This is a genomic window from Streptomyces sp. NPDC017529 (assembly GCF_044329785.1).
Lineage (GTDB): Bacteria > Actinomycetota > Actinomycetes > Streptomycetales > Streptomycetaceae > Streptomyces.
Genome location: NZ_JBIRJY010000023.1, coordinates 54,315 through 95,590, shown reverse-complemented (window position 1 = coordinate 95,590; position 41,276 = coordinate 54,315). Strand labels below are relative to the sequence as shown.

The following is a 41,276-nucleotide window of genomic DNA, read 5'->3' as shown; positions in this document are numbered from 1 at the left end:
ACGGCTCGATCCACTTCGGATCATCTGCCGAGATCACCCCACCCATGCCCAACCAACGCGCCAACCGCACCACTGGTTACGGGACAACCTTTAGCGGTTTCACGAAGAGGTGTCGGGGCCGCCAGGCTGCAGGCCGGCGGACCCGTCCGCGTACGACGAACGGCGGCGCGCCCCGGCCGGGCGCGCCGCCGTTCTCCTCTTCCCCATCCGGGGCAACTCGCGGCCAGCCGCCCCCCCCCGTCGCCCCTGGCGCCTGACGCGTACGGGGAATTCCGCGCCCGCGATGTCACCGCCACAGCGGCGGCACGTCATCCAACGGCGATCGGACCGCGCGCGGTGCGCCCCTCGCAGTAGGCGGTGTAGTGGTCGAGGGCCCGCTGGGCGCGGGCGGTCGCCACCCGGAAGGCCGTGGCAGGCGCGGCATCGTCCACGAGCACCTCGTGCATCGCGTCCGTCATGAACTCCTGGATCCTGGCGAACTCCCCGAGCAGCGCGCCCCGCGCCGCCGGCGAGTCACCCGAGGCCGCCAGCTGGTCCACCGCGACCCGCAGGTGCGGATTGCGGTCGAACCACCCGTCGGCTTCGAGCAGCCGGAAGGAAGCGCCGGTGACGGGGATGAAGCGGGTCCGCCGGTGCCGTTCCGCCGCCGCGTCCGGACGGTGGAGGTACTGCAGGAAGGCGAGCGCGCCGTCGCGCGTGGCGTCGTCGAACCCGCCGGCCAGCCACAGGGCGTCACCGCCGATCACGTTGCCCGCGTACCCGGCCTCGCTGTTGTGGGGGAGCCGGCACGCGCGCACCGAGAAGCCCCCCTCGCGGCCGGCCTGGACCATGCGCTCCGCCTCCACGGAGGTCGTCATGGTGAACGCGACGCGCTGCTCGGCGAACGCCCGGAAGTTGGCGTCCCAGTCGACGGCCCGGCCGTGGTGCAGATACAGGTAGTGCCCGTCGCGGTGCAGCGCCTTCCACCAGTCCACGTACGCCATCAGCTCGTCCGAGACGAGATCGACGGCGTCGGCACGGGCGGAACGCCCGTTGTCGTGGTTGGCCAGCAGGCCGCCCTGCTGCGCGAGGGCCTGCTGGAACATCCAGCCGTGATTCGGCCAGGAGATCGCCGGTCCACCGCGCGACGAGACCGCCTCGCACGCCGTCCGGAGTTCCGCCCAGGTCCGCGGCACCTCGGTGACGCCGGCGGCGGCCAGCAGGGTGGTGTTGGCGTACATGAGCGTCGTCGAGACCAGCGACGGCATGGCGAGGAGTGCGCCGTCCCGTGTGTAGTAGCGGACGGCCGCCGACGCGAGGTCGTCCAGGACGACCTTTTCGCCGAGGATCTCCTCGCGGCCGCCGATCGCCGGACCGACCGGGGTGAACAGCGGCTCGCCGGACGCCGTCCGGATGTCCAGCGCCTCCTGGGCCGAGGTGTAGAAGAACTGCGCGAGTACGGGCGGATCGCCGCGCAGCGCGGCGCGGTGCACCTCCTCGGGAAAGGAGAGCCAGTCGACGGAGCGCACCTCGACCCGGTAACCGGGATGGACGGCGCGGAACCTGTTTCCCTTCTCCTGTATTTCCCGGGCATGGTCAGGAATGACCGGGTAGTGGGGCACCCATACCGTAATGATTCGCTCGGATGTCATGAAGAGCCTTCCTGTGTTCTCCGATGCCCGGCGGCCATCGTCGGCGGCCCGGCAACCCGGCGGCATCTTCGCCCTTGCCCGTTTCCACCGGACCGGATCAGCGCATTCTCGGAGAAGTACCGGCAGGGTGCCGGTGGGATTCTGGGCGTTCGAACCCGCGACGCACGGAAGTGAGGAGAGTGCCGCATGGCGGAACGCCGCAGCACGCGCCCGATGACCGGTGAAGAGTATCTGGACAGTCTGCGGGACGGCCCTCGCGAGATTTACCTCTACGGCGACCGCGTCGACGATGTGACGGCGCATCCGGCCTTCCGCAATCCGGCCCGGATGACCGCCCGGCTGTATGACGCGTTGCACGACCCGGAACGCCGCGGCGAACTCGTCACACAGACCGACACCGGCAGTGACGGATACACGCACAAATTCTTCACCGTGTCCCGCAGCGTCGACGACCTTGTGCGGGACCAACGGGCGATCGCGGCGTGGGCGCGCCTGGGATACGGGTGGATGGGCCGCAGCCCCGACTACAAGGCGTCCTTCCTGGGCACGTTGGGAGCCAACGCCGACTATTACGGTCCGTTCGCCGACAACGCCCGGCGCTGGTACGCCGAGTCGCAGGAACGGGTGCTGTACTGGAATCACGCCATCGTCCACCCGCCGGTGGACCGGAGCCTGCCCCCGGACCAGGTCGAGGACGTGTTCATCCACGCCGAGCGGGAAACCGAAGCGGGCCTGGTCGTCAGCGGCGCCAAGGCGGTTGCCACGGGGTCGGCGCTGGCGCACTACAACTTCATCGCCCACTACGGCCTGCCGATCAAGAAGAGGAATTTCGCCCTGGTGGCGACGGTGCCCATGAGCGCGCCCGGGGTGAAGCTCATCTGCCGGCCCTCGTACGGGTCCACCGCCGCGCTCGCGGGAAGCCCGTTCGACTATCCGCTGTCGTCCCGCCTGGACGAGAATGACGCGATCCTGGTCCTGGACAAGGTGCTCATCCCCTGGGAGAACGTGTTCGTCTACGGGGAAGCGGAGAAGATCCGGCGGTTTTCCGGGGAGTCCGGATTCATCGAGCGGTTCACCTTTCACGGCTGCACCCGGCTGGCGGTCAAACTCGACTTCATGGCGGGACTGCTGGCCAAGGCCCTGGACACGACGGGCAGCAGTGACTTCCGCGGTGTACAGAGCCGGCTGGGCGAAGTACTGGCCTGGCGCGACCTGTTCTGGGGACTCTCCGACGCGGCGGCGCGCAATCCGGTGCCGTGGAAGAACGGGGCGCTCCTGCCGAACCCTCGGTACGGGATGGCCTACCGGTGGTTCATGCAGATCGGCTATCCCCGGATCCGGGAGATCGCGCTGCAGGACGTCGCCAGCGGCCTCATCTACCTCAACTCGTCCGCCCACGATTTCGCCAACCCGGAGATCCGCCCTTACCTGGACCGTTTCATCCGGGGATCGGACGGGGTGGACGCCGTCGAGCGGGTCAAAGTGATGAAGCTGCTGTGGGACGCCGTCGGAACGGAATTCGGCGGGCGTCACGAACTCTACGAGCGCAACTACGCGGGCAATCACGAGAACGTACGGATCGAAGTGCTCCTCAAGCACGCGGCGGACGGCCGGCTCGACGAGTTCAAGGGGCTCGTCGACACGTGCCTGGACGAGTACGGCCTGGACGGCTGGACGGTCCCGGACCTCGACACGTTCGACGCACTGGGCCGTGCGGGACGCGACCTGGTGCACGGCAGGAAGGGCGGGGAGCGGCCCCAGGACGCCGCCACCGCCGGTGATGGGGCTCCGGAGCCGGCGGCCCCGCACCGTTCCGACGGAGTGGTGTGAAGGTCTTACCAGCCTGAGGCCGTCAGCCCGCTCTCACCCGAAGAGCCCCGCAACCAGCGGTTGCGGGGCTCTCCTCGGGTTCGACTCGCGAAGAGGAAGACCCGGCCGGGGGGAGGACCGGCCGGGAGCGCGGGGGCCGGTCAGCGAAGCGTGCGGGCGAAGGCGCGTACGTCGGAGATCAGGAGCTCGGGCTGTTCGAGGGCCGCGAAGTGGCCTCCCCGCTCGCACTCTGTCCAGTGCGTCAGCGTCGGCAGGGCCGCCTCGGCGAAGCGCCGTACGGGCCGGACCGCGTCCTCCGGGAACACCGCCACCCCCACGGGCGCGGACAGCGGCCACGGCCCGCCCCAGGTCCGCAGGAAGTCCGTGTCGAGGCGGTTCGACTCGTAGTACAGCTGGGCGCTGGAGCCCGCAGTGGCGGTGAACCAGTAGACGGAGACGTTGGTCAGCAGGGTGTCGCGGTCGATCGCCTCCTCGGGGCAGTCCCGCGCGGCCGACCACTCCCTGAACTTCTCCGTGATCCACGCGAGCTGGCCGGCCGGCGAGTCCGTCAGTGCGTAGGCCAGGGTCTGCGGACGCGTCGACTGGATCTTGCGCCAACCGGCCCCGTCCTGCTCGAAGTGCGCGGCGAACTCCCACCGCGCCTGGTCGCGTGCGTCCAGGTCCGCGAAGGAGGCGCCGGCCGGGGGGAACGCCGCGAACATGTTGACGTGCACCCCGGCGACCCGCTCCGGGGCGGCCAGCCCGAGCTCCAGCGAGACGGGCATCCCCCAGTCGCCGCCCTGCACCAGGTACCGCGTGTACCCGAGGCGCTCCATGAGTTCCGCCCACGCCCTCGCCACTCGGCGCACGTCCCACCCCGTGGTGCGTATCCGCCCCGAGAAGCCGTAGCCCGGGAGGGAAGGGATGACGAGGTGGAAGGCGTCCTCCGGGCGCCCGCCGTGGCGCCGGGGATCGGTCAGGGGGCCGATCACCCGCAGGAACTCGGCGACCGAGCCGGGCCAGCCGTGCGTGACGATCAGGGGCAGGGCGTCCGGTTCGGGGGAGCGGACGTGCAGGAAGTGGACGGTGGCGCCGTCGATTCCCGTCAGATACTGCGGATACCGGTTCAGGCGCGCCTCGGCGGCGCGCCAGTCGAACCGGGTCCGCCAGTATCGGGCCAGTTCGCGGAGGTAGGAGAGCGGCACGCCGCGGTCCCACCCGGTGCCCGGCACCTCGTCGGGCCACCGGGTCGCGTCGAGCCGCCGGTGGAGATCGTCGATGTCGGCCTGTGGCACGGCGATACGGAAGGGGCGCATACGAAAGCCTTTCCGGATCCGGTGGTCGTCACGTGTCGGGGGTGTCGTGGGTGGCACTGGCGGCCGCCGGGCCCGGCGCGGCCGCGCGCCGGGAACCGGAGTCCGGCCGCGGCCCGCGGCGCAGGCTGTGGCGCAGCACGCGCAGTGCCCGGTGCGGGCTCATGAGCGTGGCCGGCGCGTCCACCAGCCCCGCGACGCGCATGAAGGAATTGGCCAGCACCGCGTCGTGGGCGGCGGCTTCCTGCAGCCGCGCGACGTAGGCGTTCGCGAACTTGGTCTTCGCCGTCCGACGGCCTTCGACGCCCACGTAACCGAGGTCCGCGCTCGCCGAGAAGTCCCAGGGCGCGTCCACGGCGCGCGCGATGTCCCGGAAGTACGCCCGCGCGTCGGGCGCGGGGCCCGCCGCCACGTGGCCGCGGAGCACCAGAGCCTCCTGCGCGGCGACGCTCATGCCCTGCCCGTAGACCGGGTTGAAGCTGCACACGGCGTCGCCCATGACCAGGAACCGCTCCGGGAAGCGCGTCAGCCGCTCGTAGCGGCGGCGGACGCTCATCGGGAACCGGAACATCACAGGCTCGTCGAGCGGCTCGGCGTCCCGCACCGCGCGGTGGATGTCCGGAACCGGGAGGGTCGCCGCGTACCGCAGGAAACCGTCGGGATCGGTGGGCGGGTGGTCGCCGAGTACGCCGGTGAGCGACAGCTCGACGCAGCCCGCGCGCCCCGGCACGCGGTAGAGCAGCGCACCGCGCGGATGGGCGGGGGTGGCGACCGGGATGATCGCGACATCGGACCCCAGCGGATCGCCGCGCAGCTTGAAGTGGGCCGTCGTGTAGGCCAGGTCGATCTTCACCCGGTCCTCGTCGGGCCGCCGATAGCCCAGTTCGTCGAGCCACGCGGGCGTCCGTGAGCCGCGTCCCGTGGTGTCGACGACCAGGTCGGCGTCGATCACTTCCGGCGCGGTGCGGTTGCGGGGCTGGACCCGGGCGCCGAGGACGCGGCGCCGGTCCGAGGAGACCGACAGCCCGACGATGTCGGTGTGCTCGCGGAAGAGCACGTTCGGCAGCGCCTGCACCCGGCCGCGCACGTGCGCCTCCAGGACGGGGCGGGTGGCCGGCACCGAGACGAGCCCGGACCGGCCGGGCCGCAGCCGACGGCCGTTGAAGTACCAGCGGATGTCACCGTTGAAGTCCCCCGGCTCGGCACCGGCGGCGCGCAGCTCTGCGGTGAGCCCGGGGAACAGCTCTTCGAGTATCTGTTGGCCGCGGGCGATCAGCCCGTGCGCGTGGCGTCCGTGGGGCACGCCCCGGCGGGGGCCCTCCGCCCCGAGGACCGTGTCCCGGTCCACCACCACGACCTCGCCGAACCGCTCGGCGAGGACCCGCGCCGCCAGCAGGCCCGCCATGCTCGCGCCGAGTACGACGGCGCGCGTCCCGGTATGTGGCTCCGTCACCTGTGCACCCTCCGCCGGCCGGGTCAAGACCGCGCGGTGACGGCCGGAGTGTTCTGGTACGCGGCGATGAGCCAGTCGTCGGCGCGCCGCACCAGAACCCAGGTGGCGTGGATGGCGTTCTCCTCCGGCAGCTCGGTGGCGCCGGGCGGGATGACGCCGCCCCGGGTCGTCAGTACGGCGACATCGGCGCCCAGCACCCGCACGTCGACCGGGTCGCCGGTCACCCGGGTGCCCTTGAAGGGGCCGGAGAACGCCTCGGTCATGAACGAGCGGATGGCCTGGCGGCCCGCCAGGAACGTTCCGGGGAGGACGAGGGTGGCGTCCTCGGCGAACACGTCCGCGAAGGCTCCGCCGTCGTTCCTCTGCCATGCGGCGACGATGCGCCCGGGTACCGCGAGGACCTTATCCGCATTCTGTTCCGTGGGTTCGATGGCCATTTTCTCTTCCTTTCCTCGGTAATTCGACGAATGGAAGACTCGCATGGGCCGAAGTGCCGGGGCATCTTCCTCATTGCGCCCCGGCCGCCCAGGGTTCCGGCCGGATGCCGCAATTCCGAAGATGCCTCCGAAAGACCGCCGGAGCACTGTTGTCGACGGCGAAGGACGCTGTGGCGACGGGCCGCGGCGAATCCTGATCGACGCGACTATTCCCCTGGAGTGTCCGATGACTGTCACTGCTGTCCCTTCCGGTGCGGAACTCGTCGGCCGCGCGACGGAGCTGGTCCCGCGGCTCCGGAGCCACGCGGTGTGGATGGAGGAGAACCGCAGGGCGCACGACGACGTGCTGGAGGCCCTGCGCGAATCCGGTCTGTTCCGTATGCGCGTACCGCGCCGGTACGGCGGTTTCGAGTCGGATATGCGGACGACGGTCGAGGTGATTTCCGAACTCGCCCGTGGAGACGCCTCCGTGGCCTGGACGGCCGCGGTCTATGCCATCAGCACCTGGATGGCCGGTCTGTTCCCGGACGAGGTGCAGGACGAGATATTCGTCGACCCGGACGTGCGGATCAGCGGAATTCTGAGCCCCACCGTGCAGGCCGTCCCGGCAGCGGGCGGCGTCGTACTCGACGGTCGGTGGACGTTCAACAGCGGTGCCCGGCACAGCGAGTGGAACACCTGCGCGGCCGTGCTGGTCGACGGGGACGGGCAGCCGCAGCCGGTCATGGTGGCGGTTCCGCTCGCCGACCTCACCGTGGTCGACGACTGGCACACCAGCGGACTGCGCGGGTCGGGGAGCGTCTCCACCGTGGCCGAGAACGTCTTCGTCCCGGACGCCCGGGTGCTGCACATGGGCCCCGTGCTCGCCGGCCGGCACGGTTCGGAGCGGAACGCCGACCGCCCCCTGTGGCGTGCGCCCTTCATGCCGACCGCATGCGCGACGGTGGGCGCCCCGGCCCTCGGCATGGCCAAGGCCGCGCGGGAGTCCTTCATGGAACGGCTGCCCGGACGGAAAATCAGTTACACGGACTACGAGAGCCAGCGCGAGGCACCGCTGACGCATCTGCAGCTCGCCGAGGCGGTCCTGCGGACCGACGAGGCCGCGTTCCACGCGTTCCGCGCCGCCGACCTGCTCGACTCCAAGGCGGTGGCGGGCGAGACGTGGACGCTGGAGGAACGCGCGCGGGTACGCCTCGACCTCGGGGCGGTGTGCCGGCGTTCGCAGGAGGCGGTCGACATCCTGAGTTCGGCGAGCGGCGGCTCGTCCGTCTACACGGACGTCCCCATCCAGCGGATCGAGCGTGACATGCGGACGATGAGCCGCCACGCGATCATCCACCCGAACACGAACCTGGAGCTGTACGGACGCGTCCTGGCCGGCCTGGGCCCCAACACCCTCTATCTCTGACCCCGGCCGCCCACCTCCCGCCATCCACGCCGCCAGGAGGCACCCATGGAAGACCGCGCCCCCGTGGTGATCGACCGCAGCGGTCGGGACATCCACGCCGAGGCCGCCCGGATCCGCGCGCGCGGACCCGTGACCCGCATCGAACTCCCGGGAGGGCTCGCCGCCTGGTCGGTGGCGGGCTACGAGGAAGCCCGCCGCGCCCTCGCCGACCCCCGCTTCTCCAAGGACCCCCGCAAGCACTGGCCGCCGCTCGCCGAGGGCGCGGTCGCGGAGGATTTCCCCCTGATCGGGTGGGTCCTCATGGACAACCTGACGACCGCGCACGGCGACGACCACCACCGTCTCCGCAAGCTGGTCGTCAAGGCCTTCACCCCGCGGCGCGTCGAGGCGATGCGCGCCGGCATCGAGACGGCCACAGCCGAACTCCTGGACGGGCTGGTCGCCGCCCCCGGCGAGGTGATCGACCTCAAGGAGCGCTTCGCCCACCCCCTGCCGGCCCGCGTCATCTGTGACCTGTTCGGCGTCGCCCCCGGCGACCGGGCCCGCCTGCTCCGCGGCGGCGAGGTGAACGTCGACACCACGGTGGACGCGGCGGACGCGGCGGCGAACGTCGAACAGTGGCACCGGGAGATGCAGGAGTTCGTCGACTCCAAACGGCGCGCGCCCGGCGACGACCTGACGAGCGACCTGATCGCGGCGCGCGACGACGCGGCCCGGCTCAGCGATTCCGAACTGGTCGGCACGCTGCACCTGCTGCTGGCCACCGGGACGGAACCGGTGATGAACCTGATCGCGAACGCGGTGCGCGCGCTGCTCACCGACCGCGAGCAGCTGCGCCTCGTCCGGCAGGGGCGTGTGACCTGGGAGGACGTGATCGAGGAGACCCTGCGGGCCGAGGCGCCGGTCGCCCACCTGCCCTTCAGGTTCGCCACCGAGGACATCGAACTCGGCGGGGTCACCATCGCCCGGGGCGAACCCGTCCTCGTCAACTTCGCGGCGGCCGGACGCGACCGGGCCGTCCACGGCGCGTCGGCCGACGCCTTCGACGCCACCCGCGAGGACCGGACCCATCTCTCCTTCGGCCACGGGATCCACCGCTGCATCGGCATGCCCCTGGCCCGGATGGAGGCGCGCATCGCCCTGTCGGCGCTGTTCGAACGCTTCCCGGACCTCACCCTGGCCGTCGCCCCCGAGGAGATCGAACCCCAGGCCACCTTCATCATGAACGGTGTCCTGCGCCTTCCGGTCCGGCTGTCGGCCACCCCCGCACCGGCGACGTCCCGGTGACCGCGGCGATCGGAAAGGCGGCGACGACCATGAGAGCGGCGGTGATCCCGTACCCGGGTGCCCCGTGGGAGCTCCGCGAGGTTCCCACTCCCCGGCCCGGTCCGGGCCAGGTCCTGGTCAGGGTCCGCGCCTGCGGGCTCTGCCACAACGACGTCTGGCTGTCGCGGGGCGTCTTCGACTTCCCTGCGGTGAGTCCGGCGGTCATCGGCCACGAGGCGGTGGGCGAGGTCGTCGAGACGGGGCCGGGAACCGACAGCAGGAAACCCGGGGACCGCGTGGGCGTCACCTGGATCCAGGGAACCTGTGGGCGGTGTGCGTCCTGCCGGCGTGGCGCGCCGCTCTCCGGCCGGTCCGGAATGGCCTGCGAGCGGCCGGCCCTGACCGGCATGACCGTGCCGGGCGGACACGCGGAGTACGTGGTGGCGAACGCCGCGGGAACGGTACTGATCCCGGACGGGATCGACGATGTGCAAGCGGCCCCGATGCTGTGCGCCGGATACACGGCGTGGAGCGCCTTGGCCGCCGCGGCCCCGGCCCCCTCGGAGCGCCTCGCGGTCCTGGGCATCGGCGGCCTGGGGCACCTGGCCCTCCAGTTCTCCCGGGCCGGCGGTTTCGAGACGGTGGCGATCACCCGGTCCCCGGACAAGCACGCCCTGGCACGCCGGTTGGGAGCCGACCACGTCGTCGGCGACGGGAGCGGGCTCCGCGACCTCGGCGGAGCGGACGTCGTGCTGGTCACCGGCACCTCGTACCGGGCCGCCTCGGACGCCCTTCAGGGGCTGCGGGTGGACGGACGGCTCATACTCGCCACGATCGACCCCGTCGACTCCTTCACGATCGGGCCCGACGCCCCCGTGTGGGCTCGACGGCAGCGGGTGATCGGGGCCAGCCACGACGGGCCCCACCTGCTCGCGGAGGCGCTCCAGCTCGTCGCCGCGGGGAAGGTGGCCCCGGTTGTCGAGGCGTTCCCGGCCGAGCGGATCAACGAGGCCGTCGACCGGGTGGAGAAGGGGAGCATCCGGTTCCGGGCGGTCGTGACCTACTGAGGACGGGGGGCGCGGGCCCTCCGGCACTTCCCGGGGCCCGGACGTCGAAACCGGGCGGACGGTTCCGACCCAGTTCCGAAGGACGTGGCGCACAGCGCCCCCGTCAGCCGCAACCGGGAAGGAACTGCAATGGAACGCATGGCCGGAGGGCCCCCCACGAAGGCGGGCCGCAAGGAATGGATCGGGCTCGCCGTCCTGGCCCTGCCGACCCTGTTGGTGTCCCTCGACGTGTTCGTCATGCTCCTCGCGCTGCCGAAGCTCAGCACCGCCCTGCACGCCGACGGCGTCGAGCAACTGTGGATCACGGACATCTACGGGTTCATGCTCGCCGGTTTCCTGATCACCATGGGCACCCTGGGCGACCGGATCGGGCGGCGGAAACTGCTGCTCATCGGAGCCACGGCCTTCAGCGTGGCCTCCTTGGTGTCCGCGTACTCCGTCAACCCGGCGATGCTGATCGCGGCCCGCGCGCTGCTCGGCATCGCCGGCGCGACCCTGGCGCCGTCGACACTGTCGTTGATCAGCACGATGTTCACCGACGCCAAGCAGCGCGGCACGGCCATCGGCATCTGGATGATGTGCTTCTCCGCGGGCGCCATCATCGGGCCGATCGTCGGCGGCGCGATGCTGGACAGCTTCTGGTGGGGCTCGGTGTTCCTGCTCGGCGTGCCCGCGATGGTGCTGCTGCTCGTCCTCGGGCCGATCCTGCTGCCGGAGTACCGCAACCCGGACGCCGGCCGTCTCGACCCGCTGAGCGTCGCCGAGTCCCTGGCCGCCATCATCCCCGTCATCTACGGGCTGAAGGAAATCTCGAACAACGGCTGGCAGCCGTGGCCGGTCGCGGCCGTCGTCTTCGGTCTCGTCGTCGCCGTCTTCTTCGTACGCCGGCAGCGGCGGCTCACCCACCCGCTCCTCGACCTGCGGCTGTTCGCGGACCGCTCCTTCAGCACGGCGCTCGGCGGGATGCTCTTCGGCACGATGCTGACCGGCGTCATCATGCTCTTCGTCACCCAGGACCTGGAGCTCGCACACGGCCTCACCCCGCTCCAGGCCGGTCTCTGGATGCTCCCCGCGGTGATCACCAACACCGTCAGCTTCGGCGTGTCCCCCCTCGTGGCACGGCGGATCAGGCCGGCCTACGTCATCGGCGGCGGCCTGCTGATCTCGGTGGCCGGCCTGCTCGTGATGGCCTTCATGAACGCCGACGACGATCCTTGGGTGCTGATCCTCGGCTTCGCCCTGGTCTTCCTCGGGGCCGGACCGATGGTCACGCTCGGCGCCGGCCTGGTCATCGGCTCCGCGCCGCCCGAGAAGGCCGGATCGGCCGCGGCCATCAACGAGACGAGCGGCCAGTTCGGTTTCGCCTTCGGCATCGCGGCCCTCGGCACCCTCTCCATCGCGGTCTACCGCGGCGCGGTCGGCGACAAGCTGCCCCGCGGGCTTCCGGAGGACGTCGCGGCTGCCGCCCGCGATACCCTGTCGGCCGCCCTGTCGGCGGCCGAAGGGCTCGCCGGCGGGCTCGGGGCGGAGGTGGCGAGGGCGGCGCGCGCGGCCTTCGTCAGCGGGCTGAACACCGTGGCCGCCGTGTGCGCCGGTGTGCTCCTGCTCGTGGCGGTGCTGGTGGCGATCCTGCTCCGGCACGTGCCGCCGACGGGACAGGCCGCGGAGGACGGCGGGTCCGGCGCACCGGCCGGCCCGGCGGACGCCGAGGAGGAACGGGTCGCGGCGGCGGACTGATCCCGCCCCGCGCCCGGCGGGGACACTGTCCGCTGCACCGTGGTGCCGAGCGTCGGCCCCCGCCGTACGCCAACGGGACGACGAAGCCCGCGGTCCGCCGGACCGCGGGCTTCGTCGTCAGGGGGAGGGCGGCCGGGAGCCGGCCTGCCCGCTCCTGGCGAGGTCACGGAAGGGCGGGCGGCGGTGCGCTGCGCCGGAGCCACCAGTGGGCGATCAGCAGGTTGACGATCCAGCCGAGCCATGAGGAGATCTCCAGCAGCGGCAGCACGTCGATCCGGAAGCCCGGGATGTAGGTCATGGCCTCGGAGAGCACCCGGCCCCACGATGTGCCGAGGGCCAGGGCGAAGCTGTAGACCATCCACCGCCGGTGGTCGTGGAAGCGGCGCTGCCGGGCGCGGACGTACCCCGCTACCGTGGTGGCGATCCACAGGACCGCCATCGTCGCCAGTCCGACCTGGCCCGACGGGGCTTTCGAGAAGGGCAGCAGCACGAGCGCGAGGAGGGCGCTGGGCAGCGCGGCGGCGAAGACGTAGAGCCGGCCGCTGATCCGGTGGACGCGCGGGTGGAAGCGCCGTACCCCGGGCAGCAGTTGCAGGAAGACGGTGACCATGGACAGGTTCCCGAGCACCACGTGGGCGACCAGCACCCCGTAGTGCTCCGGGAATCCCTGGTCGAGCGGGATCCGCGCCTGGTGCGGGTCCCCCGTCGCGTACCGCGGGAAGGCGTGCAGCAAGTTGAAGACCACGAGCACGGCCGCGCCGACGAGCCAGGCGCGGCGCATCACGCCGCGCGGCGTGGGGTCCGGCGTGGCGCCTGGCGTGGCGGCGGCGCGTGGTGGCGCCGTGTCCGGGCCCGCGGTCGCGGGCCGACCAGCACTCCGTATCACGATGAGCTCCGAAGTCGTCGTCCTGTGGTGGTCGTGCGGGGGCCCGCCTCCCGGAGACGGTCCGGAGGGCGGGCCGTCGGCGCGGGCCGTCAGTGGTGGAATTCGCCGGCATTGACGTCCAGGCACTGGCCCGTGACGGCACGGGCGGCGGACGAGGCGAGGAAGAGCACCGCGTCGGCCACCTCGTCCGGTTCGGGCAGCCGGCGCAGGTCGAGGGTCTCCGCGATCTCGTTGTACACCTGCCGCGTCGTCACCCCCCGCTCCACCGCGACACGGCCGAACCCCTCCCGCAGCGCGTCGGCCCAAATGTAGCCGGGCGCAACGGAGTTGACACGGATGCCGCGGGGTCCCAGCTCTGTCGCCAGGCTCCGCGCCGCGGAGAGGAGGGCGGCCTTGGCCATCCGGTAGGCGCCGAATCCGGGCCTGGAGTGCCGTACGATCGCCGAGTTGATCATCACGACCGCGCCGCGGGACCCGGCGAGGGCGGGGGTGCAGAGACGGGTGAGCCGCAGGGCCGCGATGACGTTCGTCTCGAACCCGGCGCGGAGGTCGTCCGGTTCGGCTTCCCCCAGCTCCACCAGCGGCGGAGCCGCGAAAGCGTTGTGGACCAGGGCGTCCACACGTCCGAAGGCCGCGACGGCCGTCTCGACGAGGTGGGTGGCCGAGGCCTCGTCGGTGATGTCGGTCGGCACGGCCAGCGCGCGCCGGCCGCTCGCCTCGATCTCCGCGGCGATCTCGGCCAGCCTCGCCCCGGTACGTGCCGCCAGGACGACGTCCGCGCCGCACCGGGCCGCGCGCAAGGCGATGGCCCGGCCCAGTCCGGGCCCGACTCCTGAGACGATGACGGTACGGTCCTCGAACATGCTGCTCCTCCGTGGGGTCGTGGCGGATCGGTTACGGGCCGGGCGTTCACGCGGGCAGGCGGACCGACAAGGCGTGCCGGAACACGTCGCGCGGGTCGTAACGCAGCTTGACGGCCTGCAGGCGGGGGTAGTTGTCCTTGAAGTACAGGTCGTGCCACGGCACCCCGGAGGTGTTCCAGGCCGGGTCGGCCAGGTCGACGTCGGGGTAGCCGATGTAGGAGCCGTCGGCGGTGCGGCCGGGCACGGGCACGCCGCCGGTGTCGGCGTACATCTCCCGGTAGAACGCGCGCACCCAGGCGATGTTTGCGGCGTCCTGCTCCGCCGACTGCCAGACACCCGTGCTGTACGACGCCTTGAGGATGGAGTCGCGCTGGGCGGTCGCGGTCGCGTCGGGCGGCATGGTGTTGACGCGGCCGCCGAAGCCGGTCAGGACGAGGCAGCCCGCGGGGGCAGGGCAGCCCTGTGCGCCCAGGAAGCGGTGGAGCACGTCGAGCTGCCGCTCGGTGAATCCCCGGCGCAGATAACCGGCCTTGTTCTTGTAGCGACCCCGCGGGTCGCTGGGCCAGTCGTACGAGGGCATCCACGAGCTCCACCAGGGGACGACGTCCAGTTCGTCCGTCACCGGGGCGACGCCCACCCCGTCGGTGATCCGGCCGAACTGCTCGTCCAGCAGGGCGGCCGAGCCCGGTGTGTCGTCGTCGAGCACCGCGGTCATGCCGAACGAACCCGCGCCCCGGTGCGGCACGATGAGGTTGTTCCACAGGTTCGCTGCGGGGGAGTCCGGGTCCGTGTGGTCCTCGTACCAGCCGCAGTAGTTGCGGAGCAGCGCAATGAACGAACGTTTGGTCATCCCTTCCCAAGGCCACATGACGACCCGTCGGCGCATCCGTGTGGGCGCGGTCGGCAGCAGGGAGGAGGGGGCGCCGTCCGGGTCACGCTCCGGAGTGCGGAGCCAGTAGCGGGTGACCACGCCGAAGCTGCCGCCCCCACCTCCCGTGTGCGCCCACCACAGGTCCCGGTGGGGATCGCCGACATCCCGGGTGGCCACCACGGTCCGCACGCGGCCGGACGCGTCGACGACCACGACCTCGACGGCGTACAGGTGGTCGACGATCAGCCCGTCACGGCGCGAGAGATGACCGTAGCCGCCGGCGGAGAAGTGTCCGCCCGCCCCGACCTCGAAGCAGGTGCCGCCGGGCACGGTGACGCCCCAGAAGGTGTACAGCACCCGGTAGACGTCACCGAGCGTCGCTCCCGCCTCGACGCTGAACGCTCGCATCCGCTCGTCGAAGCCGACGGCGTTCATGGGGGACAGGTCGAGCAGGACGCGGACCTCGGGCGAGGAGGTGAAGTCCTCGAAGCAGTGGCCGCCGCTGCGGACCGCGATCCGCCGGCCCGCGGCGACGGCCGACTCGACGGCCGACACCACCTCGCCGGTCGACCGGGCGAACCGGATGGCCTCGGGCCGTCCGACGAAGCGGTGGTTGTAGCTCTCGACCAGGTTGGGGTACCGCGGGTCGTCCGCGGTGATGGTGAGGGGCGCGGTCGGCACCCCGGTGCTGTCGGTCATGTTCCTCGTCTCCCGTCTCCGTCCCATGGGCCGACCTGACGGTCGCTCATCGACCGCCGGGCCGGCGTCTCACGGATTGCGGTGGTCGCTCAGCCCGGACGCCTCGCGGTGATCATCACGAAGTTCCCGGAGGTGGAGGTGTCGAGAAGGTCGAGGCCGGCGCCGGTCACCCAGGCCGTGATGCCGGCGAGGCTGCCGAGCGGCATGCCGTCCGGGAAGCCGGGACCGCGGAACGACCGCTGGAAGTAGCGGTCGACCGGGTCGTCGGCCTCCCGGAACGTCATGAGGGTGAGCGTCCCTCCCGGCCGCAGGCACCGGGCCGCCTCGGCGGCCACGGCGGCCGGCTCCGGCATCGCCTGGAGGGCGTTCCAGCAGTTGACCGCGCCGAGCGAACCGCTGTCGAAGGGCAGCGAGAGGGCGTCGGCGCAGACGGCGGCGGCCCCGGGCACCGTGCCCCGCAGCCAGTGCAGCATCGACGGGTTGAGGTCCAGGGCGATCAGCCGCTCGGCGCCGACCGCCTCCGCGAGCACGCCGGTCCACCGGCCGGCTCCCGCGGCGAGGTCCAGCACCGGCCCGTCCGCAGGGCGGGTGTGCGCGGCGATGTAGGCGTCCTCGTCCGCCGGGGCGACCGTTCCCGCCCAGTTGCCGCCCATGAGCCGCAGGAAGCCTGGCCGCAGCACCGTCTCGTAGTAGTGCCCGACGGATTCCATGGTGGCGGCGTTCCGCAGGACGTCGGCGGGGTCGGCGTCGTCCGCGACCGGGGCCGTCAGGTCCAGGACGCCGTGGCCGGCCGTATACCGCGTCGAGCAGGCCGTGCAGGTGGCGTGCCCGTCGGCGGTGGGTGACGGCCGACCTCCGCAGCACGGACAGCGCAGGACGGCGGTGTGCCGGTGCCAGGCCGCCGTGCCGTCCGGTGCCGGGTACGGGCGCGGCACCCGCGCATCGTGGACCTGCTGCGGCATGCCGTGGCGTACGGCCCAGTACGCGAGGGCCCCGGTGTACCCGAGGAGCATGCGGGTGTCGCCGTCGTAGGCGCCCGCGAGCCGCGCCGGGCCGAGGCCCCGCACCCACTGCCGGTCCTGCTCGCGCTCGGCGCCGGTGAGGTTCCACTCCGCCGGGGACGGCCACACCCGGCCGATGACCGCCTCGTTCCCGGGGAGGGGCCGGAGGCAGCGGCGGAGCCGGGAGGAGACGTCCTCCGCGAGGCCGAGGGTGCCGGCCCGGTCCAGGATCCGGGTCCGGTCCTCGGGGAAGTGGGAGACGACGTACAGCAGCGCGTGCGTGAGCGGACCGTCGCCGCGGGCCTTCTCCAGGAGACCGAGGCAGGTTCCGAGACCCTTGCGGACCTCGCTGTAGACGTCCGGGGCGCCGGGGCCGTCGGCCTCGGCGAGCAGGCCCAGGAGGACGAGGGCGCGGCCCAGGAGGTGTGCGGGCAGGCGTTCCAGGGCGTCCACGAGGACAGCGGCCGACGGCGCGGCCTCCGCCTTCGCCAGTCCGTCCTCCCAGACGGCGGCCGTGAGGCGTGTGAGCGCCGCGTCGGCGGCACGGGGACCCGCGTCGAGGAAGGAGTGTGCCGGGGTGTCGCTGCCCCGGCCCGTCGCGGCGTCAGCCATGGTTCTCCTCAGCTTCGTTCAGCGTCTGCGCGAGGAAGTACGCGTCCTCCCGGACCCGCGCGTCCAGCAGGGGACGGAGCCCCACGTCGGAGTACCGGCGCGGGGTGCAGCCGGAGGTGCGGCGCAGGAGGGTCAGGCTGTTCTGGCGCAGTTTGTGGTCTTCGAGAAGGTTCAGGAACTCGAACTCTCCGGGGCGCAGACGCCCGCTCTCGGCGATGTAGTCCAGCACCGCCTCGCCTTCGGGGTAGGTCATCAGATAGTGCAGGGCGACGACGCCGCCGTCGGGGTTGACCAGGTCCCAGCACTCCTCGAAGAAGTACAGGCAGTCCCAGGCGTCCACCCAGGCGAGGTCGACGGGCATCAGGTCTTCCGGGAGGAGCGGTACGCACGAGCGCAGGTCGGCGTTGACGATCGTCACCAGGTCTTCCAGCCCGAACGCGCCCAGCACCTCGCTGACCCGGCCCGCCGAGGAGTCCGGCATGGACAGGTCGTCGACGGCGACGAGCCGCGGCTGGTAGAGCTCCCGGTAGGAGGACGGCACGAGCAGGGCGGGCTCGGCGTCGACCCACGCGTCGTCGAGCGCGCGCCCCTCGTGGACGTAGGGCGCGGTCTTCCGGGCCAGCCCGGCGGCCTCCTCCGCGATCAGCTCCTCGACCTCCGACAGCGCTCTGGCGAGGAACGGCGTCGTGTACCCCATGCCGACCTCCAGCACCCGGCGGGGCCGCAGGAGGTGGACCAGGTTCGCGAGCAGGGGGGCGACCGCCTCCGTGCCCATGCCCGGGACCCTCAGCCGCTCCACGGCGTCGCGGAACTCCCGGTCGCGGCCCGGTGTACGGGCGCGGAGCGTCATCGTGCGACCCCGGAGGTGCCCGCCCGCTCCGCTTCCGCCGCCCGGTACAGCGCTTTGATGTTGCCGCTGCCGAAGCCCCGCGCGCCGAGGCGCTCGATCACCTCCAGGAACAGGGTTTTCCGCGGGTGCACGGAGCGCGCGAAGATCTGGAACAGCTGTCCTTCGTGGTCCTGGTCGACCAGGATCCGGTGCCGGCGCAGCTCGGCCTCGGAGTGGCGGGCGAGCGTGAGCCGGGAGGAGAGGCCGTCGTAGTAGGAGTCCGGTGTGCCCATGAACCGGATGCCCCGCGCGGCGATGACGCCGACGGTCCGCACGATGTCGTCGGTCGAGAAGGCGAGGTGCTGCACGCCGGCGCCCCGGTGGTCCTCGATGAACGCGTCGACGTGGCTGCGCGGGAGCGAGGCGTCGGGCTCGATCAGGGTGAAGGTGACCTCCCGGGACGGGCTCTGGACGACCTCGGTGGTCATGCCCTGGGAGCCGACGGCGAGACGCTCGGTGAAAATCAGGCCGAAGCCGAGGACGTCCCGGTAGAACTCGGTGGCGGCACGTATGCGGCCCGGCGGGACACAGACGGCCACGTGGTCGAGAGTGGCGAGGCCGCAGCCACCGGTCACCGGGGAAGTGGGCACGAAGTCCGGGAGCGTCCACGCGTCGAGCCCCGGCGGGCGTTCGACGAAGGTGTGCACCAGGTCGCCGATGCCCGCGACCGCCGCCGTCGTGACGCCCTCGCGGCGCGCCGGCTCCGCCACCGGCCGGGCCCCGCGCGACACCGCCAGGTCGAAGGCGGCACCGGCGTCGTCGACCCGGAACGCGATGTCGGCGACCCCGTCACCGTGCCGCTCGACGAACGCGGCCTGCGGCGTGTCCGCGTCGAGCGGCTGGGAGAGCACCAGCCGGACGGCGCCGGAACCGAGTCCTACGGAGCGCACGGTGCGCGTGCGTCCCGCGTCCCGGGCGCGGACGGCGAACCCGTACCCGTCGGCTAGCCAGCGCGTCGCCGCTTCCAGGTCGCTGACCAGCAGCCGGACGTGGTCCAGTCCGAGTCGCCCGAGGGGGCTCCCGGTCGGCGTCATGATGTTCCTCCCTTGTGGTGGTACCGGTTCACGAGGCTGCGGGGCCGCAGGTCGGCCCAGTGGGTGTTCACGTGGTCGAGGCAGGAGCGGCGGGTGGCGGGACCGTGCGCGGTGGTCCACCCCCGCGGTACGCCGATCGCCGCGGGCCACAGCGAGTGCTGTCCCTCGTCGTTGACCAAAACCAGGTAGACACCGTCGTCGGCGTCGAACGGACCGGTCATCTCACCCCTCCTTCCGACCGGCCAGCAGCCGTTCGAGTTCGGCCGGTGTCGGCATGTCGAAGAACTCGCCCACGGTCAGGTCGACGCCGTAGCGTTTGCGGATGCGGCTGATCAGACGCATCGCCGACAGCGACTGGCCGCCCAGGTCGAAGAAGCTGTCGTCGAGTCCGACCCGCTCGACACCGAGCACCTCGGCGAAGAGCGCGCACAGGTCCTTCTCCGCGTCGGTGGCCGGCGGCCGGTAGACCTGTCCGCTCGCGAACACCGGTTCCGGGAGGGCCCGGCGGTCCACCTTCCCGTTGGGGGTCAGGGGCAGCCCGGGCACCGGCACGAAGGCGGACGGGATCATGAAGTCCGGGACGGCGCCCGCGAGGTGGGCGCGCAGCGCCTCGGTCTCGACGGACGGCCCGTCCGCGACGACGTAGGCGACGAGCTGGCTGCCGGCCGGGCCCGCGTCCCGGGCGGTCACCGCGGCGTGCCGTACCGAGGGGTGCCCGGCCAGGACGGCCTCCACCTCACCCGGCTCGACGCGGTACCCCGCGATCTTGACGAGGTCCCCGGCCCGGCCGACGACGTCGAGTGTTCCCTCGGAGGACAGCCGGCCCAGGTCGCCGGTGCGGTACATGCGCGCGCCGGGCGGGCCGAAGGGATTGGCGACGAACCGCTCGGCGGTCGGGCCGGGGCAGCCGGCGTACCCCCGGGCCAGGCCCCGCCCCGAGAGGTACACCTCGCCGACCTCCCCGGCCGGGACGGGCCGGAGCCGGCTGTCGAGCACGTGCAGGCGCACCCCGTCCATCGGCCGTCCGACGGAGACCGTCGTGCCCGCCCGGTACGGCGCGGACATCGGGGAGTGCGTGCTGAAGACCGTCGCCTCCGTCGCCCCGTACATGGCCCGTACCACCAGGCCGGGATGTGCGTCCAGTACGGCCTGGACGGCGCCGGGCGCGATCCTGTCGCCGCCCGTGAGCACCTGTCGAACGCCCGCGAAGACCTCGGGGCTCTCCTCGGCCAGCACCCGGAACAGCCCGGCGGTGACGTGCAGCCCGGTGACGCGCTCCCGCGCGATGAGGTCGCGGAGGGCCTCGGCCGTGAGGTTCCTCGGCGGTGGCACGACGATCTGTCCGCCGTGCAGGAGCGGGACCCACAGTTCGTAGGTGGAGACGTTGAAGGCGTACGGCGCCAGCATCAGCACGCGCTCGTGGTGGGACGCCTCCCAGCACCTGTCGTGGACAAGTGCCAGGACGTCCCGTTGTGCTACGGCCACGCCCTTCGGCTCGCCTGTCGATCCCGACGTGTGGATGACGTAGGCGAGCTGGTCGGGGTCGGCGGGTGGCCGCGGAGGTGTTACGGGGCGGTCCGGGAGCTCATGGCCGGGGCCGACGACGATGGTCCGAGACGCCCGCACACCGCGCCGGGAACCGGCCTCGTCCGTGAGCAGGAGAGGGTTGCCGTGGTGCGCCATGATCCGGCGCAGCTGTTCCGGGGGATGGGCGAGGTGCAACGGCACGTAGTAGCCACCCGACTTGAGCACGGCGAGCGTCGCCACGACCAGGTCGGCGGAGCGCTCCATCAGCACCGCGACCGGCGTCTCCGGCCCGACCCCGGAGTCGGCCAGCAGCCGGGCGAGGCGGCCGGCCCGCTCGTCCAGTTGCCGGTAGGTCAGGCACGTGTGCGGTGCGGAGACCGCCGGCGCGTCCGGTGATCGCGCGAGCTGGGCGGCGAAACCTTCCTGAATCGAGCCGGGCCGGACGAGTTCGGCGGGAGAATCCGATTTCCTGTCCCGCGAGTTCGTCCCACAACGGTATTCGGTCATGCACAGACCGTGGCACCGCGGGAATCCTCCCGGCATCTCGTGCATTGCGTTCGAGGCGCACGGACCCGGTGCGCCAACGCATTTTCCGAGAACCTTCCGCAGCACCCCGCGGGTGACGATGGCGGCCGAGCCCCTTTCGGGCTGCGTGAGCGCGCGTCAGCCGGACCCGGCAGCCCGGTCCGGGCGGGACGCCCGCGAGTACATCGACGTGATGCGCTCGGTGAACAGCAGCTTCATTCGAGAAGGAGGACCGCCGTGGCATACCGCAGGCGGATTCGCAGAATGGTGCCGGGACTGGTGATGGTCCTTGTCGCCGCATTGTTGTTCTTCGCCACCCGCGAGTCGATCGCGGCGCCCGACGGTGACCAGGCCGCCGAGAAGTACGGCTTCAAGGAAATGCCCATTGCCATGCCGCCGGGCTACGACCGGTTGCCCAAACGTTCGGTCCGCGTCGTCAATCCCGCGTACGAGAAGATCCGTTCCTGGATCTCGTCGGTGGGCGCGAGCGTCGCCCTCAACGACCTCACCGGGAACGGCCGGGCCGACGGCATGTGCGTCGTCGACACCCGCACCGACCAGGTGATCGTCACCTACACGCCGACCGCCCCCGCCGCCGACCGCTTCACCCCGTTCACCCTCGACCCCGCACCGCTGCCGATGGACCGGGCCATGGCGCCCACCGGGTGCACCTTCGGCGACTTCAACGTCGACGGGCGCATGGACATCCTGGCCACCTACTGGGGTCGCACGCCGATCCTCTTTCTGGCCCGGTCCGGCGCGCAGACACCCTCGCGGCCCGCCTACACGCCCCGCGAGCTGGTGCCGTCGCAGTCCACCGACGGGAAGTACAACGGGCCGCGCTGGAACACGGACACGGTGTACGTCGGTGACCTCGACGGCGAGGGCCACCCCGACATCGTCGTCGGCAACTACTTCCCCGACTCCGACGTGCTCGACCCGGACGGGCTGAAGAACGTCGTCATGAACGACTCCCTGTCCACCGCCAAGAACGCCGGCGGTGACCGCGTGCTGCGCTGGACCGGCGCCACCGCCGGGACCTCGCCGACCGCCTCCTACACGGAGGAACGCAAGGCGCTGCCCTACGACGTGTCCACCGGCTGGACCCTCGCCGTCGCGGGCGCCGACCTCACCGGCGACGCCCTGCACGAGCTCTACATCGCCAACGACTTCGGGCCCGACCACCTCCTGTACAACCGCTCCACGCCGGGCCGCATCCGGCTCACGGAGGCCAAGGGCGAGCGCGATCCCGACACCGCGAAGTCGTTCGTGCTCGGCAACGACTCCTTCAAGGGCATGGGAGCCGAGTTCACCGACCTCGACCACACCGGCCGCTTCGACATGGTGGTCAGCAACATCACCGCGGCGTGGGGCCTGGAGGAGTCCAACTTCGTCTGGAAGAACCGGACGCGGAACGAGAAGGAGATGCGCGACGCGCTCGGCTCCGGCACCGCTCCGTTCACCCAGGATGCGGAGCGGTACGGGCTCGCCTGGACCGGCTGGAACTGGGACGTGAAGACGGGCGACTTCCTCAACGACGGCAAGCAGGCGGTCGTGCAGACCGACGGCTTCGTCAAGGGGAGGACCGACCGCTGGCCGTGGCTGCAGGAGATGGCCATGACCAACGACAACCTGCTCTCCAACCCCGCCATGTGGCCCCATGTGCAGCCCGGTGACGACATCGCCGGTGACGACGCCCTGGCCTTCTACGTCCGTACCGCGAGCGGGAAGTTCGCCAACGTGAGTGAGCCGCTCGGCCTCGCCGTCAAGACGCCGACCCGCGCGCTGGCCACCGGCGACACCACCGGCACCGGGCGTCTGGACTTCGCCGTCGCCCGCCAGTGGGGCCCGCCCGCGTTCTACGCCAACACCGCCCCGGAGGTCGGCGAGCACCTGACGCTGCACCTGGTCCGGCCCGCCGCGGGCGAGGAGGCGAGCGCCGGTGGCCTGGCCGGTGCCGGGGCTCCCGCGTACAACGCCTCCGTCCGCGTCACCACTTCCTCCGGGACCGAGATCGCCCAGCTCGACGGGGGCGGCGGGCACGGCGGTTACCGCAGCTTCGACGTGCGGTTCGGCCTCGGTACCCACGACGGCCCCGTGACCGCGCACCTGAAGTGGCGCGACGCGGACGGCGGCCTCCACCAGCAGACCCGACGACTCGCTCCCGGTACCCACACCCTCATGCTCACCGGTGACGCCCAGGAGGTTCCGACCCGATGACCGCAACGGTCGCTCACCCCCCGGCGGGCCAGGCACGGCCGGCCACCGCGGCGCCGCCCGCCGGCAAGCCCGACGCGCGCTATCTCGCGCTCCGCAACTTCGCCCTCTCGATCAGCGTCCTCAACATCTTCGGCTACACGCTGCTCGGCTTCGAGCAGCCCTGGATCTGGCCCGTCATCGCCGTCGTGACCGGTTACGCCGTCGAGATCGCCCTCGAATCGCTGACCGCCTGGGCACACCGCCGCCCGCCGCGCTACCTCGGGCGGGGCATACGAGGGCTGTACGAGTTCCTGCTGCCCGCCCACATCACCGCGCTCGCCGTCAACATGCTCACGTACGGCAACGACCAGCTACTGCCCATCCTGTTCGGCGTGGTCGTCGGCGTCGGTGGCAAGTACGCGCTGCAGGCCCCGATCGGCGGCCGGATGCGGCACTACATGAACCCGTCCAACCTGGGCATCACGGTGACGCTGCTGTGCTTCGGCTCATGGTTCAGCATCGCACCGCCGTACCAGTTCACCGAGCACGCCAACACCTTCTTCCGGGTCGCCGTCCCGCTGATCATCGCCACCGCCGGTACCGTCATCAACGGGCTGCTGACGAAACGCACGGCACTGATCGTCGGCTGGCTCGGCGGATTCGTGATCCAGGCGGTGATCCGCCACTTCGTCTGGGACGTCGCCGTGTACTCGGCGCTCGGACCGATGAGCGGTGTCGCCTTCGTCCTGTTCACCAACTACATGATCAGCGACCCCGGTACGACACCCGCCCGGCCCCGCGACCAGTTCGTCTTCGGCGCCGGTGTGGCGCTGGTGTACGGCGTCCTGATGGTTTTCAACGTCGTCTACACCCTGTTCTTCGCGACCACGATCGTCTGCGGCCTGCGCGGCGCCGGCTGGTGGGCCGCGCACCTGGCGCGCCGCCGCCGCGAGCGGACGTCCACGACCGAGGCGGTGACCGCATGAACGACCGCAGAACCCCGATCGCCGTCGTCGGCATCGCCTGCCGCTACCCCGACGCGGACACCCCCGAGCAGCTATGGCAGAACGTCCTCGCGGGACGCCGCGCGTTCCGCCGCCTGCCCGACGAGCGGATGCGCCACGAGGACTACTACTCCGCCGACCCGGCCGCGCCCGACCGCCACTACGCACGGAAGGCGGCCGTACTGGAAGGGTTCGAGTTCGACCGGGTGGCGCACCGCATCGCCGGTTCCACCTTCCGTGCCACGGACATGACGCACTGGCTGACACTGGACACTGTCGCGCGTGCCCTGACGGACGCGGGTTTCTCAGGCGGGGCAGGCCTGCCCTCGGCCACCACCGGCGCCGTCATCGGCAACAGCCTCAACGGCGAGTTCAGCCGCGCCAACCAGATGCGCCTGCGGTGGCCCTACGTGCGCCGCACCGTGGCCGCCGCGCTCCGCGACAAGGGCTGGGGCGATGCCGAACTGGCCGCGTTCCTGGCGGGGCTGGAGGAGCGGTACAAGGCCCCGTTCCCGCCGATCGACGAGGACAGCCTGGCCGGCGGCATGGCCAACACCATCGCCGGACGCGTCTGCAACCACTTCGACCTCGGCGGCGGTGGGTTCACCGTGGACGGCGCCTGCTCGTCCTCGCTGCTCGCGATAGCCACCGCGTGCAACGCGCTGGACTCCGGACAGCTCGACGTCGCCATCGCGGGCGGTGTGGACCTCAGCATCGATCCCTTCGAGATGATCGGCTTCGCCAAGACCGGTGCGCTGGCCACCAGGGAGATGCGCGTCTACGACCGCGGCTCCAACGGCTTCTGGCCGGGCGAGGGCTGCGGCGTCGTGGTCCTGATGCGGAACGCCGACGCGCTCGCGCAGCGACGTTTCCGCTATGCGACGATCGCGGGCTGGGGCTGGTCCTCGGACGGCCGCGGCGGCATCACCCGGCCCGAGGCGGGCGGCCACCGACTCGCCCTGGAGCGCGCCTACCGCACCGCCGGATTCGGCCTGGAGACCGTCGGCTACCTGGAGGGCCACGGCACGGGCACCGCCGTGGGGGACGCCACCGAGCTGCGCGCCTTCACCGAGGCCCGGCGCGCCGCCGAACCGGACGCCCCACCCGGCGCGATCGGCACCGTCAAGGGCAACTTCGGGCACACCAAGGCGGCCGCGGGCATCGCCGGGCTCCTCAAGGCCGTGCTCGCCGTGCGCCACCAGATCATCCCGCCCGCCACCGGACACGTCGATCCCCACCCCGAACTCACCGGCGAGCGCCCCGCGCTGCGGGTCCCGGCCGAGGCCGAACCGTGGCCCGACGGCGTGCCGGTGCGGGCCGGGGTCTCCTCCATGGGCTTCGGCGGGATCAACGCGCACGTCGTCGTCGAGCACGCCGACGGCGTACGCCGCACCGCGCTGCCCCGGTCGGCGGTGCGGCTGATGCGCTCGCGCCAGGACTGCGAGCTGCTGCTCGTCGACGCCGAGGACACATCCGAGCTGCGTGGCCGGCTCGCCCGCCTGGCCGCCTTCGCCGGGCGTCTGTCCTACGCCGAACTCGGCGACCTCGCCGCGACCCTCCAAGCCGACCTGGCGGGATGCCGGATCCGTGCCGCTGTCGTCGCCTCCTCCCCGGAGCAGGCCGAAGAGCGCTTGACGGACCTGCTCGCCCGTATCGACGACGGTGCCCGCCGCGTCGTGGACCCGGCCGCCGGGCTGTTCCTCGGCGACCGGGACGGGCAGCCGCCCCGGATCGGGTTCCTCTTCCCCGGCCAGGGCGCGGGGCGCGGCGGGGACGGCGGTGCGCTCCGCCGCCGGTTCGCCACGGTCGACGACCTCTACCGTGCCCAGCACCTGACCGCCTCCGGCGATCAGGTGGCCACCGAGGTCGCCCAGCCCCGCATCACCACCGCGTCCGCCGCGGGACTGCGGGTGCTCGCCGCACTCGGCATCGAGGCCGCCGCGTCGGCCGGCCACAGCCTCGGCGAACTGACCGCCTTGCACTGGGCCGGGGCCATGGACGAGGCGGCACTGCTCCGGACGGCCGCGGCGCGCGGCCGGGTGATGGCCCGGGCGAGCGACGGCGGCGGCGCCATGGCCGGCATCGCCGCCGGGCCCGCCGTCGTCGAACCCCTGCTGGACGGCGAGCCGGTGGTGATCGCGGGGTACAACGGCCCCCGCCAAACGGTGGTCTCGGGCCCGGCGGCAGCCGTCGACCGGGTCTGCGGGCGGGCCGCCGGGCAGGGGCTGGACACCCAGCGGATCAACGTCTCGCACGCTTTCCACTCGCCCGCCGTCGCCCCCGCCGCGCGTGCCTTCGCCGGACACCTGGCGGGGGAGGAGTTCGTCCCGCTCGCCCGGCGCGTGTTCTCCACCGTCACGGGAGGGCCGCTCGACCGTTCCACGGAGGCCGCCGAGCTGCTGACCCGCCAGGTGCTCGCACCGGTCCGTTTCACCGAGGCGGTGTCGGCGCTCGCCGCCGAGAGCGACCTGCTGCTGGAGGTGGGGCCCGGCCGCATCCTGTCCGGTCTCGCCGCCGAGGCTGCCGACGTCCCCGTGATTCCCCTGGACGCGGGAGGCCCCAGCCTGGCCGGCCTCTTCCAGGCGGCCGCCGCGGCCTGGGTGCTCGGCGCGCCGGTACGGCATGGGGCTCTGTTCGAGGGCCGGTTCACCCGCCCCCTGCCGCTCGACAAGGAGTTCCGGTTCTTCGCCAGTCCGTGCGAATCGGCGCCCGCGGAGGATGTCCCGCCCGCCGTGACCGCGGGGGAACCGGCGCTGCCCGCACCGGCCGAGGAGCCCGTGGGCGGCCCGCCGACCGCCGTCGGCGGGCCGGCGGGCAGCCTGGAGGTCCTGCTGCGGCTCGCCGCCCAGCGCGCCGAGCTGCCGCCCGAGGCCGTCTCCCCGGACACCAACCCGCTGGACGAGCTGCACCTCAGCTCGATCACCGTCGGCCAGATCATGAACGAGGCCGTCCGTGAGCTGGGCATCAATACCCCCGTGACCACCTCGGCCTTCGCCACTGCCACCCTGGCGGAACTGGCCGAGATGCTCGACGGGCTGTCCGGCACCGCACTCCCCGCCGAGGCCGGCCGCCGGCCCGACGCGGAGGGCGTCGCGCCCTGGGTGCGAGCCTTCGCCGTCGACCTCGTCCCGGCCGAGCCCGGCCCGCCCCGCGGGGCATCGGGCGAGGGTACTTGGACGGTCTTCGCGAGCGAGGACCACCCGCTGGCCGGGCCGCTCGCCGAGGCTCTGCGCTCTGCCGGGCTCGGCGGCGGCGTCCTGCTCTGCCTGCCGCCGGACTGCGACGAGGGGCACGCCGGGCTGATGCTCGCCGCGGCGCGCGCCGCGCTCGCCTCCGCCACCCGGTTCGTCGCCGTCGGTGACCGGCGCGGTCCGGCGGGTCTCGCCAAGACCCTCCACCTGGAAGCGCCGTCCATCGCCGTCACCGCCGTCACCTTGCCGGTGGCGTCCCCCGGCGCCGCCGGCCTGCTCCCCCGCCTCGTCGCCGACGTGGCGGCTACGTCGGAGTTCAGCGAGGTGCACTACGACGGTGACGGCACACGCTGCGTGCCGGTGCTGCGTGCCCTGCCACCCGCCGCGACGGCCCCCGGGCCGCTGCCGCTGGGCACCGGTGACGTCCTGCTGGTCACCGGTGGCGGCAAGGGAATCACCGCCGAGTGCGCGCTCTCCCTGGCCCGGGAGACGGGGTGCGCGGTCGGCCTGCTGGGCCGCTCCGCACCCGAGGAGGACGGCGAACTCGCTGCCAACCTCGGACGGATGGCCGCCGCCGGAATCTCCTTCCGCTACGTCCGCGCCGATGTCACCTCCCCCGAGGACGTCCAGAAGGCCGTACGGGAGGTCCGCGAGTCCCTCGGGCCCGTGACCGCCGTGCTGCACGGCGCGGGCCGCAACGAGCCGCGCGCGCTGACCGCCCTCGACGAGACGTCGTTCCGCCGGACCCTGGCCGTCAAACTCGCCGGGCTGGAGGCGGTGCTGGCCGCCGTGGACCCGGAGGACCTGCGGCTGCTCGTGGCGTTCGGCAGCATCATCGGCCGGGCCGGCCTGCGCGGTGAGACCGACTACGCCACGGCCAACGACTGGCTCACCGAGCGGGTCGGCCGGGTGCGGGCGGACATCCCGGGCTGCCGGTGCGTGACGCTGGAGTGGTCCGTGTGGTCCGGGGCCGGGATGGGCGAGCGGCTGGGCGTGCTCGAATCGCTCGTCCGCGAGGGCATCGACCCGGTCCCCGCCGACGAGGGCGTCGCGATGCTGCGGAGCCTGCTCGCCGATCCGGACACCCCGGATTCCGTCGTCGTCATGGGCCGCGCCGGTGGCCTGCCGACGATCACGCTCGACACGCCGGAGACACCCCTGCTGCGGTTCACCGACCGGGTCCGGGCGCACTACCCGGGCGTCGAACTCGTGGCCGACTCCGTGCTGTCCGCCGCCACGGACCCCTACCTCGCCGACCACCTCCTGGACGGGACCCTGCTGTTCCCGGCCGTGCTCGGCATGGAGGCGATGGCGCAGGCCGGGGCGGCACTCACCGGGCGCGCGGAGACCCCGGTGCTGGAGGACGCGGAGTTCCTGCGCCCGGTCGCCGTCCCCCCGGACGGTGAGACGACCATCCGGGTCGCCGTGCTGGTCACCGGCCCCGACACCGTCCGCGCCGTGATCCGCAGCGAGGAGACCGACTTCCGCGCCGACCACTTCCGCGCGGTGCTGCGGTACGGGGACAGGGCGTCGCACGGGGAGAGGAACGACGCGGGTGACCGGTCGGAACCGGTACGCGCCCGGCACCCCGGCACACCGGACGCCGACGAGGCCGTGCCCGCGCCGGTCGTCGACCCCGCCCGGGACATGTACGGCGGCGTCCTCTTCCAGGGGGCCCGGTTCCAGCGCCTGATGCGCTACCGGCACTTCGCGGCGAAGGAGTGCACCGCCGAAATCTCCACCGCCGCCACCCAGTGGTTCGCCGGATTCCTCCCGCCGGACCTGGTGCTCGCCGACCCCGGCACACGGGACGCGCTGATGCACTCCCTCCAGGCGTGCGTTCCGGACGCCACCCTGCTGCCCGTCGGCGTCGAGCGGCTGTACCTGGCCGACCCGGCCGCGGCGCGCGCTGCCGGGACCGCCGTGCTGCACGCCGCGGAGCGCTCACGTGACGGCGACACGTACGTCTACGACCTCGATGTGCGCGCCGCCGACGGTGCTCCGCTGGAGCGCTGGGAGGGCCTGGTGCTCAAGGCCGTCCGCAAGACGAACGGCTCCGGCCCGTGGCTCCCCGCACTCCTCGGCCCCTACCTGGAACGCCGGACCGAAACCCTCCTCCCGGCCCCCCTGCGGGTCGCCGTCCGCCCGGATGGCGACGGCGCGGAGGGCGGCACGGCAGCGCGGCGTGCCCGTACCGCGCTCACCCTCGGCCAGGCGCTCGGCCGGCCGGTGACGCTGCGCCATCGCCCCGACGGGCAGCCGGAGGTGGACGGCGGCCCCGCCGTCTCCGCCTCGCACGGGGCCGGCGTCACCCTCGCCGTGGCGGCGGGGCCTGGCGCCCAGGCCGTCGGCTGCGACGTGCAGGCGGTCGGGGAACGCGGTGCGGGGGAGTGGTCCGGGCTGCTGGGCGACAGCGGCTGGGCGCTGGCCCGGCTGCTCTCCGCCGAACGCGGTGAGGACCTGTCGCTCGCGGCGACCCGGGTGTGGAGCGCCGTCGAGTGCCTGCGCAAGAACGGCCACGCCCGGGTGGAACTGGTCGCCGACGGCGCGTCGGCGGCGGACGGCTGGACGGTGCTGCGGGCCGGTGACGCCCGGATCGCCACGGTCTCCGTGCATCTGGGGACCGCCGACACCAGGCGGCCGGCGGTGTTCGCCCTCATGTCGACGGGAGGAAACCCTCGGTGAAAGGAGAGCGCGAGGTGCGGCCCTACTACGAACTGCGCCACCTGGTGGGCTTCGAGGAGACCAACCTGGTCGGCAACGTCTACTACGTCAACTACGTCCGCTGGCAGGGACGGTGCCGCGAGATGTTCCTACGCGAGAAGGCCCCGGAGGTCCTAGAGGACATCCGGGGCGACCTGAAGCTGTTCACGCTCTCCGTGGGCTGCGAGTTCTTCTCCGAGATCACGGCGTTCGACGAACTGTCCATCCGGATGCGTCTCACCGACCTGACGCAGACGCAGATCGGTTTCACCTTCGACTACGTACGGGTCGGCGGGGACACCCCGGGCGAGCTGGTGGCCCGCGGGAGCCAGCGGGTGGCCTGCATGCGTGGCCCCAACACCGGTACCCGCCCCACCAAGGTGCCGGAAGCACTGCGCCGGGCGCTGGCACCGTACGAGGATCCGGCGCCGCGGGACGCGGCCGCCGGCGGGAGGTGACGGCATGGCAGCACCGCAGACGCCACCCGGTCGCGCCCCCGGCACCGCGGCCCCCGACGAGCGCCGTCATCTGCGCGACGTGCTGGGCTCGTTCGCGACCGGCATCGTCGTGCTCACCGCCGGACGGGCCGAGCCGCGCGGCATGACGGCCAACTCGTTCACCTCGGTCTCGCTGGACCCGCCCCTGGTGCTGGTCTGTGTGGCCCGCACCGCCGCGCTGCACGATCTGGTCCTCGACGAGGGGGCGTTCGCGGTCTCGGTCCTGTCGGCCGACCAGGAGCCGGTGGCGCGACGGTTCGCCGATCGCGCGCGTCCGCGCGGGGCCCGGGAGTTCGAGGCCGTCGAGGCGGCACCGGGCCCCCGCACGGGCGCCCCCGTCCTGTCCGGGGCGCTGGCCTGGCTGGAGTGCCGGCTCACCGCCGTCCACGACGGCGGTGACCACTCGATCATGCTCGGTGCGGTCTTGGAGGCACGCAAGAGCGCGGAGGAGTCGGCGCTGCTGTTCCACGGCGGCAAGTTCCGGCGGCTGGCCCCCGTACGCGTGCGCACCTGAGCAGCGGGGCGGGAGCCTCGTACCCCTGGCCCCCGGCCCTTCGTCACTGGTCCGCCGCAGTACGGTGTCGCCGATGTCGAGAAGCCGAGCCGGGCTCCGACAGAGGGGTGAAGGGCGCGCACGAGGCGCCGTGTCACAAGGAGGTTTACCGTGAAGTTCCTGCTGATCATGCATGTGAACCCTGCCATCTGGGAGGCGCTGCCCGAGGAGACCCGCAACGAGGTGATGTCCGGTCACGGCGACTTCATGAAGAAGATCAAGGAATCCGGCGAGTTCGTCTGCACCCAGGCGCTCGCCGAGCCGGCACAGAGCTCGGTGGTGCGGGTACGCGACGGGGTGCCGGCCGTGACCGACGGCCCGTACGCCGAAGCGAAGGAATTCCTGGGCGGCTTCTACGTGATCGAGTGCCGGGACCGGGAGCGGGCGCACGAGATCGCTGCCATGATCCCGGACAGCAAGGTCGAGGGCCTCGGCATCGAGGTGCGCCCCATCGCCTTCTCCGACGGCCTGCCCGAGTGAGCCAGGGCGCGGCGGCCTTCGACCGGACCACCGGCGAACGGCCGCCGCGCCTGCGGTTTTCCGCCCTCGGCGCTCTTCCGCCGCGTGTTAATGTTGCTGGCTCCACATCGACAACCGTGTGCGCGGAGAGGACGTTCGGGGAATGGGTGCAGTCGGTGATGTCGATACCGTTCTGCGCGACTTGATTCCCCGTGTCGTCGGAGTCCTGGTACGCCGCCACGGCTACTTCGAGGAGTGTGAGGACGCCGCCCAGGACGCGTTGGTCGACGCCACCGTCCAGTGGCCCCGGGACGGCGTCCCGGCCAATCCGCTCGGCTGGCTCCTCACCGTCGCCTCCCGCCGCATGGCCGACCGGGCGCGGAGCGAGGCGGCTCGGCGTACGCGGGAGGAGACCGCCGCCGCCCTCGCGCCGGCCGACGCGTGGGCCGCCCACGGACCCGAGGACCAACCGCCGGCGGACCACGACGACTCCCTCACCCTGCTCTTCCTGTGCTGCCACCCGAGCCTGTCACCGTCGTCCCAGCTCGCCCTCACCCTCCGGGCCTGCGGCGGACTGACGACGGCACAGGTTGCCCAGGCGTTCTTCGTCCCCGAGGCCACCATGGCGCAACGCATCAGCCGCGCCAAGCGCCGCATCAAGGAGGCCGGGGCCCTGTTCGAGCTCCCGCCGCCCGAGGAACAGGCGAGCCGGCTCGCCGTTGTCCTCCACGTCCTCTACCTGATCTTCAACGAGGGCTACACCAGGACCTCGGGCACCGATCTGCACGACGTCGAGCTGACGACCGAGGCCATCCGGCTCACCCGGGCGCTGCGCGAGGCGCTGCCCGACGACCCGGAGGTCACCGGTCTGCTCGCGCTGATGCTGCTGACCGACGCGCGCCGCCCCGCGCGCACGGACGCCGACGGCAACCTCGTCCCCCTCGCCGAGCAGGACCGCACACGGTGGGACCAGGAAGCCGTCAAGGAGGGCACGGCACTCATCACCGAGGCGCTGGCCACGGAGCGGCCCATCGGTTCGTACCGCCTTCAGGCTGCCATCGCGGCTGTGCACGCCGAGGCGCCCAGCGCGGACGAGACGGACTGGCGGCAGATCGTCATCCTCTACCAACTGCTGGAGCAGGTCGCCCCGAACCCGATGGTGCGGCTCAATCACGCGGTCGCCGCGGCCATGGCCGACGGCCCGCGGGTGGGCTTGGACCTGCTGCGCTCCCTGGACGACGATCCGCGCCTCGCCGAGCACCACCGTCTGCACGCGGTCCGCGGCCACCTGCTGGAGATGGCGGGCGACCTCGACGCCGCCCGCGCCTGTTACCGGGAGGCCGCCCGCCGCACGGCCAGCCTCCCGGAAAGGCGTTACCTGGAAACGCGCGAGGCCGCCCTCGACGAACGCGACCGCTGACCCGCGCGGCACCGGGGTCACATCTCGGCGCCCGCGCTCACCATGACGGGCCGTACCTCGACGGCGAAGCCGTCGAAGCGGGCATCGGGGATCATCGCGGCCAGTTCCTCGGCCCGCTCCCGTGACTCGCAGTCGACCAGGTAGTACCCGGCCGCGTGCACCGCGACGTCAGGCAGCGGCCCCGGGGCGGCCGTCGCCCGCCCGTCCTTCACCCGCACCACCGAACCCTGGGAGGCATCGGCGAGGAAATTGGTCGCGATCATTTCGCCGGCTTCCCGGACCGTCTCTTGAAGGGCGCGGTGCCCCCGTGAGATCTCGTCGCGCTCGTGTTCCGCCAGGCCGTCCCGGGCCCCCGGTTCCATATGCGTGATCAACAAATACTTCATGGCAGACCTCCTCCTACCGGGTCGTAGCCGAACCGCTGTTCTCGACCCGGTGCGGCGCGCGAGAAGGCCTGGTCGGAGCGCGGACAGGCAGGCTGAGGGCGGGAGTTGGGCTCCCGCGGGCCGAGGCGCTCCATGACCCCGCCGGGGCGGGGAGGCCCGGAGGACGCCGGACGGGGCACGCCTCCGGAAGCGCGTTCCCCTCACACCGGTACGGCTTCCGCGAGCCCGGCGTTCGTCCCGGGGCACACCAGCGTGAGGGGCCGCGGCGTCGCCATGAGGACCGGCACGTCGAGCCGGCTGCGGAAGGAGAGCGGCAGGTCCGGCAGGCACAGCGTGGGGCCCGGTTCGAGTGCTCCGAGACGCCGGCCTCCCATGAGCCGGGCGTCCTTCTGCGAGAGCGCGTGGAGCCCGGCTGCCGTCCCGGCCGGCAGCGAAAACGCCGTCAGGTGGCTCTCGGGGGTCGCCGGGACGGTCAGTTCGTACGGGCCGGGGGCGGCCACGAACGTGCCGGCGAGCGGCCGCCCCTCGGGTATCGGACTGGGGAAGAGCCCGACGAACACGGCACGCCGCTTCTCGCCCGGGGGCAGCGAGACGGTGCTGCGGATGCGGCGCTGCCGGGCGGAGCGGACCAGCGGTTCCGGACCGCGGTGACAGGGTGCGAAGCCGCGGAAGCGACGGTAGTTTGTCGGCGACAGGCCCACACTGCGGCTGAACCGTGTGCTGAATGTCCCCACGCTGTTGTATCCGACGGCGGTGCCGATGTCCACGACATTCCAGTCGGTTGATAAAAGGAGTTCCTTCGCCTTTTCCAGGCGAAGTGCCGAGAGGAACCGTCCTGGCGGGACACCGGTGGCCCGCAGGAAGAGGCGAGAGAAGTGGAATTTACTGAACATGGCAGCTTCGGCCAGCGTGTCCAGGGAGAGGGGTTCGCCCAGCCTGTTCTGCATGACGTCGATGGCGCGCACGATTGCCTGCTCGGTCTCGTCTCTCAACGGTTCCTCGATTCTCAGTGTGTGCTAACCAAGTCATCTCTCATGCACTGCGTCGCTAGCCCGTCATACCTGCACCGACGTGCTCGTGCGACGTGACGGTGTCATATCCAAGTGCGTCAGGCATCTTCCGGATTGCGGGACCGTATGGCCTCTGACCTGCGAACGAACAGCGATGGCGCGTGTTGTGTGAACTGTCCGGTTTTTTTGCCGGAAAGAGCGATGGCCGCTGTGTCTCTATGAGATGATCGCGGGGCGGTCACGTCCGGCTGCGTTGTCGTTCTTCGGCGCGGGGATTCCGGGACACATGAGCGAACGGAGCCAAAGAGCCGCAAGATGCACGAATTCCATCCCGTGGCCGCGTGGCAGGGCAGCAGCCGCTCTCCGAGTCGAGGAGACGTGGGCGCGCAGAGTCACATGAAGTGGATGGGAAGTGTTTTCAATTGCACCTTGAGGATAAAACGGTCGTCGTCTACGGGGTTTCGGACCCACAAGGCATGGCGCTGGCGAAGGCGTTATCGCGGCGCCGTGCGCTGATCTTTCTGGCCGACTCCGTCCCGGAACGGGTCGAGAGCGCGGCCCGTGGCATCGTCGAGGCCGGCGGAGCCGCCGAGTCCGCCGAGGTCGATCTCTCCGACGGGCGCGAGGTCGAGGACTACACGTCCGGCGTGGCCCAGTGGACGGGCGGCATCGACGTGGCGGTGGTGGCGGTCGGCGGCGATCACGCGGTGACGCAGCTGACGGTGGCCCGGGCCGTCGCTTCGCACATGGCCGCCCGGGGCCGCGGCCTCATCGTGGTCACGTCCGTCCGCGCCGCGTCGGAACGCGGACTCCGACACCTCGCCCAGCACATCGCGCCCAGAGGGGTCACCGTACTTCCGGTCTTCTGCGGTTGCGACGCATACCAGAGCGCTGTCCTTCCTTGAGGGGGCCTCCCGTCTCTTCGGGACGTCGGGGGCCGTCTCCGCCGCCGCGGCGTCCGCCGACGCCGGTTGACGCCAGGAGTGCCGGCGGGGCGGCACCGGCCGGGGGCGTCGAAGAGGCGCGGATGTTCCCAGGAGCCGCGAGCGACATCACCATTGTCGGGCGGGGGCGGTGCCGCGACACCTTTGGTCTTGCGCTGCGTCCGCGGACGGGGTGAGGGCGGCGGTACGGGGGCGCCTGTCCGGCGCCGCCCTCGGCCCTGGGGGCGAGCCGGTCACTGCGGGATTCGAGCCGACTGTCCGGCAGCGAGTGCCGCGCTCGACGCACACGGCCACGAGCCGCGCTTACGGCGGGCAGCAGGCGGCTCGGCGTTTATTCGGAATTGCTGAATACCAGTGAGGGTCCGGCAAATAGGCCCGTTCCCCGGACCGGCGGGTAATCTGTCCGCACGCCGGTCACGACACACCACTTCGACGTGAGGGCAGACACGTTGCAGATCTCTGAATTGAGCGACCGCAGCGGGGTTTCGATCGCCAGCATCAAGCACTACCTGCGCCGGGGTTTGCTGCCGCCGGGGCGTGCCACCGCTCCGACCCGGGCTGAATACGGTGAACAGCACATTCGCCGACTCCGGCTCATACGCGCGCTGATCGGCGTACGCGGTCTCTCGGTCCGCTCGGCCAAGGAAGTGCTGGATGCCGCCGCCCGGTACGAAGACGATCCGCGCGAAGCGCTGCGCGTCGTACTGGGAGCCGGTACCGCCCCGCCTGGCGGTGACGAGCACAGCGGGAAGGCGTCCGCAGACGTGGACCAACTGCTCGGCCACATCGGCTGGAAGGTGGCGAAAGACTCCCGTACCAGGCGTGCTCTGGCGGACACTCTGGTATCGCTGCGCTCGCTCGGTACGGACTTCGACTGGCGCTCCCTCGTCCCGTACGCGGAACTCGCCCAACGAACCGCGACGTTGGACCTCGGCCACCTACGGGAAAGGAAAGACCCCGAGGAACAAGCCGAACGAGTGCTGCTCCTGACCATCATGCTGGAACCCGCTCTTCTCGCCCTGCGCCGACTCGCTCAGGAAAACCAGTCGGCCACGGGGCGCGAAGGCTGAAGTGGCAGCGTGGATTTTCCCCTTCCGGCGGCGGCCGGTGTCATTCCCGTGGAAAAGCGCGCGAGCATTGTCGGGTATCCACTTTTCTGCCGCGTCGGGGAAGTCGATGAGATATCGGGCAGCCGCTTGGCTTCGAGCAGGAGGCTCTGGTCGAGGAACGCCATGGTGGCCAGCGGGCCGTCGCACGCGTTGGTGTTCGCCCCAGGGGTGCACCGTGCCCGGGCCGGATCCACACGACGCTGCTCCGCTCCAGCCGGTGGGTCGGGTCCCGGCGGTAGCGGGGCGGGGGGCAGTAGCCGTTTGGGCCCTTGCGTGCGGAGCCTCGGGGGGCGCGTCGACGGAGTGGGCCGTGACACCAAAGCCAACGGACAGCGCACAGTCCAGGCCCCGGTCACCAAGCGCGCCGCGAAAGGCGGCGTTGGTCCCGTACGCCGCGTCGGCGAGCACGACGTCCCGCCAGGCCGCCGACCGCGCCACCGTCTACGCGGACCTGTCCGGCAGGGCGGGTGGCCCACACGAACAGCCACCCCTTGTCCGGGTCGACACTGGCCGTGCCAGGAACCGCCCCATCAGCCCGACGGGTGACAGACCGTTCACTCCGGACGTGTCTGATCACCCGAACTGGCGGGAGATGCGCGCTGGGCAGCCGGGGCTGACGGTGTTTTCCCGGGCCCTGGGGGAGCGGCTGGAGGCGAGTATTTCGGCGGGACGGCAACCATTCTCAGCTCCGCGGCAACTGTTGGGCAGCCCCGTCCCACACGGGTGCCCCCACGTACGTACGGATTGGGACAACACGCATGACTGAGCTGCACGGCCACGGCAAGGCGCGGCACCGCAGAAGGAAGACGGTCCTGCTGGCAGGGGTCCCGCTGGCGCTGGCCGCTGCGGGAGCCATGGCCTACGGCACGGCTTTCGGGGTGTTCGGAGAGGGCATGCAGCCGAAGGCTGCGGCGGCCGCCGCGCCCACCTGGGCCAACGACACCGCCGACGGTTTCGCGTCGGTCCACGCGCTCGGGCAGAAGGGGACGTATGGCGGCAAGGATGGGAAGACGGTCACCGTGCGGACCCTCGCCGATCTGGAGAAGTACGCGTCCGCCCAGGAGCCGTACGTCATCGTGGTGGCCGCGACGATCTCGATGAACCCCAAGGGCAGGGAGATCAAGGTCGCCTCCGACAAGACGATCGTCGGCGCCGGCACCTCGGGGCAGATCGCGGGCGGCGGCTTCTTCCTCGGTCAGGGCGTGCACAATGTGATCATCCGGAACCTCACGATCCGGGACTCGTACCAGGGGACCTGGAACGATAAGGAGCACGACTGGGACGCCATTCAGATGGACGGCGCGCACCATATCTGGATCGATCACAACGACCTGCGGCACATGGCCGACGGGCTGATAGACAGCCGCAAGGACACCACCTACGTGACGGTGTCCTGGAACAAGCTCAGCGACAACAACAAGACGTTCGGCATCGGCTGGACCAAGAACACAACCGCGGACCTCACGATCCACCACAACTGGTTCCGTGAGACGGAGCAGCGCAACCCCTCGACCGACAATGTCGCGCACGCGCACCTCTACAACAACTTCCTGCAGGACGACCCGGGCACCGGCATCAGGTCCTCCTACGGCAACTACGCGCGCGGCAGGACGAAGATGGTCCTGGAGAACAGCTACTTCCAGGGCGTGAACAACCCCGTCACCAAGGACAGCACCGCCGCCCTCGTCCAGCGCGGCAACGTCTTCTCCCGTACCAGCGGCCGCAACGAGACCGGCGGCACGGCGTTCGACCCGAAGGCGTACTACAACTACCGCCTCGACAAGGCGGCCGACCTCCCCGCGCTCCTCAAGTCCGGTACCGGGCCCCGGAATACGATCGGCACGACGGCGAGTGCCAGGACCGCGGCCGCCGCGACGCACAGCACCCTGACCGTGGCCAAGGACGGCAGTGGCCGGTACAAGAGCGTGCAGAAGGCCGTCGACGCCGTCCCGGCGGGCAACACCTCGCGCGTCGTCATTCGGATCGCCCCCGGCACATACCGGGAGACGGTCAAGGTCCCGGCGAACAAGCCGCACGTCACGTTCGAGGGCACCGGCCGCAGCCGCAAGGACACCGTCATCGTCGCAGGCCACGCCGCGGGGATGACCAAGCCGGACGGCTCGGGCACCTACGGCACCGGCGGCAGCGCGACCGTCGCCGTGGAGGCCGACGACTTCCAGGCACGCAACCTCACCATCTCCAACGACTTCGACGAGGCGAAGCACCAGCGGCTGAACGGCCGACAGGCGGTGGCGCTGCGCACCGCCGCCGACCGTATCCGTCTGGACGCCCTCATCATCAGCGGCGACCAGGACACCCTCCTCCTCGACACGGCCGCCAAGGAGAAGACGGGCCGGGTATACCTGACCAACTCCTATGTCATCGGCAATACCGACTTCGTCTTCGGCCGCGCCACCGCGGTTATCGACAAGTCCGTCCTCGCCCTGAAGAAACGCTGGAACGGCACCTCGGCCGGATACGTCACCGCGCCCAGCACCCCGGCCGGGCGCATGGGCTTCCTCATCACCCGCACCACCATCGACGGCGACGTGTCGGCCCGAAGCTTCCACCTCGGGCGCCCCTGGCACGCCGGTGGCGACGCGAGCCTCGACCCGCAGACCACGATCCGAGACAGCATCCTCGGTGCGGCCGTCAAGGCCGCCCCCTGGGCTGACATGGGCGGCTTTTCCTGGAAGAAAGACCGTTTCGCCGAGTACCACAACGATGGCCCGGGCGCCGGCGCCGCCAGCGGTGACCGCCCGCACCTGACGGACGCCCAGGCCGTCGCCCAGGAGACCGCGGACTGGCTCGGCGGCTGGAAGCCCACTGCTGTCTGACCCCGGTCCGGGGGCGGGTCCAAGCCGGGACGCACACTGGGCCGTCCGACCGGCCTGCTCCTGGAAGATCTCACCCCCCTGCCCGTCGCTACGACGGACAACGGCTGCCGCCCGGCCTGCGCCACGCCCTCGAAGAGGGCTGGAAGGGTCGCACTCGAACGCCTCTTCCGTTACGGAAGATCGCTACCTACCGCTCCACCTCACAGCCATCGTTCGACATCACGGACGACAGCACCGTCTCTACCCCCACTAGAAGGAGAAGCGCGTGAGCCGCACGCTGCGCAGATCTTCGTTCCTCGCCCTGCCCGCCGCCATCATGCTGACCCTGATGCCGTCGAGCGCGTCCGCCTACCCAGGCCCCGGGAGGGTCACCGGCGACATCGTCGTCCACGACCCGACCATGCTCCGCGCACCCGACGGGCGCTACCTCCTCCCGTCCAGCCACGGCTACCTGGAGTTCCGCACCTCCACCGACCGCGTCGCCTTCAGCCGCAACGGCAACGCCTTTTCCTCACCGCCCGGTTGGTGGTCGCGCTACTCGCCCGAAAACGATCCGTGGGCACCCGACCTCTCCTACCACGGCGGCCGGTATCTGATGTACTACGCCGTCTCCCGCTTCCGTTCCAACACCTCGGCCATCGGCCTCGCCACCTCCACGACCGGGACGCCGGGCAGCTGGAAGGACCAGGGCATCGTCTATTCCTCCACGTCCAGCAGCGACTACAACGCGATCGACCCCGACCTGTTCGTCGACGACGACGGCAAGTGGTGGCTGGCCTTCGGCTCCCATTGGAGCGGGATCAAGATGATCCGCCTCGACCCGCGGACCGGCAAGCAGTACGCGGGGGACACCACCCGCCACTCGCTCGCCTCGCGCACCACGGGGACGAGGGCGGTGGAGGGCCCGACCGTGGTCAAGCGGAACGGGTACTACTACCTCTTCGCCTCGTACGACACCTGCTGCAGCGGTACGGCATCCACGTACAAGATCAAGGTTGGCCGGGCCACCAGCCCCACCGGGCCCTACTACGACCGCAACGGCGTCGCGATGAACAAGAACGGCGGCACCGTGGTCATGGCGTCCCAGGGATCCGTGATCGGCCCCGGCGGGCAGGACATCATGCGCGACGGCGGCAAGGACCTGCTCGTCTACCACTACTACGACGGCAGTGACGGCGGCGCTCCCAAGCTCGGCCTCAACCTGCTGAAGTGGAGCAACGGCTGGCCCATCGCCTACTGACCGGAGCCCGGCGGCAAGGGACGGCGGAGCGCGCGGGCAAGGAAGTGCAGGGAGACCACCCGGCGTAGATGAACATGCCCAGCCGAAGACCAGCATGAAGACGTTCGCGTAGCTGCGCGGAATACGATCACCCGAGACCATGCCAGTGGCGAGCAGCAAAGCCGCTACCCACTCCGCCACCTGTGGGGGCAGAGGCGGGGCCCCCGACGTGAGGTCGAGGGCCCAGCCAGCGACCACCGAGGAGCCTGGGGCCTACCCACGGCCGCCGCAGTCGTTGACGCCTGCGCCGCGGGCGCGCGCAAGCGGGTGTACGGGCTCAGGAGGGCCTGAAAACGGTCTCGATGACGAAGCACGGCGGCACCGGCACCCAGCTCGCCCCGCCTGGCGGTAGCGTCCCTTGCCTCGGGCACCAGCGGCAGCCAGTCCGGGGCCCTTGCGGTCGCAGTGAAGTCGAGGATGGCCGCTGTCAGCGCCTTGGTACGCCGCGGGGTGCTGAGGTCCGAGTAGGAACGGAACGGAAAACCGGCGTTGCTGTCAAAACTTTTGACGGGCGGGGCTTGCCCCGGTCTTGAGCAGTAGTCGTACGCCGGCCTCGCTGGTCAATGGGACCGTGGTTGGCGCTGAGAACGATCATGGTCTGCCTGTGAGTGCGCTGACCCGGTTCTCGTACTCACGGCGGGCCTTGCGCTGGGCCGG

At 71.6% G+C, this 41,276-nt stretch carries 31 protein-coding genes and 1 pseudogene (1 of these 32 only partly in view); 16 read left to right on the top strand and 16 right to left on the bottom strand.

The window, feature by feature from the left end; all coding sequences use genetic code 11:
- Positions 1-308: 308 nt before the first annotated feature.
- Positions 309-1,631: an extracellular solute-binding protein gene (locus ACH4K4_RS34105; RefSeq protein WP_398172901.1), complete on the bottom strand. Its 1,323-nt coding sequence runs from the start codon at positions 1,629-1,631 to the stop codon at positions 309-311.
- Positions 1,632-1,844: 213 nt separating this feature from the next.
- Between ACH4K4_RS34105 and ACH4K4_RS34100 the strand changes: the two genes are divergently transcribed.
- Entirely contained in the window at positions 1,845-3,461 is a 1,617-nt protein-coding gene (locus ACH4K4_RS34100) for a 4-hydroxyphenylacetate 3-hydroxylase family protein (RefSeq protein ID WP_398172899.1), read from the top strand.
- Between the two features lie 140 nt (positions 3,462-3,601).
- Here ACH4K4_RS34100 and ACH4K4_RS34095 read toward each other — a convergent pair whose 3' ends face one another.
- Genes ACH4K4_RS34095 through ACH4K4_RS34085 form a run of 3 tightly spaced genes read right to left on the bottom strand, consistent with a single transcriptional unit; the run spans position 3,602 to position 6,643 of the window.
- Positions 3,602-4,756, bottom strand: a complete 1,155-nt coding sequence (locus ACH4K4_RS34095; protein WP_398172897.1) for an epoxide hydrolase family protein — start codon at positions 4,754-4,756, stop codon at positions 3,602-3,604.
- 28 nt (positions 4,757-4,784) lie between these two features.
- Positions 4,785-6,206 carry an FAD-dependent oxidoreductase gene (locus tag ACH4K4_RS34090; protein WP_398172895.1) on the bottom strand — a complete coding sequence of 474 codons (1,422 nt, stop codon included), beginning with the start codon at positions 6,204-6,206 and terminating at the stop codon, positions 4,785-4,787.
- Between the two features lie 23 nt (positions 6,207-6,229).
- Positions 6,230-6,643 (bottom strand): SgcJ/EcaC family oxidoreductase, encoded by a 414-nt coding sequence (locus ACH4K4_RS34085; protein ID WP_398172893.1) that lies wholly within the window; start codon positions 6,641-6,643, stop codon positions 6,230-6,232.
- Between the two features lie 226 nt (positions 6,644-6,869).
- Between ACH4K4_RS34085 and ACH4K4_RS34080 the strand changes: the two genes are divergently transcribed.
- The 4 genes from ACH4K4_RS34080 (at position 6,870) to ACH4K4_RS34065 (ending at position 12,121) form a co-directional block, all read left to right on the top strand.
- The gene (locus ACH4K4_RS34080; protein WP_398172891.1) at positions 6,870-8,051 is read left to right on the top strand and encodes an acyl-CoA dehydrogenase family protein; all 1,182 of its coding nucleotides are present in this window, start codon (positions 6,870-6,872) and stop codon (positions 8,049-8,051) included.
- Positions 8,052-8,096: 45 nt separating this feature from the next.
- On the top strand, positions 8,097-9,338 hold the full coding sequence (locus ACH4K4_RS34075; protein ID WP_398172889.1) for a cytochrome P450: 1,242 nt from the start codon (positions 8,097-8,099) through the stop codon (positions 9,336-9,338).
- 29 nt (positions 9,339-9,367) lie between these two features.
- Entirely contained in the window at positions 9,368-10,384 is a 1,017-nt protein-coding gene (locus tag ACH4K4_RS34070) for an alcohol dehydrogenase catalytic domain-containing protein (protein WP_398172887.1), read from the top strand.
- Between the two features lie 138 nt (positions 10,385-10,522).
- Positions 10,523-12,121, top strand: coding sequence for an MFS transporter (locus ACH4K4_RS34065; protein WP_398172911.1), 1,599 nt, complete (start codon positions 10,523-10,525; stop codon positions 12,119-12,121).
- Between the two features lie 163 nt (positions 12,122-12,284).
- Here the strand turns inward: ACH4K4_RS34065 and ACH4K4_RS34060 are convergent, their stop codons facing one another.
- The 8 genes from ACH4K4_RS34060 to ACH4K4_RS34025 form a co-directional block, all read right to left on the bottom strand.
- Positions 12,285-13,007, bottom strand: coding sequence for a DUF2306 domain-containing protein (locus tag ACH4K4_RS34060; RefSeq protein ID WP_398172885.1), 723 nt, complete (start codon positions 13,005-13,007; stop codon positions 12,285-12,287).
- Positions 13,008-13,096: 89 nt separating this feature from the next.
- Entirely contained in the window at positions 13,097-13,870 is a 774-nt protein-coding gene (locus tag ACH4K4_RS34055) for an SDR family oxidoreductase (protein WP_398172883.1), read from the bottom strand.
- 46 nt (positions 13,871-13,916) lie between these two features.
- A complete protein-coding gene (locus tag ACH4K4_RS34050; protein WP_398172881.1) occupies positions 13,917-15,440 on the bottom strand; it encodes an FAD-binding oxidoreductase in 1,524 nt (507 codons plus the stop codon).
- Between the two features lie 89 nt (positions 15,441-15,529).
- On the bottom strand, positions 15,530-17,053 hold the full coding sequence (locus ACH4K4_RS34045; protein WP_398172879.1) for a class I SAM-dependent methyltransferase: 1,524 nt from the start codon (positions 17,051-17,053) through the stop codon (positions 15,530-15,532).
- Entirely contained in the window at positions 17,046-17,903 is an 858-nt protein-coding gene (locus tag ACH4K4_RS34040; protein ID WP_398172877.1) for a hypothetical protein, read from the bottom strand. The genes ACH4K4_RS34045 and ACH4K4_RS34040 overlap by 8 nt, the downstream gene beginning before the upstream one ends.
- A complete protein-coding gene (gene hppD / locus ACH4K4_RS34035) occupies positions 17,900-18,976 on the bottom strand; it encodes a 4-hydroxyphenylpyruvate dioxygenase (protein ID WP_398172875.1) in 1,077 nt (358 codons plus the stop codon). Before hppD ends, ACH4K4_RS34040 begins: the two co-directional genes overlap by 4 nt.
- Positions 18,973-19,197 (bottom strand): MbtH family protein, encoded by a 225-nt coding sequence (locus ACH4K4_RS34030; protein ID WP_398172873.1) that lies wholly within the window; start codon positions 19,195-19,197, stop codon positions 18,973-18,975. The genes hppD and ACH4K4_RS34030 overlap by 4 nt, the downstream gene beginning before the upstream one ends.
- Before the next feature lies 1 nt (position 19,198).
- On the bottom strand, positions 19,199-21,010 hold the full coding sequence (locus ACH4K4_RS34025; RefSeq protein WP_398172871.1) for an amino acid adenylation domain-containing protein: 1,812 nt from the start codon (positions 21,008-21,010) through the stop codon (positions 19,199-19,201).
- Positions 21,011-21,265: 255 nt separating this feature from the next.
- Here ACH4K4_RS34025 and ACH4K4_RS34020 point away from each other — a divergent pair, with 255 nt between their 5' ends.
- The 7 genes from ACH4K4_RS34020 to ACH4K4_RS33990 all read left to right on the top strand — a co-directional run bounded on the left by ACH4K4_RS34020 (position 21,266) and on the right by ACH4K4_RS33990 (position 33,054).
- The gene (locus tag ACH4K4_RS34020) at positions 21,266-23,248 is read left to right on the top strand and encodes an FG-GAP repeat domain-containing protein (RefSeq protein WP_398172869.1); all 1,983 of its coding nucleotides are present in this window, start codon (positions 21,266-21,268) and stop codon (positions 23,246-23,248) included.
- Positions 23,245-24,213, top strand: a complete 969-nt coding sequence (locus tag ACH4K4_RS34015; RefSeq protein WP_398172867.1) for a hypothetical protein — start codon at positions 23,245-23,247, stop codon at positions 24,211-24,213. Before ACH4K4_RS34020 ends, ACH4K4_RS34015 begins: the two co-directional genes overlap by 4 nt.
- Complete coding sequence (locus ACH4K4_RS34010; protein ID WP_398172865.1) at positions 24,210-30,107, top strand: type I polyketide synthase; 5,898 nt, start codon at positions 24,210-24,212, stop codon at positions 30,105-30,107. The genes ACH4K4_RS34015 and ACH4K4_RS34010 overlap by 4 nt, the downstream gene beginning before the upstream one ends.
- A 14-nt stretch (positions 30,108-30,121) precedes the next feature.
- A complete protein-coding gene (locus ACH4K4_RS34005) occupies positions 30,122-30,583 on the top strand; it encodes an acyl-CoA thioesterase (RefSeq protein ID WP_398172909.1) in 462 nt (153 codons plus the stop codon).
- A 4-nt stretch (positions 30,584-30,587) separates the two neighbouring features.
- Entirely contained in the window at positions 30,588-31,136 is a 549-nt protein-coding gene (locus ACH4K4_RS34000) for a flavin reductase family protein (protein ID WP_398172863.1), read from the top strand.
- A 150-nt stretch (positions 31,137-31,286) separates the two neighbouring features.
- Positions 31,287-31,655, top strand: coding sequence for a YciI family protein (locus ACH4K4_RS33995; protein WP_398172861.1), 369 nt, complete (start codon positions 31,287-31,289; stop codon positions 31,653-31,655).
- A 142-nt stretch (positions 31,656-31,797) separates the two neighbouring features.
- Entirely contained in the window at positions 31,798-33,054 is a 1,257-nt protein-coding gene (locus tag ACH4K4_RS33990) for an RNA polymerase sigma factor (RefSeq protein WP_398172859.1), read from the top strand.
- Between the two features lie 17 nt (positions 33,055-33,071).
- Here ACH4K4_RS33990 and ACH4K4_RS33985 read toward each other — a convergent pair whose 3' ends face one another.
- Complete coding sequence (locus ACH4K4_RS33985; RefSeq protein ID WP_398172857.1) at positions 33,072-33,440, bottom strand: YciI family protein; 369 nt, start codon at positions 33,438-33,440, stop codon at positions 33,072-33,074.
- A 200-nt stretch (positions 33,441-33,640) separates the two neighbouring features.
- Positions 33,641-34,432, bottom strand: a complete 792-nt coding sequence (locus tag ACH4K4_RS33980; RefSeq protein WP_398172855.1) for a helix-turn-helix domain-containing protein — start codon at positions 34,430-34,432, stop codon at positions 33,641-33,643.
- 359 nt (positions 34,433-34,791) lie between these two features.
- Between ACH4K4_RS33980 and ACH4K4_RS33975 the strand changes: the two genes are divergently transcribed.
- Positions 34,792-35,355, top strand: coding sequence for an SDR family NAD(P)-dependent oxidoreductase (locus tag ACH4K4_RS33975; RefSeq protein WP_398172853.1), 564 nt, complete (start codon positions 34,792-34,794; stop codon positions 35,353-35,355).
- 503 nt (positions 35,356-35,858) lie between these two features.
- On the top strand, positions 35,859-36,464 hold the full coding sequence (locus tag ACH4K4_RS33970; RefSeq protein WP_398172851.1) for a MerR family transcriptional regulator: 606 nt from the start codon (positions 35,859-35,861) through the stop codon (positions 36,462-36,464).
- Between the two features lie 249 nt (positions 36,465-36,713).
- Here the strand turns inward: ACH4K4_RS33970 and ACH4K4_RS33965 are convergent.
- A pseudogene (locus tag ACH4K4_RS33965) lies at positions 36,714-36,941 on the bottom strand (transposase); the annotation flags it as partial.
- A gap of 320 nt (positions 36,942-37,261) precedes the next feature.
- Between ACH4K4_RS33965 and ACH4K4_RS33960 the strand changes: the two are divergent.
- Positions 37,262-39,340 (top strand): pectinesterase family protein, encoded by a 2,079-nt coding sequence (locus ACH4K4_RS33960; protein ID WP_398172849.1) that lies wholly within the window; start codon positions 37,262-37,264, stop codon positions 39,338-39,340.
- 316 nt (positions 39,341-39,656) lie between these two features.
- A complete protein-coding gene (locus ACH4K4_RS33955) occupies positions 39,657-40,580 on the top strand; it encodes an arabinan endo-1,5-alpha-L-arabinosidase (RefSeq protein ID WP_398172907.1) in 924 nt (307 codons plus the stop codon).
- Between the two features lie 630 nt (positions 40,581-41,210).
- Here the strand turns inward: ACH4K4_RS33955 and ACH4K4_RS33950 are convergent.
- Positions 41,211-41,276, bottom strand: partial view of a hypothetical protein gene (locus tag ACH4K4_RS33950; protein ID WP_398172847.1) — the final stretch only. It continues 192 nt past the right edge of the window; the window shows 66 of its 258 coding nt (coding positions 193-258); its start codon lies off the right edge, out of view; its stop codon occupies positions 41,211-41,213.

Excerpts from the sequence above, each read along its gene's own strand:
- ACH4K4_RS34105 (WP_398172901.1), bottom strand. The coding sequence starts at position 1,631 with ATGACATCCGAGCGAATCATTACGGTATGGGTGCCCCACTACCCGGTC.
- ACH4K4_RS34100 (WP_398172899.1), top strand. The coding sequence starts at position 1,845 with ATGACCGGTGAAGAGTATCTGGACAGTCTGCGGGACGGCCCTCGCGAG.
- ACH4K4_RS34095 (WP_398172897.1), bottom strand. The coding sequence starts at position 4,756 with ATGCGCCCCTTCCGTATCGCCGTGCCACAGGCCGACATCGACGATCTC.
- ACH4K4_RS34085 (WP_398172893.1), bottom strand. The coding sequence starts at position 6,643 with ATGGCCATCGAACCCACGGAACAGAATGCGGATAAGGTCCTCGCGGTA.
- ACH4K4_RS34080 (WP_398172891.1), top strand. The coding sequence starts at position 6,870 with ATGACTGTCACTGCTGTCCCTTCCGGTGCGGAACTCGTCGGCCGCGCG.
- ACH4K4_RS34075 (WP_398172889.1), top strand. The coding sequence starts at position 8,097 with ATGGAAGACCGCGCCCCCGTGGTGATCGACCGCAGCGGTCGGGACATC.
- ACH4K4_RS34070 (WP_398172887.1), top strand. The coding sequence starts at position 9,368 with ATGAGAGCGGCGGTGATCCCGTACCCGGGTGCCCCGTGGGAGCTCCGC.
- ACH4K4_RS34065 (WP_398172911.1), top strand. The coding sequence starts at position 10,523 with ATGGCCGGAGGGCCCCCCACGAAGGCGGGCCGCAAGGAATGGATCGGG.
- ACH4K4_RS34055 (WP_398172883.1), bottom strand. The coding sequence starts at position 13,870 with ATGTTCGAGGACCGTACCGTCATCGTCTCAGGAGTCGGGCCCGGACTG.
- ACH4K4_RS34050 (WP_398172881.1), bottom strand. The coding sequence starts at position 15,440 with ATGACCGACAGCACCGGGGTGCCGACCGCGCCCCTCACCATCACCGCG.
- ACH4K4_RS34045 (WP_398172879.1), bottom strand. The coding sequence starts at position 17,053 with ATGGCTGACGCCGCGACGGGCCGGGGCAGCGACACCCCGGCACACTCC.
- ACH4K4_RS34040 (WP_398172877.1), bottom strand. The coding sequence starts at position 17,903 with ATGACGCTCCGCGCCCGTACACCGGGCCGCGACCGGGAGTTCCGCGAC.
- hppD (WP_398172875.1), bottom strand. The coding sequence starts at position 18,976 with ATGACGCCGACCGGGAGCCCCCTCGGGCGACTCGGACTGGACCACGTC.
- ACH4K4_RS34030 (WP_398172873.1), bottom strand. The coding sequence starts at position 19,197 with ATGACCGGTCCGTTCGACGCCGACGACGGTGTCTACCTGGTTTTGGTC.
- ACH4K4_RS34025 (WP_398172871.1), bottom strand. The coding sequence starts at position 21,010 with ATGACCGAATACCGTTGTGGGACGAACTCGCGGGACAGGAAATCGGAT.
- ACH4K4_RS34015 (WP_398172867.1), top strand. The coding sequence starts at position 23,245 with ATGACCGCAACGGTCGCTCACCCCCCGGCGGGCCAGGCACGGCCGGCC.
- ACH4K4_RS34010 (WP_398172865.1), top strand. The coding sequence starts at position 24,210 with ATGAACGACCGCAGAACCCCGATCGCCGTCGTCGGCATCGCCTGCCGC.
- ACH4K4_RS34000 (WP_398172863.1), top strand. The coding sequence starts at position 30,588 with ATGGCAGCACCGCAGACGCCACCCGGTCGCGCCCCCGGCACCGCGGCC.
- ACH4K4_RS33990 (WP_398172859.1), top strand. The coding sequence starts at position 31,798 with ATGGGTGCAGTCGGTGATGTCGATACCGTTCTGCGCGACTTGATTCCC.
- ACH4K4_RS33985 (WP_398172857.1), bottom strand. The coding sequence starts at position 33,440 with ATGAAGTATTTGTTGATCACGCATATGGAACCGGGGGCCCGGGACGGC.
- ACH4K4_RS33960 (WP_398172849.1), top strand. The coding sequence starts at position 37,262 with ATGACTGAGCTGCACGGCCACGGCAAGGCGCGGCACCGCAGAAGGAAG.
- ACH4K4_RS33955 (WP_398172907.1), top strand. The coding sequence starts at position 39,657 with ATGCTGACCCTGATGCCGTCGAGCGCGTCCGCCTACCCAGGCCCCGGG.